Below are 56646 nucleotides of genomic sequence, written 5' to 3'. Positions count from 1 at the left end.
GCGATCCAACGCAAAGGGCGGCTCCCGGAGCCGCCCTTTTTGCTTGGATCTCCTGGCATCCCCGGCCTATCCCGGCCTGCCGCCGCTTGACCTCGGCGTGGTATCGTCGGCAGCAGTGATTCGGGATCGCGCATGACTGAAACGGCCGATGATCTGAGCGCCCCGCTCGGACAGGACAAGCTGCGCCGGAAACGCCGGCTGCGGCTGCCGTTCACGGCCATGCAGGCGCTCGCCATGCTGCTCGGCCTGTTCCTCGTCACCTTTGCCGGCTTCGCCATCTTCAACAAGGATCCGCTCGGCGGCGAGCCGATGACGCGGATCGCGATCCGCGAGCCCAAAGCCACGGACGAGAAGCCGGCCGCCTCCGGCCACGGCCAGGACAGCAAGCAAGAGAGCAAGCACGAGACCAGGGAGGCGCCGAAGCAGGCCGCTCCCGGCGAGCAGAAGACCGTCACCATGATCGACGGCTCCACCGGCGCGCGCCATGACGTGGTGATCGGCGCCGGCGAGGCCGCCGACAAGGGCGAGGCGGCGTCCGCACCGCCGCCCGTCATGGCCGGAATTGACCCGAAGCTGCTGGAGAAGTCGCGCTACGGTATGATCCCGGTGGTCGCCGACGGATCGAAGCCGTTCAACGTCTACGCGGCCGACGCCGACCGCGCCAAGGCCGCCAAGATGCCGGTGGTCGCGATCGTGATCGGCGGGCTCGGCGTCGGCGCCGCCAAGACCACCGACGCGATCATGAAGCTGCCGGCCGCGGTGACGCTGGCCTTCACGCCCTATGGCTCCGATCCAGGAAAACTCGCCGAGCGGGCCCGCGCCCAGCGCCACGAGATCTTCCTCCAGATCCCGATGGAGCCCTACGACTTCCCTGACAACGACCCGGGCCCGCAGACGCTGCTGACCTCGCTCAGCGCCGACCAGAACATGGACCGCCTGTACTGGCACCTGAGCCGGATGCAGGGCTATGCCGGCATCACTAATTTCATGGGCGCCCGCTTCGTGGCGACGGACGCGGCGATGCAGCCGATCATCCGCGAGGCGGCCAAGCGCGGCCTCGGCTTCTTCGACGACGGTTCCTCGCCCCGCAGCATCGCGCCCCAGGCCGCAGCGAGCCAGGCGATGCCGTTCGGCAAGGGCGACATCGCGATCGACGTGGTGCCGACCCCGGCCGAGATCGACCGTGCCCTGAACAAGCTCGAATCGGCGGCGCGCGAGCGCGGCACGGCCATCGGCACCGCCTCCGCCCTCCCCGTCTCGATCGAGCGCATCGGCGCCTGGACCAAGACATTGGGCGACCGGGGTATCCTTTTGGTGCCATTGACAACCGCGATGCTGAAATCAAAATCCAGCTAAATCAACGAATTGGTACGGTACGGGTCCCGCGGGGCCGAGATGCCCTGCCGGAAGCACGCGAGAGGTTTGGCGGAATGGCGCGTTACGAGGATCTGCCCTACCGGACTTGCGTCGGAGTGATGCTGATCAACGCGAAGGGACTGGTGTTCATCGGCCGCCGCGCCGGTGGCATCGAACATATCGACGACACCCATGTCTGGCAGATGCCGCAAGGCGGCGTCGATCCCGGCGAGGACACCTGGGCGGCCGCCAAGCGCGAGCTCTATGAGGAGACCAGCGTGCGCTCGGTCGAGCGGCTCGGCGAGGTTCCGGACTGGCTGATCTACGACATCCCGCGCACCGTCGCAGGCCGCGCCTGGAAGGGCCGCTACCGCGGCCAGCGCCAGAAATGGTTCGCGGTGCGCTTCACCGGCAAGGACAGCGAGATCAATGTCGAAAACCCCGGCGGCGGCCACAAGGCCGAGTTCGTCAGCTGGCGCTGGGAGCCGATGAAGAATCTTCCCGGGCTGATCATCCCCTTCAAACGCCCGGTCTATGAGCGCGTGGTGAAGGAGTTTTCCGCGCTGGCGGAGGAATAGTTTGCACCGTCACTCCGGGGCGTGCGAAGCACGAACCCGGGATCTCGGAATTCCGGGGCTGGCCTTTCGGACCATCCCGGAATGACGATCAGAGAAGTGACCGCATGTCGAACGACAACAAACCCTACCGTCCCAATGTCGGGATCGCGCTGTTCAATGCCGAAGGCCGCGTGCTGATCGGCCACCGCTTCAAGGGCGACGGCCCCGAGATCATCCTGCCGGGTCTCGACTGGCAGATGCCGCAGGGCGGCGTCGACGAGGGCGAGGACCTGCGCGATGCGGCGATGCGCGAGCTCTGGGAGGAGACCAATGTCGTCAGCGCGAGCTATCTCGGCGAGACCGACTGGCTCACCTACGAATTCCCGCCCTATGACGGACCGCAGACGCATCGGCTGGCGAAGTTTCGCGGCCAGCGCCAGAAATGGTTCGCGCTGCGCTTCACCGGCAAGGACGACGAGATCGATCCGCTGACGCCGCAGAACGGGCAGCCCGCGGAATTCGACGCGTGGCGCTGGGAGCAGCTCGATCGCGTCGCCGATCTCGTGGTGCCGTTCCGCCGCGAGGTCTATCGGGCCGTGGCGCAGCAGTTCGCGCCCTTCGCGAGCTAAACTGCGAAAACAACCCCATGCACAGTAGAATGGTGGTTGAAATCATTGGGACATTCTCGACGGAAATTTGCGCGTGCGGGCCGCACGATTCTCTCGTTCCTCCCCCCTTGTTGGGGAGGGAACGCACCTTTGTTGGCGCGTTCGTCGGGCCCAATCAGAGCAAGCGCTAGTTCGTCGGCCCGACCGTAAACGGGCCGATCGCGATCACGTGGCAGTCGCTGTCGCGCCTCGCGCAATCGGCCAGCGCGGAATTGACCGCGGTCTGCTCGTCGGCGGCCTTCAGGCCGAGGCCGGGGCGTCCTGCGGTGCCGACGGCGACGGCATTCCAGCCCATGCCGTCCGCGAGCTTGCGCACGACCTCGTCGCGGGCGTCGGCCACGATCGAGGCATTGCTCGCAGCATGGAAGAAGCCGGTGATCCTGAGCAGGGTCGGAATCGGCACGACGAAATTATCGTCCACCGCGACGATCATGCAAGCGACGCCCGCGATCGCGCCGCACGATTCCAGCGCACGCCGCGCCGATTCCTCGGGCGATGATGAGCCCAGCACCATGAAATATTGTCCGCCCGGGCCGAGCGCGACCGACCGGGATTTCGCCGCCGGCACGAACATGTTCTCGAGCCGGACCTTTTGCGGATCGCGCACCATCGGAAAGTCCTTCGACGCAAAGGTTCGCTCGGTCATCGCGTCATGCCGAAAATAGGGAGACGGCGGCATCGGCGGCTTGCCATGCGTGTAGACGACATTGTTGCCGACCGCATAGAGCTCGCAGCGCCGCGGCGATTGCGCGGCATCGGCGCGCTTCTGGCACTGATCGAGCGCGGCGTTGCGCGCGGCCTCCTCGTTCGGCTGGTTCAACGCTGAACCGGTGAAGCCGCCGATATTGAGCGCGAAGGCCTTGTAGTCGCCGGCGGCGGAATAGTCCCCGGCCAGATAGTTGCGGATGCGCTCGTTGATGAAGGGCACGCTGTCGGCAGCAAACTTGCCCGTCATCGGCGAGGCGGATGGCGACGGTGCGGGCATCGGCGCCATCGCAGCGCCGGCATTCGGCGGCGCCGTCGGCGCTACCTGCGCCTTTGCGAGCTGGGTCGGCGTCGCGCTCGGCGCGGCACTGGGCGTCGCGGCCGGCGTCACCACGGCGGTCGCCGTCTGCTTGAGCTTGGTGTTGTAGAGGAAGCCGGTGACAACGATGGCAACGACCGAGACGACTGCCACCACCAGCGGCCACATCCACACGGGTGCGGCGGCGAGCTTGGAGGCGGGCTTCTTCAACTGCGGCTTCGAATAGGTGCCGTCCTCGCGCCGCATCGCCACCATGTAGGCATGCACCGGCGTCGGGATGTTCTTCACCTCCTGCGCGCCGATATCGGCGAACTGCACCGACAGCTTGTTGGCGACCTGCTCGTGCACGGCACGGGAAACGCAGATGCCGCCGACCTCGGCGAGGCCTTCCAGCCGCGCGGCGATGTTGACGCCGTCGCCGAGCAGATCGCCGTTGCGCTCGACCACGTCGCCGATGGTGATGCCGATGCGGAACGACATCTGCCGGCTCGGCGGATAGGCCATGTTGCGGGTCCGCAAGGACTCCTGGATGTCGATCGCGCAGCGCACCGCGTCCACCGCGCTCGGAAATTCCGCGAGCACGGCATCGCCGGCGGTGTTGAAGATGCGACCGTTCGCCTTTGCGATGAAATCGTCGATGACTTCGCGGTAGGAGGCCAGGCGCCGCAGCGTCTCCTCCTCGTCTTCCGCGACCAGCCTCGAATACCCGGCAATATCGGCTGCGAAAATCGCTGCGATCTTGCGTTTCATCTGTGACCCGCCCCGGAACAAATTCGCGGGCGAAGAATGCCGCTATCGGCTGCGCAGTGCAACAAAGTTTCAGCGCCCGCCACTTCCGTGACGAGCGCTGAACTTATTCAGGAATTTCTTGCAGGAATTTCGCGTTCGAGCCCCGAAGCGATGCCTCGGGGCTTAATGCATAGCCGTCGAGCTGAGCTGCTGCTGGATGCTCTTGTAGTGGTCCAGCCGCTCGATGGCCAGATCGAGCTCGCCGCCTTCGTGCTCCTTCAGGCCCTCCTCCATCTCCGCGATGGTCTCGGCGAACTGGGCACGATCGAGCTCGTCCAGAGAGGTCGCGACGTCGGCGAGCACGGTGAGGCCCTTTTCGGAGACTTCGGCGAGGCCGCCGAGCACGATGATCTTCTCGTGGCGGCCGGCGGTGGTGACGGTGAGGATGCCCGGCCGGATTGCAGCCACGACCGGCGCATGTCCCGCCAGCACGCCGAAGTCGCCCTCGACGCCGGGGATGTCGACCTGGTCGACCTCACCCGAGAATGCGAGCTTTTCCGGCGAGACGAGATCGAAGTGGAAGGTGGCCATGGAGAACCTGCGAATAGCGAGTGGCGAATGGCGAGCGGCGAGTGGGAGCGGCGACTATTCGCTACTCCCCATTCGCCATTCGCTTCTTAGGCCGCTTCAGCGGCGAGCTTCTTGCCCTTCTCGACCGCCTCTTCGATGGTGCCGACCATGTAGAAGGCGGCTTCCGGCAGGTGGTCGTACTTGCCTTCCACCAGGCCCTTGAAGCCCTTGATGGTGTCGGCGAGGTCGACGAACTTGCCGGGCGAGCCGGTGAAGATTTCGGCGACGTGGAACGGCTGCGACATGAAGCGCTCGACCTTGCGGGCGCGGGCCACCGTCAGCTTGTCCTCTTCCGAAAGCTCGTCCATGCCGAGAATGGCGATGATGTCCTGGAGCGCCTTGTAGCGCTGCAGGACCTGCTGGACCTGACGGGCGACCGCGTAGTGCTCCTCGCCGACGACCAGCGGGGAGAGCATGCGCGAGGTCGAGTCGAGCGGGTCCACCGCCGGGTAGATGCCCTTTTCGGCGATCGAGCGCGACAGCGTGGTGGTCGCGTCCAAGTGCGCGAACGAGGTCGCGGGCGCCGGGTCGGTCAAGTCGTCGGCCGGAACGTAGATGGCCTGCACCGAGGTGATCGAGCCCTTCTGCGTGGTGGTGATGCGCTCCTGCAGCGCGCCCATGTCGGTCGCGAGCGTCGGCTGATAACCCACCGCCGAAGGAATACGGCCGAGCAGCGCCGACACTTCCGAGCCGGCCTGGGTGAAGCGGAAGATGTTGTCGACGAAGAACAGCACGTCCTGGCCCTTGTCGCGGAAGTCTTCCGCGATGGTCAGACCGGTGAGCGCGACGCGGGCGCGGGCGCCCGGCGGCTCGTTCATCTGGCCGAACACCAGCGCGCACTTCGACTTCACGCTCGGATCCGGATTGTGCGGATCGGCGTTGACCTTGGACTCGATGAACTCGTGATAGAGGTCGTTGCCCTCGCGGGTACGCTCGCCGACGCCGGCGAACACGGAGTAACCACCGTGCGCCTTCGCGACGTTGTTGATCAGCTCCTGAATCAGCACGGTCTTGCCGACGCCGGCGCCGCCGAACAGGCCGATCTTGCCGCCCTTCGCATAGGGAGCCAGGAGATCGACGACCTTGATGCCGGTGACGAGAATTTCAGCTTCGGTGGACTGGTCGGTGTAGGTCGGCGCTTCCTGGTGGATGGCGCGCAGGCCTTCCGACTTGACCGGGCCGGCTTCGTCGATCGGCTCGCCGATGACGTTGATGATGCGGCCGAGCGTGCCTTCGCCGACGGGAACGCGGATCGGCGAACCGGTGTCGGTCACTTCCTGGCCGCGGACCAGACCCTCGGTGGTGTCCATCGCGATCGTGCGCACGGTGGATTCGCCGAGATGCTGGGCGACTTCGAGCACCAGGCGGTTGCCGCCGTTCTTGGTCTCGAGCGAATTGAGAATGGCCGGGAGGTGGCCTTCGAACTGCACGTCGACGACGGCGCCGATGACCTGGGTGACGCGACCGGACTGGGCTGCCATTGAATGTCTCCTTCGATCCGAACTTCTAGACCACGGTCAACTGACCGGGATGTTGGGTTTAACGGGCAATGAAGCGCCTTGATCAGACGGCCTCGGCACCCGAGATGATTTCGATCAGTTCCTTGGTGATCTGCGCCTGACGCGTGCGGTTGTAGACCAGCGTCTGCTTGCGGATCATCTCACCGGCGTTGCGCGTCGCGTTGTCCATCGCGCTCATCTGCGCGCCGTAGAACGAGGCGTTGTTCTCGAGCAGCGCGCGGAAAATCTGGACCGCGAGGTTGCGCGGCAGCAGGCGGGTGAGGATCTCGTCCTCTTCCGGCTCGTATTCGTAAGACGTCGTGCTGGCGGCAGTGCCCTCCTCGACGACCAGCGGGATGATCTGCTGGGCGGTCGGGATCTGGGCGATCACCGAGCGGAAGCGCGAATAGAACAGCGTGCAGACGTCGAATTCACCGGCCTCGAAGCGCGCCAGAACCTTCTTGGCGATGTCCTCGGCGTTGACGAAGCCGAGCTGGCGAACGCTGCGCAGGTCGAGATGCTCGACGATCTGCTTGTCGAACTGGCGGCGCAGCTGCTCGTAACCCTTGCGGCCGACGCAGAAGAATTTCACTTCCTTGCCCTGCGCCATCAGCGCCAGCGCGCGCTCACGGGCGAGACGCACGATCGAGGAGTTGAAGGCGCCGGACAGGCCGCGCTCGCCGGTGCAGACCAGCAGCAGGTGGACCTGGTCCCTGCCGGTGCCGGCCAGCAGCGCCGGCGCGCCGGGCGAGCCCGCCGCGGCTCCGGCGATGTTGGAAATCACCGCGCTCATCTTGTCGGCATAGGGACGCGCAGCTTCGGCCGCGGTCTGCGCGCGGCGCAGCTTCGAGGCCGCGACCATCTGCATGGCCTTGGTGATCTTTTGCGTCGCCTTGGTGGAGGCGATGCGGACGCGCATGTCTTTAAGTGACGCCATTCTTCGTCCCCGACGGTTCGAGCCCTTGCGGCCAAACCGCTAGCCTGTCTCTGTCGTCATGCCCGGGCCTGTCCCGGGCATCCACGTCTTCGTCTCCCACGCGGTAAGGCGTGGATGGCCGGGACATCAAATGCGAAGACGCGCTTCGCGCTTTTGGCCCGGCCGTGACGGTTCTTACGCGAAGCTCTTCGCAAAACCTTCGACCACCGACTTCAGCTTGGCAGCGGTGTCGTCGGAGAGGTCGCGGCTGTCGCGGATCGAATTGAGGATCTCGACGTTCTTGCCGCGCAGCAGCGAGAGCAGACCGTCCTCGAACGCGCGCACCTTGTTAACGGGGAGCGGATCGAGATAGCCGTTGGTGCCAGCCCAGATCACGCAGACCTGCTCTTCCATCTTCAGCGGCGAGAACTGCGGCTGCTTCAGGAGCTCGGTCAGGCGCGAACCGCGGTTGAGCAGGCGCTGGGTCGAGGCGTCGAGGTCGGAGCCGAACTGCGCGAACGCCGCCATTTCGCGATACTGCGCGAGCTCGCCCTTGATCTTGCCGGCGACCTTCTTGGTGGCCTTGGTCTGCGCGGACGAACCGACGCGCGACACCGACAGACCGACGTTCACCGCGGGACGGATGCCCTGGAAGAACAGGTCGGTTTCCAGGAAGATCTGGCCGTCGGTGATCGAGATGACGTTGGTCGGGATGTAGGCCGACACGTCGTTGGCCTGGGTTTCGATAATAGGCAGCGCGGTGAGCGAGCCCGAGCCATGATCCTTGCTGAGCTTCGCCGCGCGCTCGAGCAGGCGGGAGTGCAGATAGAACACGTCGCCCGGATAGGCTTCGCGGCCCGGCGGACGGCGCAGCAGCAGCGACATCTGGCGGTAGGCGACGGCCTGCTTGGACAGATCGTCATAGATGATGACGGCGTGCATGCCGTTATCGCGGAAGAATTCGCCCATGGTGCAGGCAGTAAAGGGGGCAATGTACTGCATCGGCGCCGGATCCGAGGCGGTGGCGGCGACGATGATCGAGTATTCGAGCGCGCCCTGCTCTTCCAGCACCTTCACGAACTGGGCGACGGTCGAACGCTTCTGACCGACTGCGACGTAGACGCAGTACAGCTTGATGTTCTCGTCGGGCTGCGCGTTGAGCGGCTTCTGGTTCAGGATGGTGTCGAGCGCGATCGCGGTCTTGCCGGTCTGGCGGTCGCCGATGATCAGCTCGCGCTGGCCGCGGCCGATCGGGATCAGGGCGTCGATCGCCTTGAGGCCGGTCGCCATCGGCTCGCTCACCGACTTGCGCGGAATGATGCCGGGCGCCTTGACGTCGACGCGCATACGCTTGTCGGCCTGGATCGGGCCCTTGCCGTCGATCGGGTTGCCGAGCGCGTCGACGACGCGGCCGAGCAGGCCCTTGCCGACCGGCGCGTCCACGATGGCGCGGGTGCGCTTGACGGTCTGGCCTTCCTTGATCTCGCGGTCGGCACCGAAAATAACGACGCCGACGTTGTCGGTTTCGAGGTTCAGCGCCATGCCGCGGGTGCCGTTCTCGAACTCGACCATCTCACCGGCCTGGACGTTGTCCAGACCGTAGACGCGGGCGATACCGTCGCCGACGGACAGCACCTGTCCGACTTCGGAGACTTCAGCTTCCTGGCCGAAATTCTTGATCTGGTCCTTGAGGATCGCGGAAATTTCCGCGGCGCGGATGTCCATCAGCCTGCCTCTTTCATCGCGTGCTTGATCGAATTGAGTTTGGTGCGAAGCGAACCATCCACCATGCGGCTGCCCAGCTTGACGACGAGGCCACCGATGATCGAGGGATCGACTTTCACGTTCAGCGCGACGTCCTTGCCGGTCACCGACTTCAGGGCAACCTTGAGGGCGTCGAGATTCTTGTCCGAGAGCGCCTCCGCCACGGTGACATCAGCGGTCGCCTCGCCCTTGAACTTGGCGACGAGGGCGCGGTAGGCGCGGATGACGTCAGCCACCACGAACAGGCGGCGGTTGGCGGTCAGCACTTTCAGGAAATTGGCAGAGATGCCGGCGATGCCGACCTTGTCCAGCACGGCCGTGAGGGCCCTGGACTGGGCATCGGCCGCGAACACCGGGCTGCGGACGAGGCGCTTCAGATCGGCGCTCTCGCCGAGCAAGGCCTCGAACCTGTCGAGGTCGGCCTTGACCTCGTCGACCGCTTTCTGGTCGCGGGCCAGTTCAAACAAGGCCGTTGCATAACGGCCGGACACACCGGAAACGGACGTATCTTCTGCAGCCACAGACGCGCTCTTTTTGCTGTCAAATTCGCAAGGGAAAAACCGTCGCCACGAAGAGGCGCCTAGCGATCCAAGCCCTTGGAATTCAAGCGGGACTTCGATTTTCGACCAGCACGGGAAGTGCCGGGCTCGTTAAAATCGCGGCTTTGCTAACATAGCAGGCGCGCACGTGCAACATGACGCCAAATTAAAGGCACGAGGTTCTGTCGCCAGTTCGTCGCACGCGACGGCGCTTCAATGACGAGGGGTCGGCGACCTCGACGATGACCTGCCACGCCACGGAATTGCCGCGAGCCTTGCGGCGGTGCGGCGCCGTTGGTTCCTGCTCTCAGCGCATAGCGGCCATGAACACGGATCGCTGAGGCGTGACTTCGGCCCCGGTCGCGCCGCCCGCCGAATACTTACCCAATTCTAAATGCTGAGAGCGATGACTTCACTCTACAGTATTCATAAGTAATAGTTAAGTTAATGAATCGTTAAAGTTAAAGATTACGGAATGTCGGATGAATATACCGGCAGGTCACAAGATATTTCACGACGAAACAGAATGGAATTACTGCCCAATTCATGCCGCATTGCGCAACGAAACGCCAAACCGCTCACAAACTGATGAGGGCTCCACTGGCCACATATGTGGCAATACTAGCTTAGGGACCATTAAATGCTGTCTTTCAAGACGCTGGGCACTGTGACCCGGCCGCGCACGGCGATCGCTTTCATAGCCGCAACCCTCTTCATCGGTGGAACCGCCACCGAAGCTTCCGCCAAATCCAGGCATCACCGGCACCATCATCGCCACCACGCCCAGACCGACGCCAATGCAGGCTCTGATTGGCGCAATGCCAATGCGGCGATGACGCCGTCCTCGGGCACCGGGCACAGCTTCTCCGGCATGGCCTCCTATTACGGCAACGAGTCCGGCAGCAGGACCGCCTCGGGCCAGCGCTTCAACCAGAACGCCATGACCGCGGCACACCGTTCGCTGCCGTTCGGCACCAAGCTGCGCGTCACCCACGGCGGCTCGAGCGTGATCGTCACCATCAATGACCGTGGCCCGTTCATTCGCGGCCGTGTGCTCGACCTCTCCACGGGCGCTGCCCGCGCCATCGGCCTCACCGGCGCCGGCGTCGGCCGCGTCACCGCGGAAGTCATCTCCTAAGGCGCCACGGCGCCTCACATTGCCCGCGCACTTTCCATCAGTTTGATGCGCGCATGAAACAAGCCCGCCGTCTTGGGGGACGGCGGGCTTTTTGTTGTCGTCATTCCGGGGCGATGCGCAGCATCGAGCCCGGAATCCATCGGGCGGCAGGGCCCGCGGTGAAATGGATTCCGGGCTCACGCTTCGCGTGCCCCGGAATGACAGCGGAGAATGTGGCGGCGACCGCAGCCTTACAAAAAGCTCTGCGGATCGACGTCCACCTCCAGCTTCTGATTGCCCTTCGGCTTCGGACAGACCGCGAGCCAGTTGCGCAAATAGTCCGACAGGTCGAAACCGCGCGCCGATTTCACCAGGATGCGGAAGCGGTAGCGGCCCTTGATGACGGCGAGCGGCGCTTCCGCCGGGCCCAGCACCACCACGCGCTCGTCGCGCGGCGCGAGCGCAACGAGGCGGCGGCCAAAGCCTTCCGCGCTCGGGCGGTCGCCGGCCGAGATGATCAGGCTGGCGAGCCGGCCGAACGGCGGATACAGCGTGCGCTCGCGAAGATCGATCTCGCTGTCGTAGAAGGCTTCGCGGTCGCAGGCGATCAGCGCCTTCATCACGGGATGATCGGGCTGGTGGGTCTGGAGATAGCCGACGCCGCGGCCCTGCTCGCGTCCGGCGCGGCCGATCACCTGGTTGAGCAACTGCCAGGTGCGTTCCGCCGCGCGCGGATCGCCATTGGAAAGGCCGAGATCCGCATCCACGACGCCGACCAGATTGAGCCGCGGGAAATTGTGGCCCTTGGCGACGAGCTGCGTGCCGATGATGATGTCGACGCGGCCCTCCGCGATCTCGGCAAGCTCGGAGCGCATGGTCTCGATCGAGGTGATGAGATCGCTCGACAGCACCATGGTGCGCGCCTCCGGGAACAGCGCGGCCGCTTCTTCCTGCAGGCGCTCGACGCCGGGGCCGACCGCGACCAGCGATTCCTCCGCCGAACAGTTCGGACAGACATGCGGGCGCGGCATCGAGAAGCCGCAATGGTGACAGACGAGGCGCTGGCGGAAGCGATGATCGACCAGCCAGGCATCGCAGATGGTGCAGGCGAAGCGGTGGCCGCAGGCGCGGCACAGCGTCAGCGGCGCATAGCCGCGGCGATTGAGGAACAATAGCGCCTGCTCGCGCCGCTCGATCGCGGTCCTGATCTCGCCCGCCAGGCGCGGCGAGATGAAGCGGCCGCGCGCCGGCGGCTCGCGGCGCATGTCGATCGCCTCGATATGCGGCATGTGCTGGCCGCCGAAGCGCGAGGGCAGCGCGATGCGCTGATAGCGATTCTTGCGCGCATTGACCTCGGATTCGACCGACGGCGTCGCGGAGGCCAGCACGATCGGAATTTTTGCGATATGCGCGCGCACCACCGCCATGTCGCGGGCATGGTAATGCACGCCCTCGTCCTGCTTGTAGGCCTGGTCGTGCTCTTCGTCGACGACGATGAGGCCGAGATTGGCGTAGGGCAGAAACAGCGCCGAGCGCGCGCCGACCACGACCGGCGCGCTGCCTTCGGAGATCGCCGCCCAGTTGCGCGCGCGGGTGCGCGGGGTGAGCTCGGAGTGCCATTCGATCGGCCGCACGCCAAAACGCTGCGCGAAGCGGTCGAGGAACTGGCCGGTGAGCGCGATCTCCGGCATCAGGATCAGCGACTGCCTGCCGCGGCGGATCGCCTCCGCGACCGCCTCGAAATAGACCTCGGTCTTGCCCGAGCCGGTGACGCCGTCGAGCAGCGCGACGTGGAAGGTGCCGTTGGCCGCGAGCGCGCGCATCGTATCGACCGCGGTGCGCTGGAGCGGTGTGAAATCCGGCCGGCCGAAATCCGGATCGGGGGCCGGCGGCGGCGGCGGCGGCGGCATCGGCTCGACCGTGAGCGTGCCTTCGTCCACCAGGCCGTCGATCACGCCGGCCGAGACGCCCGCCTCCTTGGCCGCTTCGGACTTGCCGTGCAGCAGCCGGTCCGACAGCACCTCGATCACGCGTTGCCGCGCCGGCGTCAGCCGCCTGGGGGGATCGCCGACCAGGCGCACGCCGGGGCGCACCCGCTCGGGGCCGAGATTCTCGCCCATCCGCAGGCACATGCGCAGCACCATGCCGCGCGGGCTCAGCGTGTAATTGGCGACCCAGTCGACGACCGAACGCAACTCGGGCTTCAGCGGCTGGAGGTCGAGCTTCTCGCTGACCTCCTTGAGGCGGTTGTGCAGGCGCGGAGCGGGATTGGCGTTTTCGGCCCAGACTACGGCGAGCACCTCGCGGGGCCCAAGCGGCACGCCGACGAGATCGCCCGCCTTCAGCTCCATCCCGCGCGGCACCTTGTAGGAATAGGTCTGGTCGAGCGCGACCGGCACCAGCACGTCGACCATGCGGGTCGCGTTGGCGGAGGCGGTGCTGCTGCGGGAGGTGTGGTCCATGAACTGAGAATCGGAACCCGGGGGCCTCAAGGCTAGCGCCGTGAGGCGGCCTTAGCGAACGATAAACGAGTGTGATGCGATATACTGTGCGGAATCACCACGTCCAGAGCGCATGAGCAAAGCGGCCGCCCCACAAATCGAGCTCGCCAGCGCCGATCCCTCGATCGCGCAGGAGATGACGCGCTGGCTGTCGCATCTCGGCGCCGAGCGGCGGCTGTCGCCGAAGACGCTGGAGGCCTATGGCCGCGACTTGCGGCAGTGCCTGGATTTCCTCTGCAATCATTGGGGCGAACGCGTCACGCTCAAGCGCTTCGCCGCGCTGGAGGCCACCGACGTGCGCGCCTTCATGGCGATGCGCCGGGCCGACGACATTGCCGGCCGCTCGCTGATGCGCGCGCTGGCGGGCCTGCGCTCGTTCGGCCGCTTCCTCGAACGCGAGGGCAAGGGCAAGGTCGGCGCGCTCTCCGCGATCCGCGCGCCGAAAGTCGCAAAGAGCCTGCCGAAGCCGCTGCCGATGGCGTCGGCCAAACGTCTTGCGGACGCCGACGAGCGCGCCGGCGAGGAACGCGAGACCTGGATTCTGGCGCGCGATGCGGCGGTGATGGCGCTGCTGTATGGCTCCGGCCTGCGCATCTCCGAAGCGCTCGGCCTGAAGCGCCGCGAGGTGCCGAAGCCGGGCGAAGGCGACGTGCTCGTCGTCACAGGCAAAGGCAACAAGACCCGCATGGTGCCGGTGCTCCAGAACGTGCTGGCGCTGGTGCAGGAATATGTTTCGATGTGCCCCTATCCGCTGCCGGCGGAAGGGCCGATCTTCGTCGGCGCGCGCGGCGGTCCCTTGAGCCCGCGCATCATCCAGCTCGCGATGGAGCGGCTGCGCGGCGCGCTCGGCCTGCCCGACAGCGCGACGCCGCACGCGCTGCGCCATTCCTTCGCCACGCATCTTCTGTCGCGCGGCGGCGACCTGCGCGCGATCCAGGAACTGCTCGGCCATTCCTCGCTCTCGACCACGCAGATCTACACCGGCATCGATTCCGAGCGGCTGCTGGAAGTCTATGCCAGCGCGCATCCGCGGCGGTGAATTCTGACATCAAGCTGTCATAGCAAGCTCTTGGCGCGCATGCCTCTTGCGCGGCGCCCGCGGTTCGGTCAATCGTGGGGCATCCAGGCAGGAGGGATTTATGAGCGCACATGAAAGCATGGAGCATGCCGAGCACGCCGAACACGCGTCCGGCTCGAACAAGAAGATCGCCCTTCTGATCGCCGTGCTGGCCCTGTTCCTGGCGATCTCGGAGACGCTCGGCAAGGGCGCCCAGACCGAATCGATCAGCAAGAACGTCGAGGCCGCCAATCTCTGGGCGTTCTTCCAGGCCAAGAGCATCCGCCGCACCGTGGTGCTGACCGCGGCCGAGCAGGGCAAGCTCACGGTCGTCGGCGCGACCGACGACGCCATGAAGGCAGCGGTGCAGAAGCAGGTCGACGACTGGACCAAGACCGCGCAGCGCTATCGCTCCGAGCCCGAGACCGGCGAAGGCACCGAGCAGCTCGCCGAGAAGGCCAAGCATGCCGAGCACGAGCGCGACGAGGCGACCGCTAAATACCATCACTTCGAGCTGGCGTCGGCCGCCTTCCAGATCGGCATCGTGCTGGCCTCGGCCACCATCATCACCGGCATCTTCGCGCTCGCCTATGTCGGCGGCCTCCTGACGCTCGCCGGCCTGCTCATGACCGCGCTCGGCCTGTGGTGGCCGCATCTGCTGCATTTGCATTGAGGGGGTGAGGCGGCTTACTCCGCCGTCGTCCCGGCGAACGCCGGGACCCATACCGCGTGATCTATCGATTACTCGCGGTGGGAGTACCGAACGACGAATCTTCGCCAAACTACTCCCTGGGGTTATGGGTCCCGGCCTTCGCCGGGACGACACCTGAGAATTGGCGCGAGCCCTGGCTCGACAACTGAAAGCGCAATCACCGCGCCTGATGCACGCTCTTGCGGAAGCGCTGGATCAGGCGGAGCGTGCGGGCGGACCAGCCTTCGCCGTTGCCGGTGATCAGCTCGCGGATGCGCTGCTTGATCGGGTCGACCAGCAGGTGCGCCTTGGCACGCACCTTCATCACGAGATCGTAGATCCGCTCGAACCAGTGCATCTCCAAAAGCTTGTCGCGCGTGACGTCGAACACGAAGGCGGTGACGCCGACGCCGACGAGCTTTGCGAACAGGATCGTGAAGACGGCGCTGGTCCAGTATTCATGCGTGAGCAGCCACAGGCCGACGAGCTTGAGCGGAAACAGCGGGATGATGGGGACCGCGAACACGATCAGCGTCATGGCCGGCGACAGCGCGTCGACACGCTCCGTCAGCCATTGCTTGAAGCGCGCGAGCGGGATAGCTGCGACAACCCGCGCGACGATCGGTTCGAGATGGTCCCACAGCCAGGCTTCGATCAGGAAAATGATCGCAAGCAGGACCCAGACCGGTTGGAGAAGGCGGCGCAGCATGTGTTGTCCCGCCCGATTCGGCTCGGGGCGTCGCCTACATATGGATGGCCCGCTTGCCGACTGCAAGCGCGGCTTCCTTGATGGCCTCCGAGCGGGTCGGATGCGCGTGGCAGGTGCGCGCGAGATCCTCCGCACTGCCGCCAAACTCCATGAGAACGCACGCTTCATGGATCATTTCGCCGGCTTCGCGGCCGATAATGTGCACGCCGAGCACGCGATCGGTCTTCGCATCTGCGAGAATCTTCACAAAGCCATCGGTGGTCTGGTTGACCTTGGAGCGGCCGTTGGCGGTAAAGGGAAACTTCCCGACGGTATAAGCCACGCCCGCCTGCTTCAGTTCCTCCTCGGTCTTGCCGACGGAGGAGACTTCCGGCGTGGTATACACGACGCCTGGGATAACGTCGTAATTCACGTGGCCGGCCTGGCCTGCGATGATCTCGGCAACCGCAACGCCTTCGTCCTCGGCCTTGTGCGCGAGCATCGGGCCCGCGACGACGTCGCCGATGGCATAGACGCCCTTCAGGCTGGTGGCGAAATGCGGATCGATCTGCACGCGGCCGCGATTGTCGAGCGCAACGCCGGCTTCCTTCAGGCCAAGCCCATCGGTGTAGGGCACGCGGCCGATGCAGACGAGCACGACGTCGGCTTCCAGCGTCTCCGCAGCGCCGCCGGCGGCGGGCTCGATCGTCGCCTTCAGCGTCTTGCCGGAGGTATCAACGGCGGTGACCTTGGCGCCGAGCTTGAATGCAAAGCCCTGCTTCTCGAGGATGCGCTGGAATTGCTTGGCGATCTCGCCGTCCATGCCGGGCATGATGCGATCCAGGAATTCGACGACGACGACTTCGGCGCCGAGCCGCTTCCACACCGAGCCGAGCTCAAGGCCGATCACGCCGGCGCCGACGACGAGCAGCTTGCCGGGGACCTTGTCCAGCGACAGCGCGCCGGTGGACGAAACGATGCGCTTCTCGTCGATCTCGATGCCCTTGAGACGCGCGATGTCCGAGCCGGTGGCGATCACGATGCTCTTGGTCTCGACGACCTGCGACTTGCCGTCGGCGGAGACTTCGACCTTGCCGGTGCCAAGAATCTTGCCGGTGCCCTTGAGCACGTCGATCTTGTTCTTCTTCATCAGGAACTCGACGCCCTTGACGTTGCCGTCGATGCCCTGCTGCTTGAAGTTCATCATCGCCGGAAGCTCGAGCTTCGGCGCGGAGACCGACACGCCCATCTTGGCGAAGGAGTGCGCGGCCTCCTCGAACATTTCGGAAGCGTGCAGCAGCGCCTTCGAGGGCATGCAGCCGACATTGAGGCAGGTGCCGCCGAGCGTTGCGTTCTTTTCGACCACGGCGACTTTCATGCCGAGCTGGGCTGCGCGCACCGCGCAGACATAACCGCCCGGTCCGGTGCCGATGACGACGAGATCGTAGGTAGCCATGAGAGAAAGTCCCGTGAGTTTAGCGTGGAAAGATGCGTCAGCGTCCGCGCGGCGCGTCAGCGTCCGCCGGACACATCGAGAATGGCTGAGGTGACGTAGGAGGCATCGTCCGACATCAGCCAGACGATGGCGTTGGCGATTTCCTCGGCGGTGCCGACGCGCTTCATCGGCACCAAATGGGCCAGACGATGGGCGCGGTCGGGCTCGCCGCCGGCGGCGTGGATTTCGGTGTCGATCAGGCCGGGCCGGATCGCCGCGACGCGGATGCCTTCGCCCGCGACCTCGTAGCCGAGCCCGACGGTGAAGGAATCGACCGCGCCCTTGGACGCGGCATAATCGACATAGGTGTTGGGTGCGCCGAGCCGGGCTGCGACCGACGACAGGTTCACGATGACGCCGCCCTTGCCGCCGTGCCTGGTCGACATCCGCTTCACCGCCTCGCGCGCGCAGAGGATGGAGCCGGTGACGTTGACCGCCATCACGCGCTGGATGCGCTCGGCCGACATCTCGTCGACGCGCACGCCGCTCTTGCCGACGATGCCGCCGTTGTTGACGAGTGCGCCGAGCGTGCCGAACTTGTCCGCCTGCTTGAACAGCTCGAGGATGTCGCTTTCCTCGGCGACATCGCATTTCACCGCGATGGCCTTGCCGTTGCTGGCCGCGATCTGCGCGACGACTTCATCCGCAGCCTGCTTGTTGCTGGCGTAGCCGACCACGACACGGAAGCCGCGTGCGGCCGCCGCGATCGCGGTCGCCCGCCCGATGCCGCGGCTCCCGCCGGTGATGACAACGACTTTATCGGTCATGCGCGCCTCCATGGTTCGACACGCGCCGTCGCGTGAGGGCGACGGCGCTCGCAGAGCATCAGCGATCAGAGATCGAGCACCAGGCGCGCCGGATCTTCCAGGCTCTCCTTGACGCGGACGAGGAAGGTGACGGCTTCCTTGCCGTCGATGACGCGGTGATCGTAGGACAGCGCCAGGTACATCATCGGGCGGACCTCGATCTTGCCGCCGACGACCATCGGCCGCTCCTGGATCTTGTGCATGCCGAGAATGCCGGACTGCGGCGCGTTGAGGATTGGGGTCGACATCAGCGAGCCGTAGATGCCGCCATTGGTGATGGTGAAGGTACCGCCCTGCATCTCGTCGATCTTGAGCTGGCCGTCACGGGCGCGGCGGCCGAAATCGGCGATGCCCTTCTCGATGTCGGCGATCGACTTGTGGTCGCAGTCACGCACCACGGGCACGACGAGGCCCTTGTCGGTGCCGACGGCGACGCCGATGTGATAGTAGTTCTTGTAGATCAGGTCGGTGCCGTCGATCTCGGCGTTGACGGCCGGGATGTCCTTCAGCGCCTGCACGACGGCCTTGGTGAAGAAGCCCATGAAGCCGAGCTTGCTGCCGTGCTTCTTCTCGAACGCGTCCTTGTAGTGCGCGCGCAGCGCCATGACGTTGGTCATGTCGACCTCGTTGAAGGTCGTGAGCATGGCCGCGGTGTTCTGCACGTCCTTGAGGCGGCGCGCGATGGTCTGGCGCAGCCGGGTCATCTTGACGCGCTCTTCGCGGGCGGCGTCATCGGCCGGCGACAGCGCGCGGACCTGAACGGCGGCGGCGGGCTGGTTGACCGGGGTCGGCGCGGAGGCCGCACGCTCGATCGCGGCGAGCATGTCGCCCTTGGTGACGCGGCCGTCCTTGCCGGAGCCCGGAACGGTCGAAGCGTCGATGCCGGTCTCGGCCGAGAGCTTGCGCACGGAGGGGGCGAGCGGGGCATCGGCCGGCGGCGCCTTCGCGGCCGGAGCCGGTGCGGCAGCAGCCGCCGCGGCGGCCGGAGCAGCAGCGGGCTTGGCGGGAGCAGCGGCCGGCTTGGCCGCGCCGGTGGCGCCTTCGGTGATCTGGCCGAGCAGCGCGCCCACGGCAACGGTCGCGCCGTCAGCGGCGATGATCTCGCTCAGCGTGCCGGCGGAGGGCGCCGGGACTTCGATGGTGACCTTGTCGGTCTCGAGCTCCACCAAGGGCTCGTCAACGGCGACGGGGTCGCCGGCCTTCTTGAACCAGCGGCCGATGGTGGCCTCGGTGACGGATTCGCCGAGCGTCGGCACACGAATTTCAGTCATGGTCTTTTCCTTAAGGGATCGCCAATGCGGTCATGAATTCCAATTGTCACGGCCAGCGAAAAGCAGGCCATCCAGCAAGCCGGGACGTTCGCATTCACGAGGACGCCATGGCATGCCGGATGCCCCGCTTTTGGCGGGGCATGACGCAGTTCAAAAAGTTCAGCTCAGTGCTTCGTCCAGGAACGCCTTCAGCTGAGCCTGATGCTTGGACATCAGACCCGTGGCGGTCGCGGCGGAAGCGGCGCGGCCGACATAACGCGGACGCCGGCTCACACCGTTCACCTGGTTCAGCACCCACTCCAGATAGGGCTCGATGAAGTGCCAGGCGCCCATGTTGCGGGGCTCTTCCTGGCACCACACCACTTCGGCCTTCTTGAAGCGCGACAGCTCGGCCACCAGCGCCTTCAGCGGCACCGGATAGAGCTGCTCGACGCGCATCAGGTAGATGTCGTCGATGCCGCGCTTCTCGCGCTCCTCGTAGAGGTCGTAATAGACCTTGCCGGAGCAGAGCACGATGCGGCGGATCTTCTCGTCCGGAACGAGCTTGATGGCATCGGTCGGCAGCATCTGGGCGTCGTCGTACAGGATGCGGTGGAAGGTCGTTCCCTTCGCAAGCTCCTCGAGACGCGACACCGCCCGCTTGTGACGCAGCAGCGACTTCGGCGTCATCAGGATCAGGGGTTTACGGATCTCGCGATGCAGCTGCCGGCGCAGCACGTGGAAGTAGTTCGCCGGCGTGGTCGGGTAGACCACCTGCATGTTGTCTTCCGCGCACATCTGCAAGTAACGCTCGAGGCGCGCCGAGGAGTGCTCCGGTCCCTGCCCTTCATAGCCGTGCGGCAAGAGGCAGACGAGGCCGGACATGCGCAGCCATTTGCGCTCGCCCGAGGAGATGAACTGGTCGAACACGACCTGCGCGCCGTTGGCGAAGTCGCCGAACTGCGCTTCCCACAGGGTCAGCGTGTTCGGCTCGGCGAGCGAATAGCCATATTCGAAGCCGAGCACGGCTTCTTCCGACAGCAGCGAGTTGATGACCTCGTAATGGCCCTGCTCGTGGCCGAGATGGTTGAACGGCGTGTAGCGGCTCTCGTCTTCCTGGTCGATCAGGACCGAGTGGCGCTGCGAGAACGTGCCGCGCTCGGAATCCTGGCCGGACAGCCGGACGTGATGGTTCTCGTTGAGCAGCGAGCAGAACGCCAGCGCTTCGCCGGTCGCCCAGTCGATGCCGGCGCCGCTGTCGATCGCCTTGGAGCGGTTCTCCAGGAAGCGCTGGATGGTGCGGTGGACGCGGAAACCATCCGGCACCTTGGTGATCTTGCGGCCGATATCCTTCAGCGCGGTGATGTCGACGCCGGTGACGCCGCGGCGGGCGTCCTCTTCCTGGTCGGCGATCTTGAAGCCCGCCCACTTGCCGTCGAGCCAGTCGGCCTTGTTCGGCTTGTAGGAGGTGCCGGCCTCGAACTCGGCATCGAGCCGCGCGCGCCAGTCGGCCTTGGCCTTGTCGACCTCGCCCTCGGTCATCACGCCTTCGCTGATGAGGCGGCGGGCGTAGAGCTCGAGCGTGGACGGATGCGCCGCGATCTTCTTGTACATCACCGGCTGGGTGAACGCCGGCTCGTCGCCCTCGTTATGGCCATGCCTGCGGTAGCAGAACATGTCGATGACGACGGGCTTGTGGAACTTCTGCCGGAATTCGGTCGCGACCTTGGCCGCGAACACCACGGCTTCCGGATCGTCGCCGTTCACGTGGAAGATCGGCGCGTCGATCATCTTCGCCACATCCGACGGATAGGGCGAGGAACGCGAGTAACGCGGATAGGTGGTGAAGCCGATCTGGTTGTTGACGATGAAGTGCACGGAGCCGCCGGTGCGGTAGCCCTTCAGGTCCGACAGACCGAAGCATTCCGCGACCACGCCCTGGCCGGCGAACGCGGCGTCGCCGTGCATCAGCAGCGGCATGACGGAGATGCGCATATCCGGCGGATCGCCGTGCTGGTCCTGCTTGGCGCGGACCTTGCCGAGCACGACGGGATCGACGATCTCGAGATGCGAGGGATTGGCGGTCAGCGACAGATGGATGCGGTTGCCGTCGAACTCGCGGTCCGAGGAGGCGCCGAGGTGATACTTGACGTCGCCGGAGCCTTCGACCGCGTCAGGGTTGGCCGAGCCGCCCTTGAACTCGTGGAACAGCGCGCGGTGGGCCTTGCCCATCACCTGGGTCAGCACGTTGAGGCGGCCGCGATGCGGCATGCCCAGCACGATTTCCTTCACGCCGAGATTGCCGCCGCGCTTGATGATCTGCTCGAGCGCGGGGATCAGGGATTCAGCACCGTCGAGACCAAAACGCTTGGTGCCGGTGAACTTGGTGTCGCAGAATTTTTCAAAGCCCTCGGCTTCGACCAGCTTGGTCAGGATGGCTCTGCGGCCTTCGCGGGTAAAGGAGATTTCCTTATCCGGTCCCTCGATGCGCTCCTGGATCCAGGCCTTCTGCGCGGCATTGCTGATATGCATGAACTCGACGCCGAGCGTCTGGCAGTAGGTGCGCTCGCAGATCGCGGTGATCTCGCGCAGCGTGCCGTATTCGAGACCGAGCACGTGATCGAGGAAGATCTTGCGGTCAAAATCGGCCTCGCTGAAGCCGTAGGTGCGCGGGTCGAGCTCTTCGCGGTTGCGCGGCGCCTCGATGCCGAGCGGATCGAGCTTGGCGTGGAAGTGGCCGCGCATGCGGTAGGAGCGGATCAGCATCAAGGCGCGGACCGAGTCGCGCGTCGCCTGGAGCAGATCGGCGGAGGAGATATCGGCGCCCTTGGCCTGCGCCTTGGCGGCGATCTTGCCGCCGACCGCCTTCTCGACCTCGGCCCAGTTGCCGTCGAGGGCGGAGGTCAGGTCGTCCTGCGGCGTCAGCGGCCAGTTGGCGCGCTCCCAGGACGGGCCCTCGGCGTTCCTGCGGACGTCGTCCGGCTGGTCCTTCAGGCTCTTAAAGAACTCCTGCCACTCGGCGTCGACCGAGGACGGGTCCTTCTCGTAGCGGGCGTAGATTTCGTCGATGTAGGTGGCGTTGGTGCCCTGCAAAAAAGATGAGAGGGCAAAGGCTGCGTTCGCGTCTTGGCGAGACATACTTGAGTTCCTGGCGATTTCGGTTCGCGCATAACAAACGGCGCTGGCGCTGGGCTCCCCGGCAGAGGCCCAGCGCGATTGGCACCATTTACCCTATTTGCTGCGAAACTTCGCCCGGAAAAGTACGAAGAAGTGAATTAGCCTTTCAACTTTTCGGCAAGCGTGTGCCCGAGGCGAGCGGGAGACGGCGACACTGTAATCCCAGCCGATTTCATCGCGTCGGTCTTGGAACCGGCGTCGCCCTTGCCGCCCGAAATGATCGCGCCGGCATGACCCATGCGGCGGCCGGGAGGGGCGGTGACGCCGGCGATGAAGCCGACCATCGGCTTCTTGCGGCCGCGCTTGGCCTCGTCCTTGAGGAACTGGGCGGCGTCCTCCTCGGCGGAACCGCCGATCTCGCCGATCATGATGATCGATTCCGTCTTGGGGTCGGCGAGCAGCATTTCCAGCACGTCGATGAACTCGGTTCCCTTGACCGGGTCGCCGCCGATGCCGACCGCGGTGGTCTGGCCGAGGCCTTCCTGCGAGGTCTGGAACACGGCTTCATAGGTCAGCGTGCCGGAGCGGGAGACGATGCCGACGCTGCCGGTCTTGAAGATGTTGGCCGGCATGATGCCGATCTTGCATTCGCCGGCGGTCATGACGCCCGGGCAGTTCGGCCCGATCAGGCGGGACTTGGAACCGGCCAGCGAGCGCTTCACGCGGACCATGTCGATGACCGGAATGCCTTCCGTGATGCAGACGATCAGCGGGATCTCGGCGTCGATGGCTTCGCAGATCGCATCGGCCGCGCCCGGCGGCGGCACGTAGATCACCGACGCGTCCGCGCCGGTCTTCTCACGCGCGTCGCGCACGGTGTCGAACACCGGCAGGCCCAGATGCGTCGAGCCGCCTTTGCCCGGCGAAGTGCCGCCGACCATCTTGGTGCCGTAGGCAATCGCGGCCTCCGAATGGAAGGTGCCGTTCTTGCCGGTGAAGCCCTGGCAGATGACCTTGGTGTTCTTGTCGATCAGGATGGACATGAGGTCTGCTTTCGCGAAACTAACGAGTGAGAGGTCAGTGGATGCGGCGGTAGACGCCGGTGAGCACGTCAGCCCAGCCTTCCGCGTCCGGCGAGAACTGGATCTTCAACGAGTAGGAATTGTCGTCGATGATCTCGTAGACGTGGCGCGCATTGCCGCGGAGCGAGCCGCGCACCAGCGTCAGGGTCTTGCCGACCCACCCGCCGGAGGCGGGCGAAGGCGGCGTGTAGCCGAGCGAGTCGTACCAGAACAATTTGTAGGTCCGGTCCTCGCGGTCGAAGGTGAAGATGCCGTGGGTGGCGAAGATCTGCTTGCCGTCGCGCATCTGGACCGAGTCCTGGATCAGGTAGAACCCGTTGAGATCCATGCGCGCGACGGTGTGCGAGGTGGCCGGCCCGCCCGCCGTCCAGCGCGACGGGAAGACCACCTCTTCGCCATCCCATTCGCCGGCGAACGCGGCGAGACGCGCGTGCTCTGCAAGCGGAGATGATGCGGCGAGATGGTCCTGGGCCATGGCGTTAGCCTCCCTTGACGGCCTTCACGATCTTCTGCGCGGCGTCGTCGAGATTGTCGGCCGGCACCACGTTCAGACCGGATTCAAGGATGATCTTCTTGCCGAGCTCGACATTGGTGCCTTCGAGGCGAACCACCAGCGGCACGCTGAGGCCGACCTCGCGCACGGCGGCCGTGACGCCCTCGGCGATCACGTCGCACTTCATGATGCCGCCGAAGATGTTGACCAGGATGCCTTTCACGTTGGGATCGGCGGTGATGATCTTGAACGCGGCCGCGACCTTCTCCTTGCTGGCGCTGCCGCCGACGTCGAGGAAGTTCGCCGGCGCCATGCCGTAGAGCTTGATGATGTCCATCGTCGCCATCGCGAGACCGGCGCCGTTGACCATGCAGCCGATGTTGCCGTCGAGGGTGACGTAGTTGAGGTCGTACTTGGACGCCTCGATTTCCTTGGCGTCTTCCTCGGTCTCGTCGCGCAGCGCGAGCACCTCGGGATGACGGAACAGCGCGTTGTCGTCGAACGACACCTTGGCGTCGAGCACGCGGAGCTGACCCTGCTTGGTCACGACCAGCGGGTTGATCTCCAGCATCGACATGTCCTTGGCGACGAATGCCGCGTAGAGCTGCGCGGTGAGCTTCTCGGCCTGCTTGGCGAGATCGCCCGAGAGCTTCAGCGCGTTGGCGACGGTGCGGCCGTGATGGCCCATGATGCCGGTCGCGGGATCGACCGAGAAGGTGACGATCTTTTCGGGCGTGTTGTGCGCGACGTCCTCGATGTTGACGCCGCCTTCGGTCGATACGACGAACGAGACGCGCGAAGTCTCGCGGTCGACCAGCAGCGAGAGATAGAACTCCTTGTCGATGTCGGAGCCGTCCTCGATGTAGAGGCGGTTGACCTGCTTGCCGGCAGGGCCGGTCTGGATCGTCACGAGCGTCGCGCCGAGCATCTGCTTGGCGAATTCGGAGACCTCGGCGGCCGACTTGGCGATGCGGACACCGCCCTTGTCGCCGGCGGAGGCTTCCTTGAACTTGCCCTTGCCGCGGCCACCGGCATGGATCTGGCTCTTCACCACATAGACCGGACCAAGTAGCGCCTTGGCGGCGGCCTCCGCGTCTGCGGCTTTAAGGACCGGCACGCCCTTGGAGATTGGAACGCCGAACTCGCCCAGCAGCGCTTTGGCCTGATATTCATGGATATTCATATGGTCGCTCCCTGAATCCGCGGGCGGTGACCTCGTAGGCCCACCTCAGTCTTGTGGCTGGCATACCATATACCACAGGAACTGCAACCCGGATTCTTTGACATCGAGATCTTTGGACTGCTGAGCCGGAACCCGCCAGGCCTTCAACAAGAGTTGCTGCCGGGCCCCAGAAGTGAAACCGCCGAAGACCGGTTTTCCGATCTTCGGCGGGATTTGTTTGCGCCTTAGCGGCCGAGAAGATCGGGGGCGATCTTCTTGCAGGCGTCGACCAGGCCCTGCACCGCGCCGACCGACTTGTCGAAGGCCTCGCGGTCCTTGCCGGCGAGCTCGATCTCGACGACGCGCTCGACACCCTTGGAGCCGATCACGACGGGCACGCCGACATACATGTCCTTCACGCCGTATTCGCCGTTGAGGTAGGCGGCGCTGGGCAGCACGCGCTTCTTGTCACGCAGATAGCTCTCGGCCATCGCGATCGCGGAAGCGGCCGGGGCGTAGAAGGCCGAGCCGGTCTTGAGCAAATTGACGATCTCGGCGCCGCCGTTGCGGGTGCGGTCGACGATCTCGTCGAGGCGCGCCTGCGAGGTCCAGCCCATCTTGACGAGGTCAGGCAGCGGGATGCCGGCGACGGTGGAGTACTTCACCAGCGGCACCATGGTGTCGCCGTGGCCGCCGAGCACGAAGGCGGTGACGTCTTCAACGGAGACGTTGAATTCGTCGGCCAGGAAGTAGCGGAAGCGCGCCGAGTCCAGCACGCCGGCCATGCCAACGACCTTCTTGTGCGGCAGGCCCGAGGCCTTCTGGAGCGCCCACACCATGGCGTCGAGCGGGTTGGTGATGCAGATGACGAAGGCGTCGGGGGCATACTTCTTGATGCCGGCGCCGACCTGCTCCATGACCTTGAGGTTGATGGAGAGGAGATCGTCGCGGCTCATGCCGGGCTTGCGCGGGACGCCGGCGGTGACGATGCAGACCTTGGCGTTGTCGAGCGCCTCGTAGGAGTTCGCGCCGGTGTAGTGGGCGTCGAAGCCGTCGACCGGGGAGGACTGCGCAATGTCGAGCGCCTTGCCCTGCGGCACGCCCTCGGCGATGTCGAACATCACGACGTCGCCCAGTTCTTTCAGGCCGATGAGGTGAGCCAGCGTTCCGCCGATCTGACCGGAGCCAATCAAAGCAATCTTGTCGCGCGCCATGTGAACCTGTCCTTTAGACACGTAAGGAGGGGAAAACTGACAGGGTGGTTATCCCTTTCGCTTCGCCCGTTCAAGTCGGTGGATGCCCAATTGTCGGGCTTGCCGAGATCGCAGCCAGCATACCCCCGTCCGTCATTCCGGGATGCGCCGACAGGCGCAGGCCCGGAATCCATCGGGCTGCAGAGTTGGTGGCGCGATGGATTCCGGGCTCGCGACTTTGTCGCGCCCCGGAATGACGGCGGAGAAAATGGTGAAATAGGACTTAAGTCTCCACCAGGCCCTTGGTGGAGCCGCTGGCGGTGGAATCCTTGCGGCCGTGAGGCAGCGCCAGATAGGATTCCGAGCTCATTTCGATCAGCCGCGAGGCGGTCCGCTTGAACTCGTTGGCCTCGTTGCCCTCATCGGCGAGGTACAGCGAGATCGGGTTGGCGTCGGCCGAGGCCATCAGCTTCACGGCATTGTCATAGAGCGTATCGATCAGCGTGATGAAGCGCTTGGCGGCGTTGCGCTGGGAGAAGTCCATCACTGGAATATGGTCGACCAGGATGGTGTGATAGTCGTGCGCGAGCCTGAGGTAATCCGATGCGCCGAGCGGCTTCTCGCAGAGATCGGCGAACGAGAACCGCGCCACGCCATGGGCCGAGCACGGCACGTGCAGGATGCGGCCCTTGATCAAAATATCGCGCGACTTGCATTTGGCGCTGCCGCTCATCCGCGACCAGGCGCGGTCGAGGGCTGCGTCCGCATCGCCATCCGCCGGCGTCAGCCACATCGGCACGCCCTGAAGCTTCTCCAGCCGGAAGTCGGTGCGCGCATCGAGCCGCGCCACGTCCATGTGGTCGGTGATCTGCTTGATGAAGGGCAGGAACAGCGATCGATTCAAGCCGCCCTTGTAGAGATCCTCGGGCGCGACGTTGGAGGTTGCGACCACCACGGTGCCGAGCTCGAACAGCTTTGCGAACAGGCGGCCGAGGATCATCGCGTCCGCGATGTCGGTGACGTGGAATTCGTCGAAGCAGAGCAGCCAGCTCTCCTCGAAGATCGCGTTCGCGGTCAGCGCGATGACGTCGCCGTCGGCGATCTCGCCGCGCGCGATGCTCTGGCGATAGTCGTAGATGCGCTCGTGCACATCGGCCATGAATTCGTGGAAATGCGCGCGGTGCTTGTGCTCGACCGAGGAGTGCTGGAAGAACAGGTCCATCAGCATGGTCTTGCCGCGGCCGACCTCGCCATGGATGTAGAGCCCGTGCGGCGCCTCGTCCTTGTCACTGCTGAACAGACGGCTGAGCAGGCCCTGCTTGCGCTGCGGCTTGTAGCTGCCGAGCCGCTGGTCGAGCGCCGCATAGGCTTCGGCGACTTCGGCCTGCGCGGCATCGGGCTCGATCGCGCCGTCGGCGATCTGGGCCTGATAGGCCTCGCGGAATGGGGAACTGGGGGTCGAGAGCATGGCTCTTTACCGCCAGAGACCGACGGAAATTGCAAGCCGTGAATTGGTGTCAGGGGTATGCGAATTTCCTCACTCTCCCCGCAGGCGGGGAGAGGTGAAGACCTACTCACACAGCTCGTAGGCGTCCTCGACCACATACGGTCCGCCGCCGGTCGATGCACGGGACGAGAACAAGACAAAACGTTCGGCCATGAACGCCTTGCTCGGGAAGTAGCCGCGCAGCGACAGATAGTCGGCGACGTCACGGTCGGTGGCGTCGTGCAGTCGCGCCAGCGTGACGTGCGGGATGAACTTGCGTCCCTCCGGATTAAGGCCGATCCGCTGCATCATCCGCTCGAGCTCGGCCTGCAATTCGATCAGCGGCTTGCTCGGCGCGATGGTGGCGACCACCGCGCGCGGCTTGCGGCCGCCGAAGCTCGTCAGCCCCTGCACCTTCACCTCGAACGGTTTGCGGTTGACGCGAAACAGCATCGAGGCGATCTCGTTGGCGGAGACGCCGTCGATATCGCCGATGAAGCGCAAGGTGACGTGATAATTTTCGGGATCGATCCAGCGGGCGCCGGGAAGGCCGCCCCTCAAGTTGGAAAGCGTCTGGCCGATCTCGGCCGGGATTTCCAGACCAGTGAACAAACGCGGCATCGTTTCGCACTCCCGATGCTTGGGTACGGTCCCTTGAAGCAGGACCTTATCCAAATTAGAGCCGGCGACGAATCACCGGTACCCTGATTCCTATCGCAGTTGTGTGACTCTGCGAAGCATCGCGCGGGCCACCCCGGGAAAACCCTGGGAATTAGGGTTAGCGTTGCCTGCTTTTCAACGGCGTTGCTCGCTTATGTTGCGCAGGAATGCCTCCACCGTGGGCATCATGTTGCCGACGATGATGTCGACGCCCGCCGCGGTCGGATGGATGCCGTCGGCCTGGTTGAGCTTGGCGTCGGCCGCAACGCCGTCGAGAAAGAACGGATAGAGCGGCACGTCGAATTGTTTCGCAAGATCCGGATAAATCGAATTGAATCGGGCGGCGTAGTCGGCGCCGTAATTCGGCGGCGCCAGCATGCCGCACAGCATCACCGGAATCCTGCGCGCCTTCAGCCGCTGGACGATGTCGGTCAGCGCGGTGCGCGTCAGGCCGGGATCGATGCCGCGCAGCGCGTCGTTGGCGCCGAGCTCGACGATCACCCCCTCGGTTCCCTCAGGGACCGACCAGTCGAGCCGGTCGCGGCCGCCGGAGGCGGTGTCGCCGGACACCCCGGCATTGGTCATGTCAACCTCTATGCCTTTGGCCTGCAAGGATTTTTGAAGTTTCGTGGGGAATGCCTCCTGGGCCGGGAGGCCGAGGCCCGCGCTTAGGGAATCGCCGAGGACCACCAGCTTGATCGGTTTGGCGGCCGGCTGGGCCTGTGCCGACGCATTTGTCGCAATTGTCATCACGGCGAGCACCAACACGGCTATGTGCATGAACAATCCGTAACGCCTCTCGACCGCGCTATCGGAGTTGCCATATGACCGGACCATGGACACTCGCATCGAATCCTCTTCGCTCGCCGGCACCACGCCGGACACCATCGCTATCTCCAACGTCAATCTCTCATTGGGTACGGGCGCGGCACGCGTTCACATCCTCAAGGATATCAGCTTGCGGGTCGCCTCGGGCGAGACGATTGGCCTGATCGGCCCGTCAGGCTCGGGCAAATCCACGCTGCTGATGGTGATGGCGGGGCTGGAGCGTCCTGATAGCGGAGAGGTGGTGGTGAACGGCACGCCTTTCAATGCCCTCGACGAGGACGCGCTCGCCCGCTTCCGCGGCCGCCAGGTCGGCATCGTCTTCCAGTCCTTCCATCTGATCCCGACCATGACGGCGCTGGAGAACGTCGCCGTGCCGCTCGAGCTTGCCGGCAATCCCGACGCCTCGAAACGCGCGGCGCAGGAGCTGCAATCGGTCGGGCTCGGCGACCGCCTGCATCATTATCCGACGCAGCTTTCCGGCGGCGAGCAGCAGCGCGTCGCGCTCGCGCGCGCGCTGGCGCCCGATCCCGCGATCCTCGTCGCCGACGAGCCGACCGGCAATCTTGACGAGGCAACCGGCAAACAAATCGTCGACCTGCTCTTCACCAAGCATGCCGAGCGCGGCATGACCCTGGTGCTGGTCACGCACGATTCCTCGCTCGCGCATCGCTGCGATCGCGTCATCCGCCTGCGCTCCGGGCGCATCGACACGCAGTCTGCGCCGGCATGAGCGCCGCGGCCCAACCGTTCGTGCGCCCCAACGCCGCCGCGTTGTCGCTCCGCTACGCCTTACGCGAATTGCGCGGGGGCCTGCGCGGCTTCTACGTCTTCATCGCCTGCATCGCGCTCGGCGTGATGGCGATTGCCGGCGTCGGCTCGGTGTCGGCGAGCCTCTCCGACGGTCTCGCCCGCGAAGGCCGCACGCTGCTCGGCGGCGACGTCTCCTTCGTGCTGTTCCAGCGCGAGGCCAAGTCCGAGGAAGTCGCCTTCCTGCGTTCGCGCGGCACCGTCTCGACCGCCGCGACCCTGCGCGGCATGGCGCGCTCGGCCGACGGCCAGCTCGCGCTGGTCGAGATGAAGGCGGTCGACGACACCTATCCGATGCTCGGCCAATTGACGCTGGCGCCACAGCTGCCGATGTCCGACATCCTTGCGGAGCGTGACGGCGCGTTCGGCGCGGCTGCCGATCCGACGCTGCTGGCGCGGCTCTCGCTCAAGACCGGCGACCGCGTCACCATCGGCTCGGCCACCTTCCAGATCCGCAGCACGGTCGAAGCCGAGCCCGACAAGCTCGCCGGCGGCATCGGCTTCGGCCCGCGCTTCCTGATCAGCGAGGCGGGCCTGCGGGCCACCGGCCTGATCCAGCCCGGCAGCCTGGTGCGCTGGGTCTACCGGGTGAAGCTGCCCGATACCGCCAACAACGAGCGCGCCACCGACGCCTTCATCGCCGATGCGCGCAACGCCGCGCCGCAGGCCGGCTGGGAAGTCCGCAGCCGCTCCAACGCCTCGCCGCAGCTCGAGCGCAACATCAGCCGCTTCACGCAGTTCCTGACGCTGGTCGGCCTCGCCGCGCTGCTGGTCGGCGGCGTCGGCGTCGCCAACGCGGTGAAGAGCCATATCGACCGGAAGCTCGAGGTGATCGCGGCCTTCAAGGCCGTCGGCGCCACGGGCCGCGACGTGTTCGGCATCTATCTCGCCCAGGTCATCCTGCTGGCCGCGATCGGGTCCGTGATCGGGCTCGCGCTCGGCGCCGCCATGCCCTTCGCCATCGTCGGGCTGTTCGGCAAGCTGCTGCCGCTGCCGGTGGTGCCGGCCGTGCATGCCGACGAGCTCGCGCTGTCCTTCGTCTACGGCCTCTTGACCGCGCTCGCCTTCGGCCTGTGGCCGCTCGGACGGGTGCACGACGTGCCGGTCGCCGCACTGTTCCGCGACACCATCAGCTCCGAATGGCACCGGCCGCGCTGGAGCTATCTCGTGTTCATGGGCGTCGTGATCGCCCTGCTCGTCGCGGTCGTGATCGGCCTGTCCTTCGACAAGCGCATCGCGGCGGTGTTCGTGGCCTCCTCGGTCGTCGTGTTCGCGCTGCTGCGCGGCATCGCCGCCCTGCTGATGACGATCGCGCGGCGGATGCCGCGGACGCGGCTGCCGATGCTGCGGCTCGCGATCGCCAACATCCACCGGCCGGGCGCGCTGACGCCCTCGGTCGTGCTGTCGCTCGGCCTCGGGCTCGCCGTGCTCGTCACCATCACCCAGATCGACGGCAATCTGCGCCGGCAGTTCCTCGCGGCCCTGCCGGACCAGGCGCCGTCGTTCTTCTTCATCGACATTCCGAGCACGCAGGCCGCGCAGTTCGACGGCTATCTGCGCCAGATCGCGCCCGGCGCCAAGGTCGAGGACGTGCCGATGCTGCGCGGGCGCATCGTCGCCGCACGCGGCGTCCGCGCCGAAGAGCTCAAGCCGACGACCGATTCCGAGTGGGTGCTGCAAAGCGACCGCGGCCTCACCTATACCGGCGAGCTGCCGAAGGGCTCCAAGGTGGTCGAGGGCGAGTGGTGGAGCGCCGACTATTCCGGCCCGCCGCTGGTCTCGATGGAGAAGAAGATCGCCGACGGGCTCGGCCTCAAGCTCGGCGACGAGGTCGTGGTCAACGTGCTCGGCCGCGACATCCCGGCGAAGATCAGCAATCTGCGCAACATCGACTGGCAAGGCCTCGGCATCAATTTCGTCCTGGTGTTCTCGCCGAACGCCTTCAAGGGCGCGCCGCATACCCATATCGCGACGCTGACGGAAGCCGGCAGCAATGCCGAAGGCGACGGCAGGATCATCAAGCAGGTGGCCGACACCTACCCGATGGTGACGAGCGTGCGCGTGCGCGAGGTGATGGAGACGGTCGGCTCGGTCGTGACCAATCTTGCGCTGGCGATCCGCGGCGCGAGCGCCGTGACCCTGATCTCGGCGATCCTGGTGCTTGGCGGGGCGCTCGCGGCCGGCCATCGCCACCGGGTCTACGATGCGGTGATCCTGAAGACGCTGGGCGCGACGCGGCTGCGGCTGCTCGGCGCCTATGCGCTCGAATACCTCCTGATCGGGCTTGCAACCGCGGTCTTCGGCGTGATCGCCGGCAGCATCGCCGCCTGGATGATCGTGACGCGGCTGATGACGCTCAGCTTCGTCTGGCAGGCCGGCAGCGCGGCCGGCGTGGTCGTGGCCGCCCTGGTCGTCACTGTCGGGCTCGGGCTCGCCGGCACGCTCCTGGCGTTGAACAAAAAGCCCGCCACGGTGTTGCGGAATTTGTGACAAAAGGTAGCGGGCCGCCGCGCGGGTGCGGAAACGCACGATTCTTGCGATTAACCACGTCCGCTCGCCAGGATTGCCGGCGAGGGCGACATTCGGCCGCGCGTGGACGGTTGCAGCGAATGTGTTAGTTTCCCACATATCCAATGGGTTCGGACCCCCGATTGTTAGCCAAAATTTAGTCGGCAGACATCGGTATCCGAGATAGAGTTTGACGAACCGGCGGCATGGCGACCCTCATGCCGGACCGGCCAACCAACGGGAATTCGACCATGTCGGACCTAGACCGTAACTACGCTTCTCCTTTCGGCAGGGCCGCCGGGCGTGTTGACGCCGCGACGGTCGATGCCGGCCTGCGCGCCTACATGCTGCGCATCTACAACTACATGAGCATTGGCCTCGCCATCACGGGCCTTGCCGCACTCGGCGTCTACATGGCCGCCGTGACCGACGTTCCGACCCCGGAAGCCGTCCGCGTCGGCAAGCTGTTCCTGACGCCGTTCGGCTATGCGATGTTCGTCAGCCCCCTGAAGTGGCTGTTCATGCTCGCGCCGCTCGCCATGGTGTTCGTGATCTCGGCAGGCATCAACCGTCTGGCGCCTTCGACCGCCCAGATCCTGTTCTGGGTGTTCTCGGCGCTGATGGGCATCTCGCTGTCGTCGATCTTCCTGGTGTTCACGCACACCTCGATTGTGCGGGTGTTCTTCATCACCGCGGCGACCTTCGGTGCGCTCAGCCTCTACGGCTACACCACCAAGCGTGATCTGACCGGGATGGGCTCGTTCCTGTTCATGGGCCTGATCGGCATCATCATCGCGAGCCTGGTGAACCTGTTCCTGGCCAGCTCGATGCTGCAGTTCATCGTGTCGGTGGTCGGCGTGCTGGTGTTCGCGGGCCTCACCGCCTGGGATACCCAGCGGCTGAAGAACGACTACATCTACGGCTACGCTGCGGCCGGCGGTGACATCGCAGAGCGTGCGGCCATCACCGGCGCGCTGTCGCTGTACCTGAACTTCATCAACCTGTTCACGCTGCTCCTGCAGCTCCTCGGCCAGCGCGATTAAGCGATCGACCAGAGAGAACGACATGAGCCCCGGCCGCAAGGCCGGGGTTTTTGTTTGGGCCGGGTGCCACCACGAACACCGTCATTGCGAGCGCAGCGAAGCAATCCAGAGCGCCTCCGCGGATGCATTTCTGGATTGCTTCGCCGCAAGGGCTCCTCGCAATGACGGAGTATATGGAAACGATGTTGCCTCTTCCGGCCGCCGCGGGAAGGCTCTAATCTTTACCCATGTCCGCACCTGAAATCAGGCCCACCCTTGAGGCCGACCTCCCCGCCATCACCGCCATCTACCAGCAGGCCGTCCGCGAGGGCACGGCGACGTTCGAGCTGGAGCCGCCGGATCTTGCCGAGATGACGCGGCGCTACCGCGCGCTGGTCGACGGCGGCTATCCCTATTTCGTCGCCATCCTCGACGGCCGCGTTGCCGGCTACGCCTATGCCGGCGCCTACCGGCCGCGGCCAGCCTATCGCTTCACGGTCGAGAATTCGATCTATCTCGACCCCTCCTTCCACCGCCGCGGCGTCGGCTCGTTGCTGCTGGAGCGGCTGATCGCCGAGTGCGAGGCGCGCGGCTTCCGCCAGATGATCGCGGTGATCGGCGATTCCGCCAATGCCGGCTCGATCGGCGTGCACACCAAGGGCGGCTTCAGGATGATCGGCACGCATCCCAATGTCGGGCTGAAATTCGGCCGCTGGCTCGACACGGTGATGATGCAGCGCGAGCTCGGCGAGGGCGCCAGCACGGTGCCGGGGAAGTAAGCGCCTCACGTCATTCCGGGGCGCGCATAGCGCGAACCCGGAATCCAGAAGTTTCAAGCGAGCGATGCGGATCGAGATTCTCAGGCGCGCAACCGCGCGCCGGAGTTCGCGACTTCGTCGCGCCCCGGAATGACGACCGAAGGTCGTCACACCACGGCCAGCTTGCGATCGATCACCAGCAGCACGCGCTCGAGCTCGTGGCCGCGGCGCAGGATCAGGCCGGTCGCCGAGATCACGCTGTACATGCCCTGCTTGCGCGCGAGGCGCGGGTCCTTCTCGATGCGATAGATCGGCACTTCCGAGGCGCGGCGATAGACCGAGAACACCGCACGGTCCTTCAGGAAGTCGATGGCATAGTCGCGCCACTCGCCGTCGGCGACCATGCGGCCGTAGAGATTGAGAATTCGGCGCAGCTCGAGCCGGTTGAAGGTCACCTGGTTCGGCTGCGCATTCGCAGCGGGGGGACGCGCCGCCGCGCGCTGCTCGCTCGGATCGGCATCCTCCGACGTCAGACTCATGGAGCGCCTCCTGATCGCACGGCATGATCGCGTCCGCGAAAACCGTCCCCGGAACCGCGGATCATGACAATCGCATGATTGCGCCAACCGTTCCCCACCGCAAGGGGCTCTCGAGGGCTGTTTGAAGAGCTCTCGGTGCAACCCATTGAACCGGGGGCGAATCGGAACACACGCAACGGTGGAACTCTGTCGCGACGAACCGTCACGGGATCGTTAGCAGGAATCATAGTATCGCCGCTTTTCCGCCCAGCGCCTGCCGCCCTGCACTGCGAAAAGAGCTGTGTGCGTTGACCCGGTCCTTTCGGTTCCGGATTCCTCAGCCCCCAGCCCCCCGGGGTCGACGGGATCGGGTCTGTACGCGCGACAAGGAGGGCCAACGCGAGTTGGTCCTTTTTTGTTTGTGTCGGGATGTTTCTTCCCCCGCTGTCATTCCGGGACGCGCGAAGCGCGGGCCCGGAATCCATCAATCCAAGGTTCCCAGTTGAGAAATGGATTCCGGGCTCGCGCCAAAGAGGCGCGCCCCGGAATGACGAGGGACAAGATTTTTCCGACACGATCTTGCGTACGCTCTCTCCCCTCATCCTTCGCGCGGCGTCCCGAAGGATCGAGGCCCGAGCGGCATCAGCGGGGCCTTTCATGGTTCTCGCGGCGATGCGCAGCATCGTCCGCCGCGCGCGCAAGGGGCGCGCTCCTCACCATGAGGAGATAGAGCCAGACCGCGCATCAGGAAGAATGCGAAGCGTGCGCTTCAGTGCAGCGACGTGTATGCCGCGCCCAGCATCGGGCCGGGTTTCTCGCGGCTGCCGTCCTGGACATAGACCACCGCGCCATCGACGCCGTCGCGCGTGAGGTTCTCGATCGGCACCGTCCAGCTTTCCGGACGACCGTTCCAGTCGCCGACCTTGAGCAGGTTGCGCACCACGTTGTGATAGGTGATCTGCTGTCCGCGATTTTCGCCTTTGGCGATCGCGATCGGCACTGACTTCGCAATCGAGCAGATCCAGACTTCGCCGTGCGAGATCGCCGGCTCCTTGCTCGCGGCCACCGACACGTTGATCTGCTTGCCCGAGAGCGACATCGTCACCGGCACGCTCATCACGCCCATGCCTTTGTCGGTCTTGCCGATCGCACTCTCGATGCCGGCACGATCACTGCCGACGACATGCGTCGAGCCGTTCACCACGACCTGCGGGGTGTAGACCTCGCGGTCGCCGCGCATGCGCGAATAAGCGCGCTGCCGCGCCGAGAAGCGCGAATCCGCCAGCGTGTCCTTCCAGCCGAGATAATCCCAATAATCGATCGGCATGCTCAGCGCGATGATCGAGGGATCGCTGGAGAGATCGCCGATGATCTTGTCGGCGGGCGGGCAGGAGGAGCAGCCCTGCGAGGTGAAGAGCTCAACCACGGCGCGGGGATCAGCCTCAGCGGGACGGATGACGGCGACGATCGCACAGATGCCGAGTGCTCCCGACCAGAAGGCACCGGACCAACGTGAAATCAGATGAGAAGCCGTCATTGCTGTCATGTCGAACGCCGCACACCGTTGCTCGTGGGAAGGGAAATCTTATCGCCTGATGGTCACCGTAGTCTTACGGGCACGGCACATTCGACCGTCCAGGGCGGAGTTTCCGCCGGGCGGGCCCATCCGAAGCATGCCGCAAACGCGCGAAGGCGGCCTTGTGATAGGCCGCCTTCGTTTAACCTTCTACTCACTTCGCAGTGAGCCACCGTTCACAAATCCGCGCTTAAGCCGCGAGCTTGCGCAGCACGTAGTGCAGGATGCCGCCGTTCCGGTAGTAGTCGAGCTCGTCCAGCGTATCGATGCGGCAAAGCAGCGAAACGCGCTGCAACGAACCGTCGCCGGAGACGATCTCCGCGGTCAGCTTCTGGCGCGGCTTCAGATCGCCGACGAGACCACGCAGCGTGACCTTCTCGTCGCCCTTCAGGCCGAGCGACGACCAGGAGGTGCCTTCCTCGAAGGTCAGCGGCAGCACGCCCATACCGACAAGATTGGAGCGATGGATGCGCTCGAAGCTCTGGCAGATCACCGCGCGCACGCCGAGCAGGCGCGTGCCCTTCGCAGCCCAGTCGCGCGAGGAGCCGTTGCCGTATTCGGCGCCGGCGAACACCACCAGCGGCACCTGCTCCTGCTGGTACTTCATCGCGGCGTCGTAGATCGACATCTGCTCGCCGTCGGGCCAGTGCTTGGTGAGGCCGCCTTCCGGGATGTTGCCGTCGGCGCCCTTGAGCATGAAGTTCTTGATGCGGATGTTGGCGAAGGTGCCGCGCATCATCACTTCATGGTTGCCGCGCCGCGTGCCGTACTGGTTGAAGTCGGCGGGACGCACCTGGTGCTCGCTGAGATACTTGCCCGCGGGCGAGGTGAGCTTGATCGAACCGGCCGGCGAGATGTGGTCGGTGGTGATCTTGTCGCCGAACATGGCGAGGATGCGCGCCTCGACGATGTCGGTGACCGGCTCCGGCTCCTTCTTCATGCCTTCGAAGTAGGGCGGGTTCTGCACGTAGGTCGAGCTCATGTTCCAGCGATAGGTCTCGCTCTCGACGGTCTTGATCTTGCGCCAGTTGGTGTCGCCCTTGAACACGTCGGCATACTTCTTCTTGAAGATCGACGCGGTCACGAACTTCTTCATGAAGGCGTTGATCTCCTTCGACGTCGGCCAGATGTCCTTGAGGTACACCGGCTTGCCGTCCTTGCCTTCACCGAGCGGCTCGACGGCGAGGTTCTTGGTCACGCTACCCGCGAGCGCGTGAGCGACGACCAGCGGCGGCGAGGCCAGATAGTTCGCCTGCACGTCCGGCGAGACGCGGCCTTCGAAGTTGCGGTTACCGGAGAGCACGGCGGCGGCAACGATGCCGTTGTCGTTGATCGACTTCGAGATCTCCTCCGGCAGCGGACCGGAATTGCCAATGCAGGTGGTGCAGCCGAAGCCGACCAGGTTGAAGCCGACCTTGTCGAGATCGGCCTGAAGGCCGGAATCGGCGAGATAGGCCGCGACCACCTGGCTGCCCGGGGCAAGCGAGGTCTTCACCCACGGCTTGGCCTTGAGGCCCTTCGCCGCGGCATTGCGGGCCAGGAGCCCGGCGCCGATCAGCACGCTCGGGTTCGAGGTGTTGGTGCAGGAGGTGATCGCGGCGATCACGACGTCGCCATGGCCGATCTCGTACTTCTTGCCTTCGACGGCAAAGCGCTTCGCCGGCTCTTCGGTCTTCTTGTACTCATTGGCGAGTGCGAGCGAGAAGCCTTCGGCGACCGACGGCAGCGCGATGCGGCCTTCGGGACGCTTCGGACCGGCCATCGACGGCACGACGTCGGCGAGGTCGAGCGTCAGCGTTTCCGTGAACACCGGATCGGCCGACTTGGCGGTGCGGAACAGCCCCTGCGCCTTGGCATAGGCCTGCACCAGCGCAACGCGCGGTGCGGCGCGGCCGGAGGTCTTGAGGTAGTCGATCGCGGCAGCGTCGACCGGGAAGAAGCCGCAGGTCGCGCCATATTCGGGCGCCATGTTGGCGATGGTCGCCTTGTCGGCGACGGAGAGATTGTCGAGGCCGGGGCCGAAGAACTCGACGAACTTGCCGACGACGCCGAGCTTGCGCAGCATCTGTGTCACGGTCAGCACGAGGTCGGTCGCGGTGACGCCTTCCTTCATCGCGCCCTTCAGCTTGAAGCCGACGACGTTAGGCAGCAGCATCGACAGCGGCTGGCCGAGCATGCAGGCTTCCGCCTCGATGCCGCCGACGCCCCAGCCGAGCACGGCGAGACCGTTGACCATCGTGGTGTGGGAATCGGTGCCGACCAGCGAGTCGGGATAGGCGACCTCGAAGGTGCCGGTCTTCTTGCCGACCGTCATCTTCTCCTTCTTGGTCCAGACCGTCTGGGAGAGATATTCGAGATTGACCTGGTGGCAGATGCCGGTGCCGGGCGGCACGACGGAGAAGTTCGAGAACGCCGCCTGGCCCCACTTCAGGAACTCGTAGCGCTCCTGGTTCTGCTTGTATTCCTCGGTGACGTTCTTGGCGAAGGCCTTGTTGTCGCCGAAGAAGTTCACGATCACGGAATGGTCGATGACGAGATCGACCGGCACCAGCGGGTTGATCTTCTCGGCGTCGCCGCCGAGCTTCTGCATCGCGTTGCGCATCGCGGCGAGATCGACCACCGCGGGCACGCCGGTGAAGTCCTGCATCAGCACGCGCGCCGGGCGGAACGCGATCTCGTGCTCCAGCGACTTCTTGCGCAGCCATTTGGACACCGCGACGATGTCCGCCTTCTTGACCGAGCGGCCGTCCTCATTGCGCAGGAGGTTCTCGAGCAGGACCTTCATCGAATAGGGGAGTTTCGAAATTCCCTTCAGACCATTCTTCTCGGCCGTGGGCAGGCTGTAATAGACATAGGTCTTGGCGCCGACCTTGAGGGTCTTTTTGCATTTGAAGCTGTCGAGCGAGGTCATGTAGGAAATCCCAATTGTTAGTTATACCCGGCAAGGGGTATTTTAACACCGTCAGCGAATCCGGCTGGGTCGCTTGCAGGGGCAGGTTGAGTTGCTGCATCAAGTAGTTCCGGGCTTATAGAAGCTTTCTAACCGCGCCGCCACAGCCACAAACGTGCCGCAGCAATCCGCGAGCCAAAAATTCCCATGCGCTACCCCAAGTTTTCCTGATGCCTGGTTTGAACGGGTTGATACGAGGCAAGATGCAGCTTTCCGGACGTGGGGTGATCTGTGTGCGGGGCGGCCGCGAGGTGTTTGCCGGGCTCGATTTCGAGGCCGTCTCCGGCGAGGCCGTGGCGGTCGTCGGCCGCAACGGGTCGGGCAAGACCTCGCTGCTGCGGCTGATCGCGGGGCTGCTCATTCCGGCTGGCGGGACGATCGCGCTCGATGGCGGCGATGCCGAGCTGACATTGCCTGAGCAATGCCACTATCTCGGCCATCGCGACGCCCTGAAGCCGGCGCTGAGCGTGGCGGAAAATCTGTCATTCTGGGCCGATTTTCTGGGCGGCGAGCGACTTGATGCCCATGAGAGCCTCGCCACGGTCGGGCTCGACCACGCCACCCACCTGCCGGCAGCTTTTCTGTCGGCCGGCCAGCGCCGCCGGCTCTCGCTGGCCCGGCTGCTGACGGTGCGCCGCCCGATCTGGCTCCTGGACGAGCCGACCACGGCGCTGGACGTCGCCGGCCAGGACATGTTCGGCGGCCTGATGCGCGACCATCTCGCCCGCGGCGGCCTGATCATCGCGGCGACCCACATGGCGCTGGGGATCGAATCACGCGAGCTGCGGATCGGGGGTGTGGCATGATTCCGACCGACCCTCAGCTTTTCGAGCGGCAAAGCTCCGCTCTACCCGTTCCCTCCCCCCCTGTGGGGGAGGGGCAGGGAGGGGGGTGCCACACAGGGACCCTCTCGATCTACCGAAGTCCTTCCCTGAACCCAAGCACACCTTTTCCGGGGCCACCCCTCTCCCATAGCCGAAGCTTCGCTTCGGCGTCTCTTAAGAGGACGGCCGCCGGAGGCGGCCTACGCCTCCCCCGCAAGGGGGGAGGGAGCGCAGATTGCCTGTGGCGCGAGTCGGGCTCTTACGATCGTCTCGAAGCCGAAAAGGCAGCCCCATGACCGCCCTGTCCGCCCTCATCCGCCGGGATATCAGGATCGCGCTCCGCGTTGGCGGCGGGGCGCTGATCGGCGTGCTGTTCTTCCTGACCGTGGTGGTGCTGATGCCGTTCGCGGTGGGGCCGGACCTCGCGTTGCTGTCGCGGCTGGGGCCGGCCATTCTCTGGCTCGGCGCCCTGCTGGCGAGCCTGCTGACGCTGGACCGGCTGTTCATGGCCGACCATGAGGACGGCTCGCTCGACCTGATCACGATGAGCCGGACGCCGCTGGAACTCGCCTGCGCGGCGAAAGCGCTGGCGCATTGGCTGGCGGCGGGCCTGCCGCTGATTGTCGCAACCCCCGTGCTCGGGCTCTTGCTCAACCTCGACATGGTCGCGACCGGCGCGGTGGCCCTGACGCTGCTCGCGGGCACGCCGGCCCTGACCTTTACCGGCATGATCGGCGCCGCGCTGGCGGTGACGCTGCATCGCGGCGGGCTTTTGATGGCGGTTCTGGTGCTGCCGCTGTCGATCCCGGTGCTGATCTTCGGGGTCGCGGCCTCCCAGGCGGTGATCGTCGGTCCCATGTCGTTCGGCGCGCCGTTCTCGATCCTGTGCGCGCTGTCGCTGGTCAGCCTCGTGATCGGCCCCTTCGCGGCGGCGGCGAGCCTGCGGCATGGCCTCGACTGAGATGAGCTCGACCGACCTTGACCCCGATCAACTTTCGCTGCGCGCTTTTATGCTGATTGCGTGAGTGCTGACCTGTGATTATCAGAATACCATGACGCTGATCGACCTCGCCAACCCGACACGGTTCCTCGCGCTGACGGCGCGGGTGTTGCCGTGGCTTGCGGCCGCGACCGTCATCCTGCTCGCGATCGGCCTCTACCAATCCGCGCTAGCGCCCGACGACTACCAGCAGGGCGCGACCGTGAAGATCATGTTCATCCACGTGCCCAACGCCTGGCTGTCGATGTTCGTGTGGGGCGTGATGAGCGTCGCCTCATTGGGCACGCTGGTGTGGCGGCATCCGCTCGCCGACGTCGCCGCGAAGGCGGCAGCTCCCATCGGCGCCGCCTTCACCTTCCTCGCGCTGCTGACGGGTTCGCTGTGGGGCCGGCCGATGTGGGGCACCTATTGGGAATGGGACGCTCGCCTGACCTCGGTGCTGATTCTGTTCCTGATGTATCTCGGCCTGATGGCGCTGTGGCGCGCGGTCGACGATCCCTCGCGCGCGGCGCGCGCCGCCGCGGTGCTGACGCTGGTCGGCGCGATCAACCTGCCCATCATCAAGTTCTCCGTCGACTGGTGGAACACGCTGCACCAGCCGGCTTCGGTGATGCGCATGGGCGGTTCGTCGCTCGACAAATCGTTCCTGATTCCGCTGCTGGTGATGGCGATCGCGTTCACGCTGCTGTTCGTCACGTTGCACCTGGCGGCGATGCGCAACGAGATCCTGCGCCGCCGTGTCCGCTCGCTGCAGATGATGCAGGCGAGCCGCATGGCGTTTTCGAGCGAGATGGGCGACGGTTTGCGTCAAAACAACGCGTCAAACGAAGTCGGGGCCGCATGATCATGTCGCTCGGTCCCTATGCCTCCTTCATCGTGACGTCCTATGCCGCAGCCGCGCTCGTGGTCGCGATCCTGATCGGCTGGATCGTGCTGGACTATCGCAGCCAGACCCGGCGCCTGCGCGACCTCGACCGCAGCGGCATCACCCGCCGCTCGGGGCGCAGCGCGATGGATCGGCCATGAGCGAGCAGTCGACTTCCGCGAGCCCGCAGCGCCGCACCTTCCTGATGGTGCTGCCGCTGATCGCCTTCATCGGCCTGGCGCTGCTGTTCTGGTTCCGGCTCGGCAGCGGCGATCCTTCGCGGATTCCCTCCGCGCTGATCGGACGGCCGGCTCCGCAGACCGCGCTGCCGCCGCTCGAGGGATTGCAGGCCGACAACGTCCAGGTGCCGGGGCTCGATCCCGCCGCGTTCAAGGGCAAGGTCAGCCTCGTCAACGTCTGGGCGTCCTGGTGCGTACCCTGCCATGACGAGGCGCCGCTTCTGACCGAGCTGGGGAAAGACAAGCGCTTCCAGCTCGTCGGCATCAACTACAAGGACGCGGCCGACAACGCCCGCCGCTTCCTTGGCCGCTACGGCAACCCGTTCGGCCGCGTCGGCGTGGATGCCAACGGCCGCGCCTCGATCGAATGGGGCGTCTATGGCGTGCCGGAGACCTTCGTCGTCGGACGTGAGGGCACCATCGTCTACAAGCTGGTCGGTCCGATTACGCCGGACAATCTGCGGAGCGTGCTGCTGCCGCAGATGGAGAAGGCGCTGAAGTAGTTACTGTCATTCCGGGGCGGCTCGCAGAGCCGAACTATGGTGTGCACTTGCGCACCTGAGAATCTCGAGATTCCGGGTTCACGCTTCGCGTGCCCCGGAATGACATCAAACAGTCACCCCTTCCTCACATCCCCCGCATCCGCCTCGCTCGCTTCCAGCGAGACCGGCTCGAGGTGATAGCGCTTGGTCAGCGGCATCTGGGCGATGGCGAAGATCATCGTGATCGGCGTCACGCCGAACACCTTGAAGTTCACCCAGAAGTCCGTGCTCTGGGTGCGCCAGACGATCTCGTTCAGCACGGCCATGCCGGCGAAGAACAGCGCCCAGCGCAGCGTCAGGATGCGCCAGCCCTGCGGCGTCAGGTTGAACATCTGGTCGAACATCACGGCGATGAAGGAGCGGCCGAACAGCAGCCCGCCGCCGAGGATGGCGGCGAACAGGCCGTAGATGATGGTCGGCTTGACCTTGATGAAGGTCTCGTCGTGCAGCACCAGCGTCAGCGTGCCGAACACCAGCACGATCACGCCCGTCACGATCGCCATGATCGGGATATGGCGCGTCACCACATAGGAGGCGATCATCGCCGCGACGATCGCGACCATGAAGGCGCCGGTCGCGGCGAACAGATTGAACTTCGCATTCACGAAGAAGAAGACGAGCAGCGGACCGAGTTCGGTCGCAAGCTTGAACAGCGGATGCGGCTGGGTCTTGTCCATTCCCTGACTTTCGTTGATGTCATCCCCCGCGAATGCGGGGGATCCAGTATTCCGTGGCACCTGTGATCGACAACCGGCGGCGCGGCGTACTGGATGCCCCGCCTGCGCGGGGCATGACGAAAGAAACCTATGACTCGATTCCGGCGATCGCACGGGCGAAATCGCGCGCGGTGAACGGCGCGAGATCGTCGACGCCTTCGCCGACGCCGATGAAATGCACCGGCAGTTTGAATTTCTCCGCGAGCGCCACCAGGATGCCGCCGCGCGCCGTGCCGTCGAGCTTGGTCATCACGAGGCCGGTGACGCCGGCGGTGCGATGGAAGGCCTCGACCTGCGACAGCGCGTTCTGGCCGACGGTGGCGTCGAGCACAAGCAGCACCGCATGCGGCGCAGTGTCGTCCACCTTGCGGATGACGCGCACGACCTTTTCGAGCTCGTTCATCAGCTCGGCCTTGTTCTGAAGCCGCCCGGCGGTGTCGATCAGGAGCACGTCGGTTTTCTGCTCCTTCGCCGCCGTCAGCGCGTTGAAGGCGAGGCTCGCCGAGTCGGAGCCTTGCGTGCCCGCGATGACCGGTGTTTTCGTACGCTCACCCCAGACCTTGAGCTGCTCGATGGCTGCCGCGCGAAAAGTGTCGCCGGCGGCCAGCATCACCTTGCGGCCTTCGGAGGCGAATTTTTGCGAGAGCTTGCCGATGGTGGTGGTCTTGCCGGAGCCGTTGACGCCGACGACGAGGATGACGAACGGCTTCCTGGCCGCATCGATCTCGAGCGGCTTCGCCACCGGCGCCAGCACCTTCTCGACCTCGGTCGCAACGACGTCCTTGACCTCGTCGGCCGAGATCGCCTTGTCGTAGCGCCCGGTGCCGACGGCGTCCGCGATGCGCACCGCGACGGATGTGCCGAGGTCGGCGCGCAGCAGCACGTCCTCGATGTCGTCGAGCATGGCGCGGTCGAGCTTGCGCTTGGTGACGAGGTCGGCGACCGCGGTCCCGAGCGAGGACGAGGTGCGCTTCAGCCCGTTGGACAGGCGGCGCCACCAGCTCAGCTTGGGGGGATCTGACGTGGTATCGTTCATGATGCTCGTGCCGACGATTTGAAGTTCCTACTCTCTTGCCGCAAGTCCGGTTAGGAACTTCAAATCGAAGAGCGGCACGAGAAAATATTGTTGCCAGTGCGGCCCTGGATTTGGCATTCGCTTCACATTTCGCGGCAGCCGCTGAGCGAATGCCAAATCCACCGCACTGGTGTGTTAGCCGTTCCGGCTCCCAAACGAAAGTCTTGACCGAAAGTCCTGCCATTGCTCGATGTTCCCGAACTGACCGCCGACGAAATCCTGGGCCGCGTGCTCCATCGCGACGGATTGATGCTGGTCATCGACAAGCCGGCCGGTCTGCCGGTGCATCGCGGCCCCAAGGGCGGCGCCAATCTGGAGGCATCCTTCGACGCGCTCCGTTTCGGCCTGCCGCGGCCGCCGGTGCTGGCCCACCGGCTGGACAAGGACACCTCCGGTTGCCTCATCCTCGGCCGCCATCGCAAGGCGACCGCCTCGCTCGGCCTGCTGTTCAAGCACGGCAAGATCGGCAAGACCTACTGGACCGTGGTCGAAGGCGGGCCCGCCGAGGACGAAGGCACCATCGATATGCCGCTCGGCCGGCTCAATGCCGAGCGCGGCTGGTGGCAGAAGCCCGATCCCGAAGGCCAGAAGGCGATCACCAACTGGAAGGTGATGGGCCGGGGTGACGGTTTCACCTGGCTCGCCATGGAACCGGTGACGGGGCGGACCCATCAATTGCGGGTGCATTCGGCCGCGACCGGCTGGCCGATCTTCGGCGATAACATTTACGGCAACGGCCCGCGCTTCGGCGAGCCGAAGCTGCACCTGCACTCCCGCGAGATCGTAGTGCCGATCTCCCGGAACAAGGAGCCGGTCCGCGTGGTGGCCCCGGCCCCGCCGCACATGCACGAAAAACTGCGCGCCTGCGGGTGGAATGGGGAATAGGTGCCGTTCACCTCTCCCGCTTGCGGGAGAGGGAGCGCAGCGCCGCCGCGGCAGCACTTCGTTCTCCTCGGCCATGGTTTACGAAACGTTCAGGGCTCGCCTCTAATGATAGCGGTCGCTTAGAACAAGCTTCCGTCAATCCGCTCAGGACGAGCCGCGCGTCATGTCCAAGGCCGAGCTATCGATCATCGACGAGGTCGAATCCGCAATTCGGATTGGCTCGGCGGAAAAGGGCCTGGAGACGGCCCGCCGCGTCACCGACCTGTTCCTGTCCTCCGCCGGCAGTTTTGACGACGAGCAGATCGCGCTGTTCGACGAGGTGCTCGAGCGCCTGATCGGCACCATCGAGCTTCGCGCCATCGCCGACATGGGCGCACGCGTGGCGCTGGCCGAGATCAGCGCACAGCTGGCGCCGATCGCACAGGCGCCGCCCTCCGTGATCCGCCGCCTCGCCAACAATGACGAGATCCGCATCGCCGGTCCCGTGCTCCAGGAATCCGCGCGCCTCGACGACGGCGAGCTGGTGAGGATCGCATCATCCAAGGGCGAGCCGCATCTGCTCGCGGTCGCCGGGCGCTGGTGGCTGAAGGAGATCGTCACCGACGCGCTGCTGGCGCGCCGCTATCCCAGCGTCAGCCGGCGGCTCGCGGCCAATCCGGGCGCACGCGTCTCCGGAAACGGATTTGCCGTCATCGTCGGACAGGCGGAGAGTGATCCGGAGCTCGCCGTCAGCGTCGGCGTCCGCGTCGATCTGCCATCGGAGCTGCGCCGCCAGTTGCTGCGCTCGGCGACGGACACGGTTCGCACCCGCCTGCTGTCGCGCGCGCCGCCGCATCTGTTCGAGGAAATCCAGGGCGCGATCGCCGCCGTTACCGCCGGCGTCACGCGCGAGATGTCCGGTGTCCGCGATTTCGAAGGCGCCAAGCGCGCCATCGCAGGTCTCAAGGCATCCGGCCAGCTCAACGAGGCGACGCTGTTCAGCTTTGCCAAGCAGCGGCGCTATGAAGAAACCGTCGCGGCGCTGGCGGTGTTGTCGCAATCCACCGTCGAGGTGATTCGCCCGCTGATGCAGAGCCTGCGCGAGGACGGCCTGCTGGTGCCGTGCAAGGCGGCGCAGCTCAGCTGGGAAACCACCGCCGCCGTGCTCGAAAGCCGCTTCGCCACCGGCGCGATGAAGCCGGCGGATCTTGCGAGAGCGCAGGGGCATTACGCACGAATGACGCCGGAGAACGCGCGGCGCACGCTGCGGTTCTGGCAGGTGCGGGCGTCGTAGCGGAGCGGGTTTGAGGCGCGCTGCGGGCCACGCCCTCCGCTGTCGTCCTGGCGAAAGCCAGGACCGATAACCACCGAGTTCAATTTGGCGAAGACTGGTGGTTGGCAATCCCGTGCAACAACTTCTCCCTGGGGTAATGGGTCCTGGCTTTCGCCAGGACGACGACGGCAAATTACGTGGTCAACCGCTCACCATCGCTGCCGACGATCATCCGCGGCACCACGCTCCCCACGCGCGCGCCCGCGATCGCCACCGGCAGATAGTGCTCCGTGCGGCCCTGGCTCTCACTTTCGATCAGCACATCGCGCGTTGCGCCAATTTCGGCTTGCAGCCTCTGACGCAATGCTGCCTCTCCAGCCGCACGCAGCCGCCGCGCGCGTTCCTTGATCTCAGGTCCCGCAACCTGCGGCATCCGTGCGGCGGGCGTGCCGGGGCGCGGGGAGTAGGGGAAGACGTGCAGGAAGGTCAGGCCGCATTCCTCGACCAGATCGAGCGAGCGGGAAAACATCGCCTCGGTCTCGGTCGGGAAGCCCGCGATGATGTCGGCGCCGAAGGCGACGTCCGGGCGCAGGCGCCGCACCTGGTCGCAGAAGGCGATCGCATCGCCCCGCAAATGCCGCCGCTTCATGCGCTTCAAGATCATGTCGTCGCCCGACTGCAGCGACAGATGCAGATGCGGCATCAGCCGCGCATCGTCCGCGATCGCATCGAGCAGATCGTTGTCCGCCTCGATCGAATCGATCGAGGAGATGCGCAGGCGCTTCAGCTCCGGCACATGCCGCAGGATCTGCTTCGTCAGCATGCCGAGCTTCGGCGCGCCCGGCAGGTCGGCGCCATAGCTGGTGAGGTCGACGCCGGTCAGCACGATCTCGGCATGGCCGCGCTCCGCCAGCGCCCGCACCTGCTCGACCACGCTGCCCATCGGCACCGAGCGCGAATTGCCGCGGCCATAGGGGATGATGCAGAAGGTGCAGCGATGGTCGCAGCCGTTCTGCACCTGCACGAACACGCGCGGCAGGCCGCTTGCGAAGCCGTCGATGAGATGCGGCGCCATCTCCTTCACCGCCATGATGTCGCTGACGGCAATCTTCTCCCTGGCGCCGATGTCGAAGGCATCGCGCGCCTCGCGCCAGGCATCGCTGCGCATCTTGTCGTCATTGCCGACGACGCGATCGACCTCGGCCATATCGGCGAACATCCGGCTCTGCGTCTGTGCGGCGCAGCCGGTGACGACGATGCGCGCCCCCGGCCGCTCGCGCTTCAGCTTGCGGATCGACTGCCGCGCCTGCGCCACCGCCTCGTTGGTGACGGCGCAGCTGTTGATGACGATGGTGTCTACGAGACCTGCGCCTTCGGCTTTGCCGCGGATCACCTCGGCCTCGAAGGCGTTGAGGCGGCAGCCGAAGGTGACGATATCGACGGACATTATCCGACCGGCGCGAACAGCGCCGGATCGAAATTGCCCTCATATTCGAAGGTCGCGGTGCCCGTCATCAGCACGTGGTCGTCGCGCTCGCGCCATTCGATGCCGAGCTTGCCGCCGGGCAGCGTGATCTCGACGTTGCGACTGGCGCGCTTCAGGCGTGCCGCGGCGACGGCCGTCGCGCAGGCCGCCGACCCGCAGGCCCTGGTGAGGCCGGCGCCACGCTCCCAGGTGCGGATCGTGATGTGGTCGCGGTCGACGATATGGGCGAGCGTGATGTTGGCGCGCTCGGGGAAGATCGGATGGTTTTCCAGCAGCGGGCCAAAGCGCGCGAGGTCATAGGCGTTGACGTCGTCGACCCAGAAGATCGCGTGCGGGTTGCCCATGCTCACCACTGAGGGCGAATGCAGGATCGGATTGTCGATCGGCCCGATCTGCAATTCGATGTAGCGGGTGTCGCGAAACTCTTCCGCCAGCGGAATGTCCTGCCAGCCGAACTTGGGCACGCCCATGTCGACGGTGTAGAGATCGGGCGCCGGGCCCTGCCAGGCATTGAGCAGGCCGGCGGCCGTCTCGAACGTCGCCGTTGCCTGCCCGGTCTTCTCGAAGATGCGCCGCACCACGCAGCGCATGCCGTTGCCGCAGGCGCCGGCTTCGGAGCCGTCATTGTTGTAGATGCTGATGAAGGCCTCTGTGCCGTCGAGCCGCGGCTTCTGAAGCACCATGAGCTGATCGTAGGGCACGCCGCCCTGCGCGGATGCCACCGCGCGGGCATCGTCCGGCGTCACCTTTGCCGTGGAATCGCGCATGTCGACAACGACGATCTCGTTGCCGATGCCGTTCATCTTGGCAAATGCGTGGTTGGCCAGCGCGCTCATGAAATTTCCTGAATTTCGCCTGCCTTATATGGCGATCCTTGGCCGCTTGGCCAGTGATTTGCCGCCGGGCGCCAGGAGGTTCGCCATGACGCATCTGTCATGGGACGAATTCGGCGCTCGCGTGTTAGAACGGCGCGGTTCGCGCGAACCGGGGCGCGCGGCCGGGTTAAGGCCTTGGTGGGTAAGGTCTTGATGAATTAGGGCCTTGCTGGACCAAGGCCTTGGGGAGAATAAAATGAACACTTTTCGTCGTCTCGCTCTGGCCGCGCTGATCCCGGCAGCGGCCTTGTCGCTTGGGCTATCCGCCGCTCTGGCGCAGAGCCCGAGCCCGGCGCCGGCTGCCTCGGCGAGCCCCTCGCCGGCCCCGTCGGCCTCGCCCGCCCCGGCTGCAAGTGCCTCGCCCGCTCCCGTGGCAACGCCCTCGCCTGCGGCGAGCGCCTCACCGGCGCCCGCAGCCAGCGCCTCGCCCAGCCCGACGGCCCCGGCTGTCGCCGCCACCCCCGCCCCGGTCCAGACCGCCGATCCCTTTGGCCTCGAGACCACGCTCGAGTCCAGGAAGGTCGTGATGGTCAAGGGCACCGCCAATTGGGACTCGGCCTTCGACACGCTGGTCGATGCCTTCAAGGCGCTGAACACGCTCTTGGACAAGCAGGGCATCAAGCACGCCGGCAATTCGATGATCGTCTATACCTCGACCGACGACACCGGCTTCACCTTCCTCGCCGAGATTCCGGTCGAGCAGGATCCCAAGAACCTGCCCAAGGACATGAGCGTCGGCAAATCGCCTGAAGGCAAGGCGCTGAAATTCGTCCATCGCGGCTCCTACGACAACATGGACAACACCTACGAGGCGATCACCAATCACCTCGACGACAAGAGACTGGAAGCCAAGGACACCTTTATCGAGGAGTACCTCACCGATCCCCTGAAGACGGCGGAGGACAAGCTCGTGATCAATGTTTTCGTGCCACTGAAGTGAGACCGATGAAAAAGCCTGCCGTACTCGCCGCCGTTTTCGCTGCCACGCTGCTGGCAACGCCCGTGTTCGCCGACGATTTTCCCTCCGCGATCTCGGTGAGCGGCGAGGCCACCGTTTCAGTGGCGCCCGATCTTGCACAGATCGACGCGGGCGTCGCCAATGACGCCAAGACGGCGAAGGAAGCCTCCGACGCCAACAACGCCGCGATGGGCAAGGTGCTGCTGGCGTTGAAGGGGGCCGGGATCGCCGAGAAGGATTACCAGACCTCACGGCTGTCGCTGCAGCCGCAATACGGCCAGAACAAATCCACCGGCGCCTCGCCCGTGGTCGGCTTCCGCGCCTCCAATCGCGTCACCGTCAAGATTCGCGATGTGACCAAGATCGCCGGCATCATCGACACGCTGGTCAGCGCCGGCGCCAACGATATCGGCAACATCTCGTTCGAGGTGACGCAGGCGTCAAAACTGCTCGACGACGCCCGCGAGCAGGCGGTGGCGGATGCCCGCCGCAAGGCCGAGATCTACGCCAAGGCCACCGGCGTCACGCTGGGTGCACCGCTCAGCGTCTCCGAAGGCGGCGCGCCGGTGCCGTTGTTCAAGGCGCGAATGGCCACGGCACCGATGGCCGCACCCGCCGCCGTCGCACCGGGCGAGGAGACGCTGTCGGTGACGGTGAATGTGAGCTGGGCGATCAAGCAGGGGCAGTAGACGTAGCGCCGTAAGAGGCACACTGCTCGCTACAAATACAACTGTCGTCCCGGCGAAGGCCGGGATCCATACCGCGTGACCTTTCGGTAGGCGCAGGTCGCCGTACCGCGGGAAGACTGAAAACGACGAGTCTTCGTCAAACATCTTGCTGTGGGTATGGGTCCCGGGCTCGCGACTTCGTCGCGCCCCGGGACGACGAGCTGTATGGGTGGCGACAGCGGAGCTAGATCTCCACCACCTGCCCCGGCTTCATCGCGACGAACCGCTGCTGCGGAATCTGCGCGGCATCCAGCGCCTCGACCAGCGCTTTCGCAGGTGCGTCGATCGCCTCGTCCGTCAGCTGGAAAGTGCCGTGATGATGCCCGAGCGCGTCCTGCGCGCCGCAATCGAGCAGCGCCTTCACGGCATCTTCCGGATTCATGTGCTGGTCGCGCATGAACCAGCGCGGCTCGTAGGCGCCGATCGGGAGGATCGCCAGGCGTAACGGCCCGTGCTTCTCCGCGACGCGGCGGAAATGTCTGCCATCGCCATAGCCGGAATCGCAGACGACGTAGATTTTCCCGGCCGGCGTCTCCAACACAAAACTCGCCCACAGCGCCTTGTTGCGATCGAACAGGCCTCGCGCCGTCCAGTGCCTCGTCGGGACCAGATGCACCGCGATGCCGCCGCCGAGCTCGACGCGGTCGTGCCAGTCGAACGCCTCGGCCTTGATCGACGAGTCGGTGCTGCGCATCGTCACGTCATTGCCGAGCGGCGTGACCACCCGCGGAGCAAAATTCTTGGCGAGGCGCGCCAGCGTCGCGATGTCGAGATGATCGTAGTGCCCGTGCGAGACCAGCACGACGTCGATCTTCGGCAGCTTCTCGAAGGCGATGCCGGGATCGTTGTGCCGCTTCGGGCCGGCAAAGCCGACGGGCGACACCCGCGAGGACCAGACGGGATCAACGAGGATGTTGAGGCCACCGGCCTGGATCAGCCAGCTGGCGTGACCGACGAAGGAGAGCCGTGCCTTGCCGCCGTCGACGCGCTCCGGCGGGGTGTCGGCATGGGGGCTCGGAGCCCAATCCGGCCAGGTCGCCCGCTGCCGCTTGCCGCTGAACTGCCAGCGCAGCACCTCGCGAAGCGGTTTCGGCGGCGCGCCGTCGGGATCGAAGAAGTGCAGGCCGTTGAAATGGTCGGAGGCGGGACCGTCATAGGTCTTCATGCTAGATATCCAGAGGGAGGGGACGCCGACCAGCGCACCGGCTCCGGCAAGCAGTCCGAAAAGGCGGCGGCGGGCGACCGGCACCGGCGGGATTCTAGGGATGGTCGGGACGGCAAGACATCACCGCCTATATGGGCGGGGCCGCCAGAAAAGGAACCCATCGCCAAAAGAGTCATAATTTCAGAGCCTTGCCCTGGCAGGGGCGTTCCGGCGCCCTATCTTTCCTTGACTTTTTGGCGGGAGCGGCGTTTAACCCCGCCACTTTCTCGGAAAGGCTTTCTTTTCGACCCGCCGACTGGCCCTGGAGGCCAGAGGTCAACGCCCGACAGCGCTATGCGCCCTCGGGCGCAAAGGTGTTTGGAAGATCGCTTCCTGGCTGCAGGCCACGGACCGAGAACTGGTCATCCCCCGCGAAGGCGGGGCATGACAGAGGTGAATGCGGCAACCCTGCGCAAGCAGGACAAGGGACAACGGCATTGTTCGACAATCTGTCGGAACGGCTTGGCGGCATCCTCGATCGTCTGACGGGGCGCGGGGCGCTGACCGAAAAGGACGTCGACGCCGCGATGCGCGAGGTGCGCCGCGCGCTGCTGGAGGCCGACGTTGCGCTCGAAGTCGTGCGCAGCTTCACCGAACGCGTCCGCGAGCAGGCGATCGGCGCCACCGTCGTCAAGTCGGTGACCCCCGGCCAGATGGTGGTCAAGATCGTCCATGACGAGCTGATCAACACCCTCGGCGCCGAAGGCCAGACCATCGACATCAATTCCGTGCCGCCGGTGCCGATCATGATGGTCGGCCTGCAGGGCTCCGGTAAGACCACCACCACCGCGAAGCTCGCCCGCCGCATGGTCCAGCGCGACAAGCGCAAGGTGCTGATGGCCTCGCTCGACGTCTATCGCCCGGCGGCGATGGAGCAGCTGGCCGTGCTCGGCCGCGATCTCGACATTCCGACCCTGCCGATCGTGGCGGGACAGCAGCCGGCGCAGATCGCAAAGCGCGCGCTGGAAGCCGGCAAGCTCGGCGGCTACGACGTCGTGCTGCTCGACACCGCCGGCCGCACCACGCTCGACGAAGACATGATGGCGGAAGCCGCAGCCATCAAGGCTGCCGCGAATCCGCATGAAGTGCTGCTGGTCGCGGACTCGCTCACCGGCCAGGACGCCGTCAATCTTGCCCGCGCCTTCGACGAGCGCGTCGGCCTCACCGGCATCGTGCTGACCCGCGTGGACGGCGACGGCCGCGGCGGCGCCGCGCTGTCGATGCGTGCCGTCACCGGCAAGCCGATCAAGCTGATCGGCACCGGTGAAAAGACCGACGCGCTGGAGGACTTCCATCCCGACCGTATCGCCGGCCGCATCCTCGGCATGGGCGACGTGGTGTCGCTGGTCGAACGTGCCGCCGCCAACATCGACGCCGAAAAGGCCGCGCGCACCGCCGAGCGCATGCGCAAGGGTCAGTTCGACCTCAACGACATGCGCGAGCAGCTGTCGCAGATGGCCAATATGGGCGGCATCAGCGGCCTGATGGGCATGATGCCCGGCATCTCCAAGATGAAGAACCAGATCGCGGCCGCCGGGATCGACGACAAGATCTTGAAGCGCCAGGTCGCCATCATCGATTCCATGACGCGCGACGAGCGCCGTCATCCCGACCTGCTCAAGGCCAGCCGCAAGAAGCGCATCGCCGCAGGCAGCGGCCAGAGCGTCGAGCACGTCAACAAGCTGCTCAAGATGCACCGGAACATGGCCGACGTGATGAAGGCCATGGGCTCGGGCAAGCGCGGCCCGCTCGCCGGCATCGCCCAGGCGATGGGCTTTGGCGGCGGCATGAAGATGCCTTCGCCCGAAGAGATGAAGGCGATGCAGGAGAAGATGCAAAGCGGCGGCGGACAAGGCCTGCCGAATTTGCCGAAGGATTTGCCGCCCGGTCTTCGCACCGGCCTGCCGAACCTTCCTGGACTGACCGGGCTGAGCGGCAAGCCGACGCTGCCGGGCCTCGGCGGTTTCCCGGGCAAGAAGAAATGAGGAATTCGTCGCACGGGATCGCATCGGTCTCGCGCAACGCGGAATACCAATCAACCGAACAAACTGTACTTTGAAGGAGAACTGAATGTCCGTCGTTATCCGCCTCGCCCGCGCAGGCACCAAGAAGCGTCCCGTCTATCACGTCGTCGTCGCCGACTCGCGCTTTCCGCGCGATGGCCGCTTCATCGAGCGTCTCGGCTACTTCAACCCGCTGCTGCCGAAGGACAACGAGGCGCGCCTCAAGCTCGACATGGAGAAGGTGAAGGCCTGGGTCGCCAAGGGCGCGCAGCCGTCGGACCGCGTGTCGCGTTTCCTCGACGCCGCCGGCGTCAAGAAGCGCGAAGCGCGCAACAACCCGCAGAAGGCCGTGCCGCGCAAGGAGCGCAAGGCGCAGGCCGAAGCTGCCGCGAAGGGTTAAGGCCAGACCATGTCGGCGCTGGTCTGCGTCGCGCGGATCGGCGCCGCGCATGGTGTGCGCGGTGCGGTCAAATTGTGGACCTTCACCGAAGATCCCTTCGCCATCAAGCGCTACGGTCCGCTTCTGTCCAAGGACGGCAAGCGCCAGTTCGAGGTCGCTCAGGCGCGCGAGGCGAAGGATCATCTGGTCGCGACGTTCAAGGGCGTCACGACCCGCGATGAGGCCGAGCGCCTCAACGGCATCGAGCTCTACGTCGCGCGCGAAAAGCTGCCCGCGACCGACGAGGACGAATATTACCACACCGATCTGATCGGACTCGCCGCCGTCACCACGGACGGCGATCCGCTCGGCCGCGTGCTCGCGATCCACAATTTCGGCGCCGGCGACATCATCGAGATCGCGCCGCCGAAGGGCACGTCCCTGCTGCTGCCGTTCTCCAACGCGGTGGTGCCGGAGGTCGATATAGCCGGCGGCCGCGTCGTGGTCGCCCTGCCGCAGGAGATCGCGGGCGAGGAGGCTGAAGAGCGCTAACCGCGCTCAGACTGTCTGGCGGCCCTGCTGCTCGAGCCAGTCGCAGAACACCGCGCGATGCGGATCGTCGTCGCGCCCTTCGGGAAAGTAAGCAAAATAGCTGCGGGCCGGCAGGCTGATGTTCGGAAACGGCGTCACCAGACGGCCGGCCGCGAGATCGTCGGCGATCAGTGCCGTCGGTCCCATGGCGACGCCGAGGCCGTCGAGCGCCGCCTGAAGCGTCAGATAGAAATGATCGAAGGTCAGCGACGCCGCGCCCTCCAGCGCGGACTCGCCTGCATCGGTCAGCCAGTCGCGCCACAGCCGCGGCATCGAGGTGACGTGCAGCAGCGTATGCCGGCTGAGATCCGCAACCTCGGTCAGCGGCAGCTTCGCGAGCAGAGCGGAACTGCACACCGGCAGCCGCTGCTCCGACAACAGGAAGCGCGACGCAAAGCCGTGAAAGGTGTCGGGGCCGCCGCGGATCACCACGTCGAACAGCTCGGGCAAGGCATCCACGGGATCGTTCGACGTCGACAGCCGCACCTCGATATCGGGATGCTCGGCACGAAACCTTGTCATGCGCGGCAACAGCCAGCGCAGGCTGAATGTCGCTAGCGCGTTGACGCGCAGCACCGCGGCCGGCGCCTCGCCGCGACGCTTGCGATGCTGCTGCACGGCGGCCGAGACCCGATCGAGCGCGGGCGCGAACTCTGCGAGCAGCGCGGCGCCAGCCGGCGTCAGCACCACCCGCCGCACCGATCGCCGGAACAGCGCCGGCGGCCCGAGCCAGGTCTCGAGCAGGCGGATCTGCTGGCTGACCGCGCCATGGGTCACGCCAAGCTCGCCGGCCGCCTCCTTGAAGCTGCCAAGCCGGGCCGCCGCCTCGAAGGCACGGACAGCGTTCAGGGGCGGCAGGCTGCGGCGAGGAACGAACATGGCCATACAATAGAATTTCTAGCGCATGATCCGATTATTACTGGTTTGTGACGGATTCTTGAAGGCCGCATAGTGGAGGCCAAAGCACTTACATAGCTTCGTCTTTCGACTGCTTTCGGTTTGAGATCGTGGCAATTCTCCCCTCAGGTTTTCTATCGCAATCGCAAACGGCCCCTCCCGGCGAGGAGACGCTGAGCAAGCCGCGCCGCACCCTGGCGGCGACCGGCATCAACCACGCCCTGCACGATGGCTACACCGACCTGATCTATGTGCTGCTGCCGGTCTGGCAGGCCGAATTCGCGCTCAGCTACGGGCTACTGGCGGTGATGCGCGGGCTCTATTCCGGCGCCATGGCCGGGCTGCAAATCCCGGTCGGCCGCCTCGCCGAGCGGATCGACGGCAAGATCCTGCTCGCGCTCGGCACGCTGCTCGCCGCGCTCGGCTATGTCCTGGCCGGACTGTCCGGCGGCGTCATGGGACTGGGCCTTGCGCTCCTCATATCCGGCGCGGGTTCGAGCACGCAGCATCCGCTCGCCTCGGCCGCAGTGTCGCGCGCCTATGGCAAGGCGGCGCGCGGACCGCTCGGCATCTATAATTTCAGCGGCGATCTCGGCAAGGCGGCACTCCCGGCCCTGACCGCGGTGCTGCTGGTGATCGTGTCGTGGCGGCACGCGCTGCTTCTGGTCGCACTGATGGGC

At 65.5% G+C, this 56646-nt stretch carries 51 protein-coding genes (1 of these 51 cut by a window edge); 23 read left to right on the top strand and 28 right to left on the bottom strand.

Annotated features, from left to right (window positions below):
• Positions 1-132 precede the first annotated feature (132 nt).
• The 3 genes from AAFG50_RS01080 (at position 133) to AAFG50_RS01070 (ending at position 2542) form a co-directional block, all read left to right on the top strand.
• Complete coding sequence (locus tag AAFG50_RS01080; protein WP_028174860.1) at positions 133-1356, top strand: divergent polysaccharide deacetylase family protein; 1224 nt, start codon at positions 133-135, stop codon at positions 1354-1356.
• Between the two features lie 74 nt (positions 1357-1430).
• Positions 1431-1934 carry an RNA pyrophosphohydrolase gene (locus tag AAFG50_RS01075; protein ID WP_011083268.1) on the top strand — a complete coding sequence of 168 codons (504 nt, stop codon included), beginning with the start codon at positions 1431-1433 and terminating at the stop codon, positions 1932-1934.
• Between the two features lie 104 nt (positions 1935-2038).
• Positions 2039-2542 (top strand): RNA pyrophosphohydrolase, encoded by a 504-nt coding sequence (locus tag AAFG50_RS01070; RefSeq protein ID WP_011083269.1) that lies wholly within the window; start codon positions 2039-2041, stop codon positions 2540-2542.
• Positions 2543-2708: 166 nt separating this feature from the next.
• Here AAFG50_RS01070 and AAFG50_RS01065 read toward each other — a convergent pair whose 3' ends face one another.
• From AAFG50_RS01065 to AAFG50_RS01040, 6 genes are all read right to left on the bottom strand, one after another.
• The gene (locus AAFG50_RS01065) at positions 2709-4355 is read right to left on the bottom strand and encodes an adenylate/guanylate cyclase domain-containing protein (RefSeq protein ID WP_028174861.1); all 1647 of its coding nucleotides are present in this window, start codon (positions 4353-4355) and stop codon (positions 2709-2711) included.
• Between the two features lie 162 nt (positions 4356-4517).
• Complete coding sequence (locus AAFG50_RS01060; protein ID WP_011083271.1) at positions 4518-4925, bottom strand: F0F1 ATP synthase subunit epsilon; 408 nt, start codon at positions 4923-4925, stop codon at positions 4518-4520.
• A gap of 86 nt (positions 4926-5011) precedes the next feature.
• Entirely contained in the window at positions 5012-6445 is a 1434-nt protein-coding gene (gene atpD / locus AAFG50_RS01055) for a F0F1 ATP synthase subunit beta (RefSeq protein WP_011083272.1), read from the bottom strand.
• 82 nt (positions 6446-6527) lie between these two features.
• The gene (locus AAFG50_RS01050; RefSeq protein WP_011083273.1) at positions 6528-7400 is read right to left on the bottom strand and encodes a F0F1 ATP synthase subunit gamma; all 873 of its coding nucleotides are present in this window, start codon (positions 7398-7400) and stop codon (positions 6528-6530) included.
• Between the two features lie 174 nt (positions 7401-7574).
• Positions 7575-9104: a F0F1 ATP synthase subunit alpha gene (gene atpA, locus AAFG50_RS01045; protein ID WP_011083274.1), complete on the bottom strand. Its 1530-nt coding sequence runs from the start codon at positions 9102-9104 to the stop codon at positions 7575-7577.
• The gene (locus AAFG50_RS01040) at positions 9104-9664 is read right to left on the bottom strand and encodes a F0F1 ATP synthase subunit delta (protein WP_011083275.1); all 561 of its coding nucleotides are present in this window, start codon (positions 9662-9664) and stop codon (positions 9104-9106) included. Before AAFG50_RS01040 ends, atpA begins: the two co-directional genes overlap by 1 nt.
• 658 nt (positions 9665-10322) lie before the next feature.
• On the opposite strand from AAFG50_RS01040, the gene AAFG50_RS01035 reads away from it, so the two are divergent.
• Positions 10323-10820 (top strand): septal ring lytic transglycosylase RlpA family protein, encoded by a 498-nt coding sequence (locus AAFG50_RS01035; protein ID WP_011083276.1) that lies wholly within the window; start codon positions 10323-10325, stop codon positions 10818-10820.
• 230 nt (positions 10821-11050) lie between these two features.
• Here the strand turns inward: AAFG50_RS01035 and AAFG50_RS01030 are convergent, their stop codons facing one another.
• Positions 11051-13261 carry a primosomal protein N' gene (locus tag AAFG50_RS01030; RefSeq protein WP_028174862.1) on the bottom strand — a complete coding sequence of 737 codons (2211 nt, stop codon included), beginning with the start codon at positions 13259-13261 and terminating at the stop codon, positions 11051-11053.
• 112 nt (positions 13262-13373) lie between these two features.
• Between AAFG50_RS01030 and AAFG50_RS01025 the strand changes: the two genes are divergently transcribed.
• Both AAFG50_RS01025 and AAFG50_RS01020 read left to right on the top strand, forming a co-directional pair.
• On the top strand, positions 13374-14339 hold the full coding sequence (locus AAFG50_RS01025) for a tyrosine recombinase XerC (protein ID WP_011083278.1): 966 nt from the start codon (positions 13374-13376) through the stop codon (positions 14337-14339).
• Positions 14340-14439: 100 nt separating this feature from the next.
• Positions 14440-15030: a DUF4337 domain-containing protein gene (locus AAFG50_RS01020; RefSeq protein WP_011083279.1), complete on the top strand. Its 591-nt coding sequence runs from the start codon at positions 14440-14442 to the stop codon at positions 15028-15030.
• 196 nt (positions 15031-15226) lie between these two features.
• Here AAFG50_RS01020 and AAFG50_RS01015 read toward each other — a convergent pair whose 3' ends face one another.
• The 12 genes from AAFG50_RS01015 to AAFG50_RS00960 all read right to left on the bottom strand — a co-directional run bounded on the left by AAFG50_RS01015 (position 15227) and on the right by AAFG50_RS00960 (position 29260).
• Positions 15227-15757, bottom strand: a complete 531-nt coding sequence (locus tag AAFG50_RS01015; RefSeq protein WP_011083280.1) for a hypothetical protein — start codon at positions 15755-15757, stop codon at positions 15227-15229.
• A 34-nt stretch (positions 15758-15791) separates the two neighbouring features.
• Complete coding sequence (gene lpdA / locus AAFG50_RS01010; RefSeq protein WP_028174863.1) at positions 15792-17192, bottom strand: dihydrolipoyl dehydrogenase; 1401 nt, start codon at positions 17190-17192, stop codon at positions 15792-15794.
• 56 nt (positions 17193-17248) lie between these two features.
• A complete protein-coding gene (locus AAFG50_RS01005) occupies positions 17249-17998 on the bottom strand; it encodes an SDR family oxidoreductase (RefSeq protein ID WP_028174864.1) in 750 nt (249 codons plus the stop codon).
• A 65-nt stretch (positions 17999-18063) separates the two neighbouring features.
• Complete coding sequence (gene odhB, locus AAFG50_RS01000) at positions 18064-19308, bottom strand: 2-oxoglutarate dehydrogenase complex dihydrolipoyllysine-residue succinyltransferase (protein WP_028174865.1); 1245 nt, start codon at positions 19306-19308, stop codon at positions 18064-18066.
• A 159-nt stretch (positions 19309-19467) separates the two neighbouring features.
• Positions 19468-22425, bottom strand: coding sequence for a 2-oxoglutarate dehydrogenase E1 component (locus AAFG50_RS00995; RefSeq protein WP_011083284.1), 2958 nt, complete (start codon positions 22423-22425; stop codon positions 19468-19470).
• A gap of 137 nt (positions 22426-22562) precedes the next feature.
• A complete protein-coding gene (gene sucD, locus AAFG50_RS00990) occupies positions 22563-23447 on the bottom strand; it encodes a succinate--CoA ligase subunit alpha (RefSeq protein ID WP_011083285.1) in 885 nt (294 codons plus the stop codon).
• A gap of 34 nt (positions 23448-23481) precedes the next feature.
• Entirely contained in the window at positions 23482-23961 is a 480-nt protein-coding gene (locus AAFG50_RS00985) for a DUF1579 domain-containing protein (protein WP_011083286.1), read from the bottom strand.
• A 4-nt stretch (positions 23962-23965) separates the two neighbouring features.
• A complete protein-coding gene (gene sucC, locus AAFG50_RS00980) occupies positions 23966-25162 on the bottom strand; it encodes an ADP-forming succinate--CoA ligase subunit beta (RefSeq protein WP_028174866.1) in 1197 nt (398 codons plus the stop codon).
• Between the two features lie 224 nt (positions 25163-25386).
• Entirely contained in the window at positions 25387-26355 is a 969-nt protein-coding gene (mdh, locus tag AAFG50_RS00975) for a malate dehydrogenase (RefSeq protein WP_008145224.1), read from the bottom strand.
• 262 nt (positions 26356-26617) lie between these two features.
• Positions 26618-27802, bottom strand: coding sequence for a cell division protein ZapE (gene zapE, locus AAFG50_RS00970; protein WP_028174867.1), 1185 nt, complete (start codon positions 27800-27802; stop codon positions 26618-26620).
• 102 nt (positions 27803-27904) lie between these two features.
• Positions 27905-28441: an RNA 2',3'-cyclic phosphodiesterase gene (thpR, locus tag AAFG50_RS00965; RefSeq protein ID WP_011083289.1), complete on the bottom strand. Its 537-nt coding sequence runs from the start codon at positions 28439-28441 to the stop codon at positions 27905-27907.
• A gap of 174 nt (positions 28442-28615) precedes the next feature.
• On the bottom strand, positions 28616-29260 hold the full coding sequence (locus tag AAFG50_RS00960) for an arylesterase (protein ID WP_028174868.1): 645 nt from the start codon (positions 29258-29260) through the stop codon (positions 28616-28618).
• A 55-nt stretch (positions 29261-29315) separates the two neighbouring features.
• Here AAFG50_RS00960 and AAFG50_RS00955 point away from each other — a divergent pair, with 55 nt between their 5' ends.
• From AAFG50_RS00955 to AAFG50_RS00940, 4 genes are all read left to right on the top strand, one after another.
• The gene (locus tag AAFG50_RS00955; RefSeq protein ID WP_028174869.1) at positions 29316-30038 is read left to right on the top strand and encodes an ABC transporter ATP-binding protein; all 723 of its coding nucleotides are present in this window, start codon (positions 29316-29318) and stop codon (positions 30036-30038) included.
• Positions 30035-32605: an FtsX-like permease family protein gene (locus AAFG50_RS00950; RefSeq protein ID WP_028174870.1), complete on the top strand. Its 2571-nt coding sequence runs from the start codon at positions 30035-30037 to the stop codon at positions 32603-32605. The genes AAFG50_RS00955 and AAFG50_RS00950 overlap by 4 nt, the downstream gene beginning before the upstream one ends.
• A gap of 269 nt (positions 32606-32874) precedes the next feature.
• Complete coding sequence (locus AAFG50_RS00945; protein ID WP_028174871.1) at positions 32875-33666, top strand: Bax inhibitor-1/YccA family protein; 792 nt, start codon at positions 32875-32877, stop codon at positions 33664-33666.
• 227 nt (positions 33667-33893) lie between these two features.
• Positions 33894-34424 carry a GNAT family N-acetyltransferase gene (locus AAFG50_RS00940; RefSeq protein ID WP_028174872.1) on the top strand — a complete coding sequence of 177 codons (531 nt, stop codon included), beginning with the start codon at positions 33894-33896 and terminating at the stop codon, positions 34422-34424.
• A gap of 146 nt (positions 34425-34570) precedes the next feature.
• On the opposite strand, the gene AAFG50_RS00935 is transcribed toward AAFG50_RS00940, so the two are convergent.
• The 3 genes from AAFG50_RS00935 to acnA all read right to left on the bottom strand — a co-directional run bounded on the left by AAFG50_RS00935 (position 34571) and on the right by acnA (position 39408).
• Positions 34571-34942, bottom strand: coding sequence for a DUF2794 domain-containing protein (locus AAFG50_RS00935; RefSeq protein WP_011083295.1), 372 nt, complete (start codon positions 34940-34942; stop codon positions 34571-34573).
• 748 nt (positions 34943-35690) lie between these two features.
• Positions 35691-36467: a DUF1223 domain-containing protein gene (locus AAFG50_RS00930; RefSeq protein WP_011083296.1), complete on the bottom strand. Its 777-nt coding sequence runs from the start codon at positions 36465-36467 to the stop codon at positions 35691-35693.
• A 220-nt stretch (positions 36468-36687) separates the two neighbouring features.
• Positions 36688-39408 (bottom strand): aconitate hydratase AcnA, encoded by a 2721-nt coding sequence (acnA, locus tag AAFG50_RS00925; protein ID WP_028174873.1) that lies wholly within the window; start codon positions 39406-39408, stop codon positions 36688-36690.
• 242 nt (positions 39409-39650) lie between these two features.
• Here acnA and ccmA point away from each other — a divergent pair, with 242 nt between their 5' ends.
• The 5 genes from ccmA to AAFG50_RS00900 all read left to right on the top strand — a co-directional run bounded on the left by ccmA (position 39651) and on the right by AAFG50_RS00900 (position 42878).
• Positions 39651-40253: a heme ABC exporter ATP-binding protein CcmA gene (gene ccmA, locus AAFG50_RS00920; RefSeq protein ID WP_028174874.1), complete on the top strand. Its 603-nt coding sequence runs from the start codon at positions 39651-39653 to the stop codon at positions 40251-40253.
• A 310-nt stretch (positions 40254-40563) separates the two neighbouring features.
• Positions 40564-41232 carry a heme exporter protein CcmB gene (gene ccmB / locus AAFG50_RS00915; protein ID WP_011083299.1) on the top strand — a complete coding sequence of 223 codons (669 nt, stop codon included), beginning with the start codon at positions 40564-40566 and terminating at the stop codon, positions 41230-41232.
• 91 nt (positions 41233-41323) lie between these two features.
• A complete protein-coding gene (locus tag AAFG50_RS00910) occupies positions 41324-42115 on the top strand; it encodes a heme ABC transporter permease (protein WP_028174875.1) in 792 nt (263 codons plus the stop codon).
• On the top strand, positions 42112-42297 hold the full coding sequence (gene ccmD / locus AAFG50_RS00905; RefSeq protein WP_028174876.1) for a heme exporter protein CcmD: 186 nt from the start codon (positions 42112-42114) through the stop codon (positions 42295-42297). The genes AAFG50_RS00910 and ccmD overlap by 4 nt, the downstream gene beginning before the upstream one ends.
• The gene (locus tag AAFG50_RS00900) at positions 42294-42878 is read left to right on the top strand and encodes a DsbE family thiol:disulfide interchange protein (RefSeq protein ID WP_028174877.1); all 585 of its coding nucleotides are present in this window, start codon (positions 42294-42296) and stop codon (positions 42876-42878) included. The genes ccmD and AAFG50_RS00900 overlap by 4 nt, the downstream gene beginning before the upstream one ends.
• A 113-nt stretch (positions 42879-42991) precedes the next feature.
• On the opposite strand, the gene AAFG50_RS00895 is transcribed toward AAFG50_RS00900, so the two are convergent.
• Together AAFG50_RS00895 and ftsY are read right to left on the bottom strand one after the other, a co-directional pair.
• Positions 42992-43594, bottom strand: coding sequence for a septation protein A (locus AAFG50_RS00895; protein ID WP_011083303.1), 603 nt, complete (start codon positions 43592-43594; stop codon positions 42992-42994).
• Positions 43595-43721: 127 nt separating this feature from the next.
• Entirely contained in the window at positions 43722-44669 is a 948-nt protein-coding gene (gene ftsY / locus AAFG50_RS00890; protein WP_011083304.1) for a signal recognition particle-docking protein FtsY, read from the bottom strand.
• 222 nt (positions 44670-44891) lie between these two features.
• Here ftsY and AAFG50_RS00885 point away from each other — a divergent pair, with 222 nt between their 5' ends.
• Positions 44892-45593: an RNA pseudouridine synthase gene (locus AAFG50_RS00885; protein WP_028174878.1), complete on the top strand. Its 702-nt coding sequence runs from the start codon at positions 44892-44894 to the stop codon at positions 45591-45593.
• A 163-nt stretch (positions 45594-45756) separates the two neighbouring features.
• On the top strand, positions 45757-46866 hold the full coding sequence (locus AAFG50_RS00880; protein WP_028174879.1) for a DUF2336 domain-containing protein: 1110 nt from the start codon (positions 45757-45759) through the stop codon (positions 46864-46866).
• A gap of 172 nt (positions 46867-47038) precedes the next feature.
• Here AAFG50_RS00880 and mtaB read toward each other — a convergent pair whose 3' ends face one another.
• Together mtaB and dapF are read right to left on the bottom strand one after the other, a co-directional pair.
• Positions 47039-48292: a tRNA (N(6)-L-threonylcarbamoyladenosine(37)-C(2))-methylthiotransferase MtaB gene (gene mtaB / locus AAFG50_RS00875; RefSeq protein ID WP_028174880.1), complete on the bottom strand. Its 1254-nt coding sequence runs from the start codon at positions 48290-48292 to the stop codon at positions 47039-47041.
• Positions 48292-49167 carry a diaminopimelate epimerase gene (dapF, locus tag AAFG50_RS00870; RefSeq protein ID WP_028174881.1) on the bottom strand — a complete coding sequence of 292 codons (876 nt, stop codon included), beginning with the start codon at positions 49165-49167 and terminating at the stop codon, positions 48292-48294. The genes mtaB and dapF overlap by 1 nt, the downstream gene beginning before the upstream one ends.
• 235 nt (positions 49168-49402) lie before the next feature.
• Here dapF and AAFG50_RS00865 point away from each other — a divergent pair, with 235 nt between their 5' ends.
• Together AAFG50_RS00865 and AAFG50_RS00860 are read left to right on the top strand one after the other, a co-directional pair.
• On the top strand, positions 49403-50146 hold the full coding sequence (locus AAFG50_RS00865) for a GyrI-like domain-containing protein (protein WP_081006296.1): 744 nt from the start codon (positions 49403-49405) through the stop codon (positions 50144-50146).
• Between the two features lie 5 nt (positions 50147-50151).
• Positions 50152-50853: an SIMPL domain-containing protein gene (locus tag AAFG50_RS00860; RefSeq protein ID WP_028174883.1), complete on the top strand. Its 702-nt coding sequence runs from the start codon at positions 50152-50154 to the stop codon at positions 50851-50853.
• A 223-nt stretch (positions 50854-51076) separates the two neighbouring features.
• On the opposite strand, the gene AAFG50_RS00855 is transcribed toward AAFG50_RS00860, so the two are convergent.
• Positions 51077-52141: an MBL fold metallo-hydrolase gene (locus tag AAFG50_RS00855; protein WP_162185885.1), complete on the bottom strand. Its 1065-nt coding sequence runs from the start codon at positions 52139-52141 to the stop codon at positions 51077-51079.
• Positions 52142-52533: 392 nt separating this feature from the next.
• Between AAFG50_RS00855 and ffh the strand changes: the two genes are divergently transcribed.
• From ffh to rimM, 3 genes are all read left to right on the top strand, one after another.
• A complete protein-coding gene (gene ffh, locus AAFG50_RS00850) occupies positions 52534-54081 on the top strand; it encodes a signal recognition particle protein (RefSeq protein WP_028174885.1) in 1548 nt (515 codons plus the stop codon).
• 85 nt (positions 54082-54166) lie between these two features.
• On the top strand, positions 54167-54499 hold the full coding sequence (gene rpsP, locus AAFG50_RS00845; protein WP_011083313.1) for a 30S ribosomal protein S16: 333 nt from the start codon (positions 54167-54169) through the stop codon (positions 54497-54499).
• Positions 54500-54508: 9 nt separating this feature from the next.
• Positions 54509-55030: a ribosome maturation factor RimM gene (rimM, locus tag AAFG50_RS00840; protein WP_028174886.1), complete on the top strand. Its 522-nt coding sequence runs from the start codon at positions 54509-54511 to the stop codon at positions 55028-55030.
• Between the two features lie 6 nt (positions 55031-55036).
• On the opposite strand, the gene AAFG50_RS00835 is transcribed toward rimM, so the two are convergent.
• Positions 55037-55948 carry a LysR substrate-binding domain-containing protein gene (locus AAFG50_RS00835; RefSeq protein WP_028174887.1) on the bottom strand — a complete coding sequence of 304 codons (912 nt, stop codon included), beginning with the start codon at positions 55946-55948 and terminating at the stop codon, positions 55037-55039.
• Positions 55949-56076: 128 nt separating this feature from the next.
• Here AAFG50_RS00835 and AAFG50_RS00830 point away from each other — a divergent pair, with 128 nt between their 5' ends.
• A protein-coding gene (locus AAFG50_RS00830) for an MFS transporter (RefSeq protein WP_074076431.1) crosses the window boundary here: on the top strand, positions 56077-56646 show its 5' portion. Its footprint extends 654 nt past the window's final position; the window shows 570 of its 1224 coding nt (coding positions 1-570); it begins with the start codon at positions 56077-56079; the stop codon falls past the right edge of the window.

Origin of the sequence: Bradyrhizobium sp. B039 (assembly GCF_038965675.1) — a bacterium.
Classification (GTDB): domain Bacteria; phylum Pseudomonadota; class Alphaproteobacteria; order Rhizobiales; family Xanthobacteraceae; genus Bradyrhizobium; species Bradyrhizobium diazoefficiens.
Note: the sequence above shows the minus strand (reverse complement) of the source record. Positions and strands in the feature narration are given on the sequence as shown.

Bases quoted from the DNA above. Each gene is read 5' to 3' on its own strand.
- AAFG50_RS01080 (WP_028174860.1), top strand. From the start codon at position 133: ATGACTGAAACGGCCGATGATCTGAGCGCCCCGCTCGGACAGGACAAG.
- AAFG50_RS01075 (WP_011083268.1), top strand. From the start codon at position 1,431: ATGGCGCGTTACGAGGATCTGCCCTACCGGACTTGCGTCGGAGTGATG.
- AAFG50_RS01070 (WP_011083269.1), top strand. From the start codon at position 2,039: ATGTCGAACGACAACAAACCCTACCGTCCCAATGTCGGGATCGCGCTG.
- AAFG50_RS01065 (WP_028174861.1), bottom strand. From the start codon at position 4,355: ATGAAACGCAAGATCGCAGCGATTTTCGCAGCCGATATTGCCGGGTAT.
- AAFG50_RS01060 (WP_011083271.1), bottom strand. From the start codon at position 4,925: ATGGCCACCTTCCACTTCGATCTCGTCTCGCCGGAAAAGCTCGCATTC.
- atpD (WP_011083272.1), bottom strand. From the start codon at position 6,445: ATGGCAGCCCAGTCCGGTCGCGTCACCCAGGTCATCGGCGCCGTCGTC.
- AAFG50_RS01050 (WP_011083273.1), bottom strand. From the start codon at position 7,400: ATGGCGTCACTTAAAGACATGCGCGTCCGCATCGCCTCCACCAAGGCG.
- atpA (WP_011083274.1), bottom strand. From the start codon at position 9,104: ATGGACATCCGCGCCGCGGAAATTTCCGCGATCCTCAAGGACCAGATC.
- AAFG50_RS01035 (WP_011083276.1), top strand. From the start codon at position 10,323: ATGCTGTCTTTCAAGACGCTGGGCACTGTGACCCGGCCGCGCACGGCG.
- AAFG50_RS01030 (WP_028174862.1), bottom strand. From the start codon at position 13,261: ATGGACCACACCTCCCGCAGCAGCACCGCCTCCGCCAACGCGACCCGC.
- AAFG50_RS01025 (WP_011083278.1), top strand. From the start codon at position 13,374: ATGAGCAAAGCGGCCGCCCCACAAATCGAGCTCGCCAGCGCCGATCCC.
- AAFG50_RS01020 (WP_011083279.1), top strand. From the start codon at position 14,440: ATGAGCGCACATGAAAGCATGGAGCATGCCGAGCACGCCGAACACGCG.
- AAFG50_RS01015 (WP_011083280.1), bottom strand. From the start codon at position 15,757: ATGCTGCGCCGCCTTCTCCAACCGGTCTGGGTCCTGCTTGCGATCATT.
- lpdA (WP_028174863.1), bottom strand. From the start codon at position 17,192: ATGGCTACCTACGATCTCGTCGTCATCGGCACCGGACCGGGCGGTTAT.
- AAFG50_RS01005 (WP_028174864.1), bottom strand. From the start codon at position 17,998: ATGACCGATAAAGTCGTTGTCATCACCGGCGGGAGCCGCGGCATCGGG.
- odhB (WP_028174865.1), bottom strand. From the start codon at position 19,308: ATGACTGAAATTCGTGTGCCGACGCTCGGCGAATCCGTCACCGAGGCC.
- AAFG50_RS00995 (WP_011083284.1), bottom strand. From the start codon at position 22,425: ATGTCTCGCCAAGACGCGAACGCAGCCTTTGCCCTCTCATCTTTTTTG.
- sucD (WP_011083285.1), bottom strand. From the start codon at position 23,447: ATGTCCATCCTGATCGACAAGAACACCAAGGTCATCTGCCAGGGCTTC.
- AAFG50_RS00985 (WP_011083286.1), bottom strand. From the start codon at position 23,961: ATGGCCCAGGACCATCTCGCCGCATCATCTCCGCTTGCAGAGCACGCG.
- sucC (WP_028174866.1), bottom strand. From the start codon at position 25,162: ATGAATATCCATGAATATCAGGCCAAAGCGCTGCTGGGCGAGTTCGGC.
- mdh (WP_008145224.1), bottom strand. From the start codon at position 26,355: ATGGCGCGCGACAAGATTGCTTTGATTGGCTCCGGTCAGATCGGCGGA.
- zapE (WP_028174867.1), bottom strand. From the start codon at position 27,802: ATGCTCTCGACCCCCAGTTCCCCATTCCGCGAGGCCTATCAGGCCCAG.
- thpR (WP_011083289.1), bottom strand. From the start codon at position 28,441: ATGCCGCGTTTGTTCACTGGTCTGGAAATCCCGGCCGAGATCGGCCAG.
- AAFG50_RS00960 (WP_028174868.1), bottom strand. From the start codon at position 29,260: ATGCACATAGCCGTGTTGGTGCTCGCCGTGATGACAATTGCGACAAAT.
- AAFG50_RS00955 (WP_028174869.1), top strand. From the start codon at position 29,316: ATGGACACTCGCATCGAATCCTCTTCGCTCGCCGGCACCACGCCGGAC.
- AAFG50_RS00950 (WP_028174870.1), top strand. From the start codon at position 30,035: ATGAGCGCCGCGGCCCAACCGTTCGTGCGCCCCAACGCCGCCGCGTTG.
- AAFG50_RS00945 (WP_028174871.1), top strand. From the start codon at position 32,875: ATGTCGGACCTAGACCGTAACTACGCTTCTCCTTTCGGCAGGGCCGCC.
- AAFG50_RS00940 (WP_028174872.1), top strand. From the start codon at position 33,894: ATGTCCGCACCTGAAATCAGGCCCACCCTTGAGGCCGACCTCCCCGCC.
- AAFG50_RS00935 (WP_011083295.1), bottom strand. From the start codon at position 34,942: ATGAGTCTGACGTCGGAGGATGCCGATCCGAGCGAGCAGCGCGCGGCG.
- AAFG50_RS00930 (WP_011083296.1), bottom strand. From the start codon at position 36,467: ATGACAGCAATGACGGCTTCTCATCTGATTTCACGTTGGTCCGGTGCC.
- acnA (WP_028174873.1), bottom strand. From the start codon at position 39,408: ATGACCTCGCTCGACAGCTTCAAATGCAAAAAGACCCTCAAGGTCGGC.
- ccmA (WP_028174874.1), top strand. From the start codon at position 39,651: ATGCAGCTTTCCGGACGTGGGGTGATCTGTGTGCGGGGCGGCCGCGAG.
- ccmB (WP_011083299.1), top strand. From the start codon at position 40,564: ATGACCGCCCTGTCCGCCCTCATCCGCCGGGATATCAGGATCGCGCTC.
- AAFG50_RS00910 (WP_028174875.1), top strand. From the start codon at position 41,324: ATGACGCTGATCGACCTCGCCAACCCGACACGGTTCCTCGCGCTGACG.
- ccmD (WP_028174876.1), top strand. From the start codon at position 42,112: ATGATCATGTCGCTCGGTCCCTATGCCTCCTTCATCGTGACGTCCTAT.
- AAFG50_RS00900 (WP_028174877.1), top strand. From the start codon at position 42,294: ATGAGCGAGCAGTCGACTTCCGCGAGCCCGCAGCGCCGCACCTTCCTG.
- AAFG50_RS00895 (WP_011083303.1), bottom strand. From the start codon at position 43,594: ATGGACAAGACCCAGCCGCATCCGCTGTTCAAGCTTGCGACCGAACTC.
- ftsY (WP_011083304.1), bottom strand. From the start codon at position 44,669: ATGAACGATACCACGTCAGATCCCCCCAAGCTGAGCTGGTGGCGCCGC.
- AAFG50_RS00880 (WP_028174879.1), top strand. From the start codon at position 45,757: ATGTCCAAGGCCGAGCTATCGATCATCGACGAGGTCGAATCCGCAATT.
- mtaB (WP_028174880.1), bottom strand. From the start codon at position 48,292: ATGTCCGTCGATATCGTCACCTTCGGCTGCCGCCTCAACGCCTTCGAG.
- dapF (WP_028174881.1), bottom strand. From the start codon at position 49,167: ATGAGCGCGCTGGCCAACCACGCATTTGCCAAGATGAACGGCATCGGC.
- AAFG50_RS00865 (WP_081006296.1), top strand. From the start codon at position 49,403: ATGAACACTTTTCGTCGTCTCGCTCTGGCCGCGCTGATCCCGGCAGCG.
- AAFG50_RS00860 (WP_028174883.1), top strand. From the start codon at position 50,152: ATGAAAAAGCCTGCCGTACTCGCCGCCGTTTTCGCTGCCACGCTGCTG.
- rpsP (WP_011083313.1), top strand. From the start codon at position 54,167: ATGTCCGTCGTTATCCGCCTCGCCCGCGCAGGCACCAAGAAGCGTCCC.
- rimM (WP_028174886.1), top strand. From the start codon at position 54,509: ATGTCGGCGCTGGTCTGCGTCGCGCGGATCGGCGCCGCGCATGGTGTG.
- AAFG50_RS00835 (WP_028174887.1), bottom strand. From the start codon at position 55,948: ATGTTCGTTCCTCGCCGCAGCCTGCCGCCCCTGAACGCTGTCCGTGCC.